General features: G+C 72.2%; 41 protein-coding genes (1 of these 41 running past the window's edge). 19 read left to right on the top strand and 22 right to left on the bottom strand.

Translation table 11 applies throughout. The features are described 5' to 3' along the window. Positions 1–140: 140 nt before the first annotated feature. The 3 genes from M8542_RS37340 to M8542_RS37330 form a co-directional block, all read right to left on the bottom strand. Entirely contained in the window at positions 141–620 is a 480-nt protein-coding gene (locus M8542_RS37340; RefSeq protein ID WP_257925064.1) for a cysteine dioxygenase, read from the bottom strand. A 186-nt stretch (positions 621–806) separates the two neighbouring features. Further along, complete coding sequence (locus M8542_RS37335; protein ID WP_257925061.1) at positions 807–1823, bottom strand: NAD(P)H-dependent glycerol-3-phosphate dehydrogenase; 1017 nt, start codon at positions 1821–1823, stop codon at positions 807–809. Next, the gene (locus M8542_RS37330) at positions 1823–2542 is read right to left on the bottom strand and encodes a lysophospholipid acyltransferase family protein (protein ID WP_257925060.1); all 720 of its coding nucleotides are present in this window, start codon (positions 2540–2542) and stop codon (positions 1823–1825) included. The genes M8542_RS37335 and M8542_RS37330 overlap by 1 nt, the downstream gene beginning before the upstream one ends. 430 nt (positions 2543–2972) lie before the next feature. Between M8542_RS37330 and cofC the strand changes: the two genes are divergently transcribed. The 3 genes from cofC to M8542_RS37315 all read left to right on the top strand — a co-directional run bounded on the left by cofC (position 2973) and on the right by M8542_RS37315 (position 7073). Continuing rightward, entirely contained in the window at positions 2973–3629 is a 657-nt protein-coding gene (gene cofC / locus M8542_RS37325) for a 2-phospho-L-lactate guanylyltransferase (protein WP_257925059.1), read from the top strand. A 64-nt stretch (positions 3630–3693) separates the two neighbouring features. After that, a complete protein-coding gene (locus M8542_RS37320) occupies positions 3694–6123 on the top strand; it encodes an RNA degradosome polyphosphate kinase (protein WP_372508702.1) in 2430 nt (809 codons plus the stop codon). Continuing rightward, positions 6120–7073 (top strand): NUDIX hydrolase, encoded by a 954-nt coding sequence (locus M8542_RS37315; RefSeq protein WP_257925057.1) that lies wholly within the window; start codon positions 6120–6122, stop codon positions 7071–7073. Before M8542_RS37320 ends, M8542_RS37315 begins: the two co-directional genes overlap by 4 nt. 81 nt (positions 7074–7154) lie before the next feature. Here the strand turns inward: M8542_RS37315 and M8542_RS37310 are convergent, their stop codons facing one another. The 4 genes from M8542_RS37310 to leuC form a co-directional block, all read right to left on the bottom strand. Then, a complete protein-coding gene (locus M8542_RS37310; protein ID WP_257925056.1) occupies positions 7155–9893 on the bottom strand; it encodes an AfsR/SARP family transcriptional regulator in 2739 nt (912 codons plus the stop codon). A 704-nt stretch (positions 9894–10597) separates the two neighbouring features. After that, positions 10598–11275 (bottom strand): HU family DNA-binding protein, encoded by a 678-nt coding sequence (locus M8542_RS37305; RefSeq protein ID WP_257925055.1) that lies wholly within the window; start codon positions 11273–11275, stop codon positions 10598–10600. 191 nt (positions 11276–11466) lie between these two features. Next, positions 11467–12069 carry a 3-isopropylmalate dehydratase small subunit gene (gene leuD, locus M8542_RS37300; RefSeq protein ID WP_257925054.1) on the bottom strand — a complete coding sequence of 201 codons (603 nt, stop codon included), beginning with the start codon at positions 12067–12069 and terminating at the stop codon, positions 11467–11469. 19 nt (positions 12070–12088) lie between these two features. Next, positions 12089–13522 carry a 3-isopropylmalate dehydratase large subunit gene (gene leuC, locus M8542_RS37295; protein ID WP_257925053.1) on the bottom strand — a complete coding sequence of 478 codons (1434 nt, stop codon included), beginning with the start codon at positions 13520–13522 and terminating at the stop codon, positions 12089–12091. 146 nt (positions 13523–13668) lie between these two features. On the opposite strand from leuC, the gene M8542_RS37290 reads away from it, so the two are divergent. Beyond that, positions 13669–14370: an IclR family transcriptional regulator gene (locus tag M8542_RS37290; protein WP_051183801.1), complete on the top strand. Its 702-nt coding sequence runs from the start codon at positions 13669–13671 to the stop codon at positions 14368–14370. 26 nt (positions 14371–14396) lie between these two features. Here M8542_RS37290 and M8542_RS37285 read toward each other — a convergent pair whose 3' ends face one another. Beyond that, positions 14397–14711 carry a nuclear transport factor 2-like protein gene (locus M8542_RS37285; RefSeq protein ID WP_257925052.1) on the bottom strand — a complete coding sequence of 105 codons (315 nt, stop codon included), beginning with the start codon at positions 14709–14711 and terminating at the stop codon, positions 14397–14399. Positions 14712–14810: 99 nt separating this feature from the next. Between M8542_RS37285 and M8542_RS37280 the strand changes: the two genes are divergently transcribed. Both M8542_RS37280 and M8542_RS37275 read left to right on the top strand, forming a co-directional pair. Beyond that, positions 14811–15062 carry a hypothetical protein gene (locus tag M8542_RS37280; RefSeq protein ID WP_257925051.1) on the top strand — a complete coding sequence of 84 codons (252 nt, stop codon included), beginning with the start codon at positions 14811–14813 and terminating at the stop codon, positions 15060–15062. Positions 15063–15122: 60 nt separating this feature from the next. After that, on the top strand, positions 15123–15707 hold the full coding sequence (locus M8542_RS37275) for a hypothetical protein (protein WP_257925050.1): 585 nt from the start codon (positions 15123–15125) through the stop codon (positions 15705–15707). Here M8542_RS37275 and M8542_RS37270 read toward each other — a convergent pair. Both M8542_RS37270 and M8542_RS37265 read right to left on the bottom strand, forming a co-directional pair. Continuing rightward, positions 15704–15862, bottom strand: a complete 159-nt coding sequence (locus M8542_RS37270) for a hypothetical protein (RefSeq protein WP_257925049.1) — start codon at positions 15860–15862, stop codon at positions 15704–15706. The two genes, M8542_RS37275 and M8542_RS37270, sit on opposite strands and share 4 nt — an antisense overlap. 257 nt (positions 15863–16119) lie before the next feature. After that, the gene (locus tag M8542_RS37265) at positions 16120–18171 is read right to left on the bottom strand and encodes a glycoside hydrolase family 3 C-terminal domain-containing protein (RefSeq protein WP_257925048.1); all 2052 of its coding nucleotides are present in this window, start codon (positions 18169–18171) and stop codon (positions 16120–16122) included. A 161-nt stretch (positions 18172–18332) separates the two neighbouring features. On the opposite strand from M8542_RS37265, the gene M8542_RS37260 reads away from it, so the two are divergent. Continuing rightward, on the top strand, positions 18333–18695 hold the full coding sequence (locus tag M8542_RS37260) for a hypothetical protein (RefSeq protein WP_257925047.1): 363 nt from the start codon (positions 18333–18335) through the stop codon (positions 18693–18695). Further along, the gene (locus M8542_RS37255) at positions 18692–19186 is read left to right on the top strand and encodes a hypothetical protein (protein WP_257925046.1); all 495 of its coding nucleotides are present in this window, start codon (positions 18692–18694) and stop codon (positions 19184–19186) included. The genes M8542_RS37260 and M8542_RS37255 overlap by 4 nt, the downstream gene beginning before the upstream one ends. Positions 19187–19304: 118 nt before the next feature. Here M8542_RS37255 and M8542_RS37250 read toward each other — a convergent pair whose 3' ends face one another. From M8542_RS37250 to M8542_RS37235, 4 genes are read right to left on the bottom strand one after another with little or no spacing between them, the layout of a single operon-like run. Next, positions 19305–20282, bottom strand: coding sequence for a hypothetical protein (locus tag M8542_RS37250; RefSeq protein WP_257925045.1), 978 nt, complete (start codon positions 20280–20282; stop codon positions 19305–19307). After that, the gene (locus M8542_RS37245; protein ID WP_257925044.1) at positions 20279–23680 is read right to left on the bottom strand and encodes an AAA family ATPase; all 3402 of its coding nucleotides are present in this window, start codon (positions 23678–23680) and stop codon (positions 20279–20281) included. The genes M8542_RS37250 and M8542_RS37245 overlap by 4 nt, the downstream gene beginning before the upstream one ends. Before the next feature lies 1 nt (position 23681). Further along, positions 23682–24842: an exonuclease SbcCD subunit D gene (locus M8542_RS37240; protein ID WP_257925043.1), complete on the bottom strand. Its 1161-nt coding sequence runs from the start codon at positions 24840–24842 to the stop codon at positions 23682–23684. Between the two features lie 43 nt (positions 24843–24885). Next, positions 24886–26628: an ATP-binding protein gene (locus M8542_RS37235; protein WP_257925042.1), complete on the bottom strand. Its 1743-nt coding sequence runs from the start codon at positions 26626–26628 to the stop codon at positions 24886–24888. A gap of 688 nt (positions 26629–27316) precedes the next feature. Here M8542_RS37235 and M8542_RS37230 point away from each other — a divergent pair. The 3 genes from M8542_RS37230 (at position 27317) to M8542_RS37220 (ending at position 29010) form a co-directional block, all read left to right on the top strand. Continuing rightward, positions 27317–27994: an HU family DNA-binding protein gene (locus M8542_RS37230; RefSeq protein WP_257925041.1), complete on the top strand. Its 678-nt coding sequence runs from the start codon at positions 27317–27319 to the stop codon at positions 27992–27994. Between the two features lie 193 nt (positions 27995–28187). Continuing rightward, on the top strand, positions 28188–28355 hold the full coding sequence (locus tag M8542_RS37225; protein ID WP_257925040.1) for a hypothetical protein: 168 nt from the start codon (positions 28188–28190) through the stop codon (positions 28353–28355). Between the two features lie 241 nt (positions 28356–28596). Continuing rightward, positions 28597–29010, top strand: coding sequence for a histone-like nucleoid-structuring protein Lsr2 (locus M8542_RS37220; RefSeq protein WP_257925039.1), 414 nt, complete (start codon positions 28597–28599; stop codon positions 29008–29010). A gap of 140 nt (positions 29011–29150) precedes the next feature. Here M8542_RS37220 and M8542_RS37215 read toward each other — a convergent pair whose 3' ends face one another. Next, complete coding sequence (locus M8542_RS37215; protein WP_257925038.1) at positions 29151–30467, bottom strand: alpha/beta hydrolase family protein; 1317 nt, start codon at positions 30465–30467, stop codon at positions 29151–29153. Positions 30468–30554: 87 nt separating this feature from the next. Then, positions 30555–31001 (bottom strand): MarR family winged helix-turn-helix transcriptional regulator, encoded by a 447-nt coding sequence (locus M8542_RS37210; protein ID WP_257925037.1) that lies wholly within the window; start codon positions 30999–31001, stop codon positions 30555–30557. 217 nt (positions 31002–31218) lie between these two features. Between M8542_RS37210 and M8542_RS37205 the strand changes: the two genes are divergently transcribed. Then, positions 31219–32571, top strand: a complete 1353-nt coding sequence (locus M8542_RS37205; RefSeq protein WP_257925036.1) for a DEAD/DEAH box helicase family protein — start codon at positions 31219–31221, stop codon at positions 32569–32571. A 12-nt stretch (positions 32572–32583) separates the two neighbouring features. Here M8542_RS37205 and M8542_RS37200 read toward each other — a convergent pair whose 3' ends face one another. The 4 genes from M8542_RS37200 to M8542_RS37185 all read right to left on the bottom strand — a co-directional run bounded on the left by M8542_RS37200 (position 32584) and on the right by M8542_RS37185 (position 35410). After that, complete coding sequence (locus M8542_RS37200) at positions 32584–33420, bottom strand: hypothetical protein (RefSeq protein WP_257925035.1); 837 nt, start codon at positions 33418–33420, stop codon at positions 32584–32586. Between the two features lie 61 nt (positions 33421–33481). Then, positions 33482–33679, bottom strand: a complete 198-nt coding sequence (locus M8542_RS37195; protein WP_257925034.1) for a hypothetical protein — start codon at positions 33677–33679, stop codon at positions 33482–33484. 256 nt (positions 33680–33935) lie between these two features. Then, a complete protein-coding gene (locus tag M8542_RS37190) occupies positions 33936–34061 on the bottom strand; it encodes a hypothetical protein (RefSeq protein ID WP_257925033.1) in 126 nt (41 codons plus the stop codon). Between the two features lie 389 nt (positions 34062–34450). Beyond that, positions 34451–35410, bottom strand: a complete 960-nt coding sequence (locus M8542_RS37185) for a hypothetical protein (RefSeq protein WP_257925032.1) — start codon at positions 35408–35410, stop codon at positions 34451–34453. A gap of 753 nt (positions 35411–36163) precedes the next feature. Here M8542_RS37185 and M8542_RS37180 point away from each other — a divergent pair. From M8542_RS37180 to M8542_RS37170, 3 genes are all read left to right on the top strand, one after another. Next, on the top strand, positions 36164–36391 hold the full coding sequence (locus tag M8542_RS37180; protein WP_257925031.1) for a DUF397 domain-containing protein: 228 nt from the start codon (positions 36164–36166) through the stop codon (positions 36389–36391). 122 nt (positions 36392–36513) lie between these two features. After that, a complete protein-coding gene (locus M8542_RS37175; protein ID WP_257925030.1) occupies positions 36514–37416 on the top strand; it encodes a Scr1 family TA system antitoxin-like transcriptional regulator in 903 nt (300 codons plus the stop codon). A 67-nt stretch (positions 37417–37483) separates the two neighbouring features. Beyond that, positions 37484–38362, top strand: coding sequence for an SAM-dependent methyltransferase (locus tag M8542_RS37170; protein ID WP_257925029.1), 879 nt, complete (start codon positions 37484–37486; stop codon positions 38360–38362). A gap of 5 nt (positions 38363–38367) precedes the next feature. On the opposite strand, the gene M8542_RS37165 is transcribed toward M8542_RS37170, so the two are convergent. Further along, positions 38368–41301 carry an NACHT domain-containing protein gene (locus M8542_RS37165; RefSeq protein WP_257925028.1) on the bottom strand — a complete coding sequence of 978 codons (2934 nt, stop codon included), beginning with the start codon at positions 41299–41301 and terminating at the stop codon, positions 38368–38370. Between the two features lie 158 nt (positions 41302–41459). On the opposite strand from M8542_RS37165, the gene M8542_RS37160 reads away from it, so the two are divergent. Further along, on the top strand, positions 41460–41618 hold the full coding sequence (locus M8542_RS37160; RefSeq protein WP_257925027.1) for a hypothetical protein: 159 nt from the start codon (positions 41460–41462) through the stop codon (positions 41616–41618). Between the two features lie 31 nt (positions 41619–41649). Here the strand turns inward: M8542_RS37160 and M8542_RS37155 are convergent, their stop codons facing one another. Beyond that, entirely contained in the window at positions 41650–42249 is a 600-nt protein-coding gene (locus M8542_RS37155) for a TetR/AcrR family transcriptional regulator (RefSeq protein WP_257925026.1), read from the bottom strand. A 92-nt stretch (positions 42250–42341) separates the two neighbouring features. On the opposite strand from M8542_RS37155, the gene M8542_RS37150 reads away from it, so the two are divergent. The 3 genes from M8542_RS37150 to M8542_RS37140 all read left to right on the top strand — a co-directional run. Further along, positions 42342–44780: a beta-glucosidase family protein gene (locus M8542_RS37150; protein WP_257925025.1), complete on the top strand. Its 2439-nt coding sequence runs from the start codon at positions 42342–42344 to the stop codon at positions 44778–44780. A 135-nt stretch (positions 44781–44915) separates the two neighbouring features. Then, entirely contained in the window at positions 44916–46181 is a 1266-nt protein-coding gene (locus tag M8542_RS37145) for an MFS transporter (protein ID WP_257925024.1), read from the top strand. Positions 46182–46189: 8 nt separating this feature from the next. Continuing rightward, a protein-coding gene (locus M8542_RS37140; protein WP_257925023.1) for a carboxylesterase/lipase family protein crosses the window boundary here: on the top strand, positions 46190–47598 show its 5' portion. It continues 46 nt past the right edge of the window; only the first 1409 of its 1455 coding nucleotides appear in the window; it begins with the start codon at positions 46190–46192; its stop codon lies beyond the right edge, outside the window.

Below are 47598 nucleotides of genomic sequence, written 5' to 3'. Positions count from 1 at the left end.
CCCGCTGGCGAGCCCTCCGCCACGTCAGCCTCTGCCCCCACCGCATCGGCGCGATCGTGCAAGCGGCCCTGGTCCTCACCCAGTTTGAGCACCAGGGCCGCTACTGAGAAAACCTCATTGGGGCGCTTGGGCCGGGTGGTTCAGTCCAGGACCGGGCCGCCCAGCGGGTCGAGGTGGTACGGCCGCATCGCGCGTTCCGCGCCGCGGTAGACGTGGACCGAGATCGCCGGGTCCGGGCCGTCGTTGCGGACCTCGTGGACGTAGCCCGGGCCGAAGACGCGGGACTGCCCGGCGGAGAGGGCGTGCAGCTCGGTGACCGCGCGGCCGTCCGGCGCGCGGCGGGCCACCGCCTCCGACAGGTGGCCGCTGACCACGGTGAACGCGCCGCTGGCGAACGCGTGGTCGTGCAGGTCGGTGCGCTGGCCGGGCAGCCAGCCCATCAGCCAGACCTCCTGGTGCTCGTCCTTCTCGACGAGCGTCGCGAACCGCTCGTCGGGGTCGTAGCGCAGGAGGTGCTTCCAGCGGTCGCGGTCGGCGGCGACCTCCAGCGCGACGCGCACGGGGTGGCGCAGCGCGGGGTTCTCGGGACGCAGCAGGGTGTTGTCCGGAACGGCGAACATGGGGGTCCTCACGGAAGAAAGGGTGTCGAGCTGGGCCGGGGCGGGGTTCACCGACAACAGCGACACGCGCACATGACGGCGCGAAGGCCGTGGCGGCCCCGCAGCTCAGTCATCTCGCACGCGAACATGGCGCTCAGCGTTCCCCACCGCCACGACCCGGTCAAGACGTCCCACCTGCCGGGAGGATCAGGACCACTCGTGTTTCTGCGAGCGGCCGAGCAGCTCGGCGCCGGCCTGCCGCGGGTCGACGCCCTCGTGGCAGACGCGGTGCATCGCGTCGGTGATCGGCATGTCGACACCGAGGCTCAGGGCGAGCGCGCGGATCGACGAGCACGACATGACGCCCTCGGCGACCTGCCCGCCGGTCGCGGCCTGCGCTTGTTCGAGCGTCTCGCCGCGGCCGAGGCGCTCGCCGAAGGTCCGGTTGCGCGAAAGCGGCGACGAGCAGGTGGCGACCAGGTCGCCGATGCCGGCCAGCCCGGCGAACGTGAGCGGGTCCGCGCCCAGCTTCGCGCCGAGGCGGGCCATCTCGGCCAGGCCGCGGGTGATGAGCATCGCCATCGTGTTGGTGCCGAAACCGAGTCCCGCGGCCATCCCGGTGCTGAGCGCGATCACGTTCTTGCACACGCCGCCAAGCTCGCAGCCGACGACGTCGGTGTTGGTGTAGGGGCGGAAGTAGGAGTTGGCGCAGGCGCGCTGGATCGCGACGGCGCGTTCGTGGTCGGCGCAGGCGAGCACCGAAGCGGACGGCTGCCCGGCGGCGATCTCCTTGGCCAGGTTGGGCCCGGTGACCACGACGACCTGGTCGGCGGCGATCCCGACGATCTCGCCGATGACCTCGCTCATCCGCTTGAGCGTGCCGAGCTCGACGCCCTTGGCGAGGCTGACGAGGATGGCGTCTTCGGGCAGGAGTCCACGCCACGCGGTCAGGTTGGCCCGCAGGCTCTGGCTGGGCACGGCGAGGACGACGGCCTGGGCCCCGTCGAGGGCCTTCGCCGGGTCGGTGGTGGCGGTGATGTTCTCCGGCAGGCCGACACCGGGCAGGTAGGAGCTGTTGACGTGCCGCTCGCGGACGTCTTCGGCGACCTGCTCGCGGCGCGCCCAGAGGGTGACTTCGCGGCCCGCGTCGCCGAGCACCTTCGCGAAGGCGGTGCCCCAGGAGCCGGCGCCGAGGACGGTGACGCGCTGGACGTCGGCGCGCATCAGGTGGGTTCCCCCGGCTTCGCCGTCGGGGGTTCTTCGTGCCGGATCTCGCCGAGCAGGCGGGTCACCTCGTCCATCATGACCTTGGTGACCTCGCGCAGCTTGGACGCGCTGCGGGTGTTGCCGCCGCGGAAGGCGGACAGGTCGAGCGGGTCGCCGACGCTGTGGGTGATGGTCTTGCGCGGGAACGGCGTGAACTTCTTGGTGTAGCCGTTGAAGAGCTGGCTGGTGCCCCAGCGGGCGATGGGGATGACGGGGACGTCGTTCTGGATCGCCAGGCGCGCGGCGCCGGTGAAGGACTCCTTCGGCCAGCCGGCGGGGTCCTTGGTGATGGTGCCCTCGGGGTAGATCACGACGATCTTGCCCTCTTGCAGCGCTTGGTGAGCGGCCTTGAGACTGTCGCCGGCGGCGGCCGAGCCCCGCGAGACGGGAATCTGCCCGGAGCCGACGAAGACCTTCCCGAAGACGGGCACGCGGGTCAGGCTCTCCTTGCCGAGAAAGCGGGGAACCCGCTTCGCCCGGTGCACGAACACGGCGTCGACGACGGGGTCGAGGTGCGAGATGTGGTTGAGCACGAGCAGCGCGGGCCCTTGCCGCGGCACTTTCTCGTCGCCGACGTAGACCCGCCGGGCGATACCGGTGAGCGGGTAGAACACAGCGGCGGCCAACCCCACCCAGAAGCCGCCCTTCTCACGCCGGGCCACGATCTCCTCCTCCACGTCTCACGTCCGCCCCAGATCCTGCCGCGCCGGGGTCGGAGCAGTCCAGGGAGGGTGGGTTCGGGTGGTCGTTCGGGGTTCGGGGAGGAGGGCCGGCCGGGTCCGGGGGCGGGTTTTCGGCCGGCCACCAGCGGCTGTTACCCCTGCCGGGCCGGCTCGACCGACGGCTGCCGCCCGCCGGCCAACCCCAGCCCGCCCATCTCGCACACCTCGCCGACCAGCCAAAACCCCATCGCGGCCGGCCACCACCCCCCACCACACAGCGCCCACCCTCCCTGGGGGCCACCCCGAGTCAAACCTACCGCCGCCCACCGACCGAACCACCCAAAGAAGGCCCACCCACCCCCACGTTGTCCACAACCCCCGTCGCCTGTGGACAACTCACGCGACCCCACCACACCCCGCCGCCTTTTGCGGTAAAGATGGATACGTGGACGTGGACCTGGTCGTGCCGATGAAACACCCCCGCGACGGCAAATCGCGGCTGCGGGGGGCCGTCGACGGCGCGCGCCATCCGGCGCTCGTCCTCGCGCTCGCCGCCGACACGCTCGCCGCCGTCACCTCGGCCGGGCACGTCCGGCGGGTGCTGCTCGTCGCCGCCGATCCCGACAGCGTCCGCGAGCTGGCCGAGCTCGGGGTGGAGATCGTCGCCGAGCCCGTGAACCGAAAGAACGCGAAACCCGGCGAGCAGAGCCTCAACGCCGCGTTCCGCCACGGCGAGGCCCTCCTCCGCGCCGACGATCCCCACGCGGTCATCGGCGCCCTCCAGGCCGACCTCCCCGCTCTGCGCGCCGGCGACCTGGCGGCCGCGCTCGCCGAAGCGGCCGGGCGCCGGGCCTTCGTCGCCGATCGGCAGGGCACCGGCACCACCCTGCTGCTCGCCGCGCCCGGGCAGCCCCTCGACCCGCGCTTCGGCCTGGGCTCGGCGCGCGCCCACGCGGCTTCCGGCGCCGTGGCGCTCGGGCAGGAGCTGCCGAGCCTGCGCAGTGACGTCGACACCCCCGAAGACCTCGAGCACGTCCGCGCGCTGGGTGTCGGGAAACACACCGCCGCCCAGCTGGGCGAAACCCCCGCCGCGCCAGGCTGAGCTGTTCATCTGACCTTCACCGTGGCCTGCGCAATTCCGCCCTGCGTGGTGAACAATGGGCTCCGTGAGCACAGCAGACGGCGGCACGCCCGCACCGCGGAGGCGCAGGAACCCGGCGAACGGATCCCCGGAGACGGCGAAGAAGACGATCACCCCCGCGAGCGCGGCCAAGCCCAAGCCGGCCGCGAACCCGGCCAAGCGGGCCGAGCCCAAACCGGCCGCCACGGTCAAGAAGACGCCGTCGAAGTCCACCGCGCGTGACACCGCCGCCCGTGCCACCGCCGGCAAGGCCCGGCCCCGCAAGACCACCGCCGCCGCGGCCACGCCGGCCGCGACGAGGCGCCGCAGCGCCGCGCAGGGCAATCCGCGTGGCGCCGAGGAGTTCCGCGCCGTCCCGTCGGCGCCGCCCGCGGTCACCACCGCGCCGACCGCCGCCGAGACCCTGCCGGACGACCGCTACTTCAACCGCGAGCTCTCCTGGCAGGACTTCAACGCCCGCGTGCTCGCGCTGGCCGAGGACGAGTCGCAGCCGCTGCTCGAGCGCACGAAGTTCCTCGCCATCTTCGCGTCCAACCTGGACGAGTTCTACATGGTCCGCGTCGCCGGCCTGAAGCGCCGCGACGAGACCGGCCTGCTGGTGCGCAGTGCGGACGGGCTCACTCCGCGCGAGCAGCTGGACTACATCTCCAAGCGCAACCAGGATCTCGTCGAGCGCCAGACCGGCGCGTTCGAGAAGCACCTGCGCCCGCAGCTGGCCGAGCACGACATCCGGATCGTCGGCTGGGCCGACCTCACCGGTGCCGACCAGCTCCGCCTCTCCAGCTACTTCTCCGAGCAGATCTTCCCGGTGCTGACGCCGCTCGCGGTCGACCCGGCGCACCCGTTCCCCTACATTTCGGGCCTTTCGCTCAACCTCGCGGTCACGGTGCGCGACCCGGAGGGCGGCACCGAGCGCTTCGCCCGGGTCAAGGTGCCGAGCAACGTGCCGCGCATGATGCGCGTCGAAACCGAGCGCACCAGCCGCACGGCGACCTTCCTGCCCCTCGAAGAGCTCATCGCCGCCCACCTGGGTGAACTGTTCACCGGCATGGACGTCACCGAGCACCACGTCTTCCGCGTCACCCGCAACGCCGACTTCGAGGTCGACGAAGACCGCGACGAAGACCTCCTGCAGGCCCTCGAGCGCGAGCTGGCGCAGCGCCGGTTCGGCCCGCCGGTGCGCCTCGAGGTCGCGCAGGACATGAGCGAGCACATGCTCGAGCTGCTGCTGCGCGAGCTGGACGTCGATCCGGCCGACGTCGTCGAGGTGCCCGGGCTGCTCGACCTGACCTGCCTGCACCAGCTGTCCGCTGTGGACCGCAAGGAGCTCAAGGACCGGCCGTTCGTCCCGGCGACGCACCCCGCGTTCGGCGAGCGCGAGACGCCGAAGAGCGTCTTCGCGACGCTGCGCGAGGGCGACGTCCTGGTGCACCACCCGTACGACTCGTTCTCCACGAGCGTGCAGCGGTTCATCGAGCAGGCGGCGGCCGACTCGAAGGTCCTCGCGATCAAGCAGACGCTGTACCGGACCTCGGGCGACTCCCCGATCGTCGACGCGCTGATCGACGCCGCCGAGGCGGGCAAGCAGGTCGTCGCGCTGGTCGAGATCAAGGCGCGGTTCGACGAGCAGGCGAACATCACCTGGGCGCGGACGCTGGAGCGCGCGGGCGTGCACGTCGTGTACGGGCTGGTCGGGCTGAAGACGCACTGCAAGGTGTCGATGGTGGTGCGCCAGGAGGGCTCGACGATCCGCCGCTACTGCCACATCGGCACCGGCAACTACAACCCGAAGACGGCGCGGCTCTACGAAGACCTCGGCCTGCTCACGGCCGACCCGAGCATCGGCGCCGACGTCACCGACCTGTTCAACGTGCTGACCGGCTACTCGCGCCAGGACACCTACCGGACGATCCTGACGTCGCCGCACGGCATCCGCCGCGGCATCGTGCGGGCGATCGGCGAGGAGATCGAGCTGGCGCGCGCCGGGCAGCAGGCCGGGATCCGGATCAAGTGCAACTCGCTGGTCGACGAGCAGGTGATCGACGCGCTCTACCACGCGTCGCAGGCCGGCGTGCCGGTCGAGGTCGTCGTCCGCGGGATCTGCGGGCTGAAGCCGGGTGTCGAAGGGCTGTCGGAGAACATCCACGTGCGGTCGATCCTGGGCCGGTTCCTGGAGCACTCGCGGGTCTTCCACTTCCGCGCGGGCGGGACGCACTGGATCGGCAGCGCGGACATGATGCACCGCAACCTGGACCGGCGGATCGAGGCGCTGGTGCGGGTCAAGGACCCGAAGCTGACCCGGCAGCTCGACGACATCTTCGACTCGGCGCTGGACCCGGCGACGCGGTGCTGGGTGCTGACCGCGAGCGGCGAGTGGTCGCCGTTCCCGGCGGACGGTTCGCGGGTGCGCGACCACCAGCTGGAGCTGGCGAAGCTGCACGGGGCCGCCGGATGACCCAAGAGGTACGGGCGGCCGGCGCGGTGCTCTGGCGCGTCGCCGCGGGGGTGACGGAAGTCGCCCTGGTGCACCGCCCGCGGTACGACGACTGGTCCCTGCCGAAGGGCAAGCTCGACCCGGGCGAGACGATCGCCGAGGCCGCGGTGCGCGAAGTCCGGGAGGAAACGGGGTTCGAAGCGGTACTGGGCCGATACTTGACCCGGACGTCGTACCCGGTCTCGGCGCGCAACGGGTCCGGGACGGTCCCGAAGACGGTCGACTACTTCAGCGCGGAAGCCGTGTCCGGCGAGTTCGCGGCGAATGACGAGGTCGACGAGCTGCGCTGGCTCGACCCGTCGGCGGCGGAGAAGCTGCTGACGCGGCCGGCGGACGTCCACGTGCTGCGGGCGTTCTGCCAGCTGCCGGTCGGCTTGAGCACGCTGGTGCTGGTGCGCCACGCGAAGGCGGGCAAGCGCGACGAGTGGACCGGCGACGACGACCTGCGGCCGTTGTCGGAAGCGGGCCTCCGCCAGGCGAATGCGCTGCGGCGGGTGCTGGCGTTGTTCCGGCCGGACCGGGTGCTGTCGGCGCCGCGGCTGCGGTGCGTGCAGACGGTCCACGGCGTCGCCGAGGACCTGGGCGCCGAAGTACGGCACGAGCCGCTGCTGTCGGAAGAGGGCTACTGGCCCGACCCGGTGCTGGGTGTGGCCCGTCTGCTGGCGGTGGCCGGCGACTGCGGGACCCCGGTGGTCTGCAGCCAGGGCGGCGTGATCCCGGACCTGGTCAGCGCCCTGGCCGACCGCGACGGCGTCGAGCTTCCGGCGGCGCGCGGCGGGGTCGTGCCGAGCAAGAAGGGGTCGTTCTGGGTGCTGTCGTTCCGCGCCCGGACCGCCGACGACGGCCCGGTGCTGCTGGCGGCGGACTACTACCCGAGCGCGCTGCCGACGCCGTCGCCCAGCCACCCCTGAGCCGCGCTCACCGGCACGAGACAGCGCCGTGACAGTCGATCTTGGTGTACTGGTTCCGGGTTCCCGCTGGGCTGCGCCGGGCTAGGGGTACGGCGCATCCCGGGCCGGGGGCCGGTCTGTCGGCACCGTCGCCAGCAGGGCCCGGATCTCCGGAACGCGGGGATCGCCGAGGCGCTGGCTGACCGTCAGCGCCTCGGCCCAATGGCCGCCCGCTTCGCGCGTCCGGCCGGTGCGGTGCCTCAACCGGCCCAGGGTGATCAGGACGTCGATCGTCCCGTAGTCCGCGTTCAGCTCCCTCAGCTCGGCGAGTGCTTCCAGGCCGGCCTTCTCCGCGTCGTCGTGGCGGCCGGCGCCTTCCAGCGCTTCGGCGACGTTCCCCAGCGCCAGTGCCGCGTGGTAGCGGTCGCCGAGCTCGGCGAACGCCTCGTGCGCCGACTTCGCGGCTTCCGCCGCGTGGTCGTAGTCGTGGAGGCCGATGCGGCTGGCGCTGACGTTCAGCAGCGCGTGCGGCACGAACGTGCGCTGGCCGTGGTCGCGGGCGAGGCGGACGGCCTGCAGTGCGTGGCGTTCGGCTTCGGCGTATTCGGCGCGGACGTAGTAGGCGCCGGAGAGGTTGGACAGGATCGCCACGGTCAGGGCGCCGCTTTCGCCGGTCTCGGCCGCCGCGCGGGCTTCCTCCAGCGCTTCCAGCGCCTTGTCCGGCTGGAGGGTGCGCAGGTAGGCCGAGCCGAGGTTGTTGGCGCTGTACTGCAGGCCCGTGTTGTCGCCCGCGGCGCGCGTCGCCGCGACGGCCGTGCGGGCCGTGGTGATCCAGTCGTCGCGGTCGTGGCGTTCGGCGAAGAAGCCGCGCAGGAGCCAGGCGAGTTTCCAGGCGTGGGTGGTGAAGCCGTTCTCGGCCGCGACGCCGACGAGCGCGGTGAGCGCCGCGCGTTCGGTGGTGTACCAGGCGATCGTCTGCTCGTGCTGGGTGAAGCGGACGGCGGGCAGCGGCGCGGGGTCGAGCGTGATGTCCTCGGTGACCAGGTCGGGGCGGACCAGTTTGGTCGCTTCGGCGACGCTCGCGAGGTACCAGTCCAGCAGCCGGCGCAGCGCCGCCGACCGCTCGGGCGCCGTCGTCTCCGTTTCGACGAGCTCGCCCGCGTAGACGCGCAGCAGGTCGTGGAACTGGTAGCGGTCGGTGCTCGGCTGGTTGAGCAGGTGCGCGGCGGCGAGCTGGTCGGCGAGCTCGCGGGCCTCGCGCAGGTGCGCGCCGGCGAGCGCGGCGGCCGAGGACAGGCTGAAGCCGTGGCCGGGGTGCAGGCCGAGCAGCCGGAAGAACCGGGCGGCGGCCGGGCTCACCGCCTTGTAGGACCAGGAGAACGCGGCACGCAGGTCGGTGCCCGCGTCCTGCGGGTCGCGGAGGGTGTCGAGCCGCAGCCGCTGGTCGCGCAGCTCTTCGACGATCCCGGCCAGGGAGACGCCGGGAAAGCGCGACGCGCGTTCGCCCGCGAGCGCCAGCGCCAGCGGGAGCCGGCCGCAGAGCTGGACGAGCTCGGCGACGGCGTCCGGTTCGGCGGCCAGCCGCCCCGGTCCGACGCTGCCGGCGAGCAAGGCGGCGGCGTCGCGGTCGTCGAAGGAGCGCAGGGCGATCCGGCGGGCGCCGTCGCGCGCGACGAGGCCGCGCAGCTGGTTGCGGCTGGTCACGACGACGAGGTTGCCCGGCCCGGGCAGCAGCGGGCGGACCTGGTCGGCGTCGCCGGCGTTGTCGAGCAGCATGAGCGTGCGGCTGCCGGCCAGCCGGCTGCGCAGCAGCGCCGAGCGTTCCTCCACTGTGGAAGGCAGCGTCTCGGGCGGGACGCCGAGCGCGCGCAGGAACCCGGCCAGGGCGGCTTCGGGCGTGACGGGTGTGGCCGCCGAGTGGCCGCGCAGGTCGAGGAACAGCTGGCCGCCGGGGAACCGGTCGCGGACGCGGTGGGACCAGTGCACGGCCAGCGACGTCTTCCCGACCCCGGCGGTGCCTTCGATGACGACGACGCCGGACGCACCGCCGGGCGGCAGTCGGTCCAGCTCCGCGAGTTCCGGGCCGCGGCCGGTGAAGCCGGCGACGTCGAAGGGCAGCTGCCGCGGCACGGTCGCGGTGACGTCCGGTCCGGTGTCGGCGGCGAGCAGGTCGGCGTGCAGGCGGCGGAGGTCCTCGCCCGGTTCGACGCCGAGCTCGTCGGCCAGCAGCGCGCGAAGCCCGGCATAACGGGCGAGCGCTTCGGCCCTGCGCCCGGACCGGGCGAGGACGCGCACCAGCCGTTCCCACAACGATTCCCGCAGCGGGTGCTGGGCGACGAGGTCGGTCAGTTCGGCGATGAGCCGGGCGTCGGGGACGAGCCCGGCGTCGAGGTCGATGCGTTGTTCGACGGCGAAGAGGTACCGCTCGGTCAGCAACGGCCCCCATTCGGCGGCGAGCACGGGCGCACCGACGCCCTCGAGCGGCGTGCCACCCCAGGCGGCGAGCGCGGCGGTGAGCAGACCACGGCGACGAGCGGGTTCGGTCGCGGCGGCGGCCTGGTCGAGGGTGCGGAGGAAACGCAGCGCGTCCACCCGGGACGGGTCGGTGACCAGCCGGTACCCGTCCGGTTCGGTGACGACGGTTTCTTCGCCGCACAGCCGGCGCAGGCGCATGACGTAGGTCTGGAGGCTGCCGCGGATGTGCGCGGGCGGCGCTTCGCCCCAGACACCACGGGCGAGGGCGTCGATCGACACGAGGCGGCCCGCGGACAGCGCGAGTGTCGCGAGCAGGGCACGTTGACGGGAGCTGGTCAGCACGACCGGCGAACCGTCGACGAGCACCTGGAACGAGCCGAGCAGCCGGATGTCGATGGTGGTCGCCCCCAGGTTCGCCGCGCCGCGGGGCCCGCCGGACGCGGCCCCGAGAAACGCAGCGTGGCATCACTCGGCCGGGCGCTCAAGCCACTTTGCGAAATTGGGCGGAACCGGTCCCGGCGCGGCAGAGTGCTCCGAGCGGGTGGTGCCGAGTCCCGTTCGGACGGCAGATCTCGTCACTCACTGACGGCACCCGACTTCGGTCCGATCGGCCCGTGTATTCGAAGCGCCGGCTCGCCGGTTTGGCGGGTCGGTCGGCGTACTTGGAAGGTCGGCTCGCGTGCCTGGAGAGTCGACTCGCGTGCCTGGGCAGTCGACTCGCGTGCCTGGGCAGTCGACTCGCGTGCCTGGGCAGTCGACTCGCGTGCCTGGGCAGTCGACTCGCGTGCCTGGGCAGTCGACTCGCGTGCCTGGAGAGTCGGTTGGCGTGCCTGGAAGGTCGGTTCGTGAGCCGACCCTCCCGGTACGCGAGCCGACTCTCTGCGTGCGCGAGCCGACCCTCCGGGTACGCCACCCGGCGGACCGCTTCCCCCTTGGCGTCCGGAAACGCGGCAGGGCCCCGCGCAGCTGCTGCGCGGGGCCCTGCCGGAAAGCCAAACGCCCAGCGGAGGTAACCCCCTGGGGGATCCCCGGATTTCACGTTACCGCAGGGGTACGACAGTTTCGGGTGGTCAGCTCTTCTTCGCCGTCGAGGTGCGCCGGGCCGGGGCCTTCGCTGCCGTCGTCTTGCGAGCCGTCGTGCTCTTCGCCGCTGTGGTCCTCGACGCCGTGCTCTTGGCTGCCGTGGTCTTCGCTGCTGTGGTCTTCGCTGCCGTGGTCCTCGACGCCGTGGTCTTGGCGGCCGCGGGCTTGCGGGCCGTCGTCGGCTTCGCCGCGGTAGCCGACTTCGCCGCCGTCGGCTTCGCCGCTGCCGTCTTGGGGGCCGCCGCCCTCGTGCGCGTTGTCGCCTTCGGAGCCGCGGCCGCGCGCGTTGCCGTTGCCCGGGCCGTGGCCGGCTTTGCCGCCGCCGCCCGGGTACTCGTCGCCCGCGTTGTCCCCGCCCGCTTCGCCGGGGCCGCCTTGGCCAGCTTCTTGGCACCCGAAACGACGTCCTTGAAGGTGGTTCCGGCGCGGAACGCCGGCACGTTCGTCTTCTTGACCCGCACCGTCTCGCCGGTGCGCGGGTTCCGAGCCGTCCGCGCCGCGCGGGCGCGCTTCTCGAACACCCCGAAGCCGGTGATGGTGACCTTTTCGCCCTTGTTGACCGTCCGGATGATGATGTCGACCAGACCGTCGACCGCCTCGGAAGCGGCCTTCTTGTCGCCCAAGCGCTCCGTGAGCGCCTCGATCAGCTGGGCCTTGTTGGCCATACCAGTCCTCCAAGAAGGAAGTACTCGTCCACGGCCGCGTCGGCCGACCAGCACCACGGTATTACCAACGCAGCGCAAATTCCATCGGCACGCGCGATCCCGGCGCGGGTTCCACCGGGCGGACGACGGCCACCCACCGCACGAAAAGGGCGGGACTCCTTGACACGCAAGGAATCCCGCCCCGAATGACCTCAGCCCGCGGCGACCGGTGTGGTCGTCGGCTTCCACGACGGACGGGCGGCCTCGAACGTGTCGATCCCACCGGCGTGGCGCAACGTCAGCGCGATGTCGTCGAGACCTTCGAGCAGCCGCCAGCGGACGTAGTCGTCGATCTGGAAGGGCGCGGTGAAGTCCTTGGCCCGCACGGTCTTGGTCTCGAGGTCGACCGTGACCTCGGTGCCGGGCTCGTTCTCCAGCAGCTTCCAGAGCAGCTCGACGTCGTGCTGCTCGCACTGGGCGGCGACCAGGCCGCCCTTGCCGGAGTTGCCGCGGAAGATGTCGGCGAACCGGGCGGAGATGACGACCTTGAAGCCGTAGTCCATCAGCGCCCAGACGGCGTGCTCGCGCGACGACCCGGTGCCGAAGTCCGGCCCCGCGACCAGCACGCTGCCCCGGGAGAACGGCTCCTGGTTGAGGATGAACTCCTCGTCGCCGCGCCAGGCGGCGAACAGGCCGTCCTCGAAGCCCGTCCGGGTCACCCGCTTGAGGTAGACCGCCGGGATGATCTGGTCAGTGTCCACGTTGGACCGGCGGAGCGGGACGCCGATGCCGGTGTGCTGGGTGAACGGTTCCATGGTGGGAGCTCCTCTCGGGTCAGCGGGTCGCGGTGAGCAGGTCTTCCGGGGACGACAGCGTGCCCCGGACGGCCGTGGCGGCGGCCACGAGCGGCGAGACCAGGTGCGTCCGGCCCCCCTTGCCCTGCCGGCCCTCGAAGTTGCGGTTCGACGTCGACGCGCTGCGCTCGCCCGGCTTCAGCTGGTCCGGGTTCATGCCCAGGCACATCGAGCAACCGGCCTGCCGCCATTCGGCGCCCGCCGCGGTGAAGACCGCGTCGAGCCCCTCCTCCTCGGCGGCCTTGCGGACGCGCATGGAGCCGGGAACCACCAGCATCCGGACCGAGTCCGCCACTTTCCGACCGCGCAGCACCTCGGCCGCGGCCCGCAGGTCCTCGATCCGGCCGTTGGTGCAGGAGCCGAGGAAGACGGTGTCGACGGCGATCTCGCGCAGCGGCGTGCCGGGCTTCAAGTCCATGTAGGACAGGGCTTTTTCAGCGGCGATGCGGTCGTTCTCGTCCGGGATGCGCTCCGGGTCGGGCACCTCGGCGCCCAGCGGGAGGCCCTGGCCGGGGTTGGTGCCCCAGGTGACGAACGGCGTCAGCTCGGCCGCGTCCAGGTGCACCTCGGCGTCGAACTCAGCGCCCTCGTCGGTGCGCAGTTCCTTCCACGCGGCGACCGCGGCGTCCCAGTCCGCGCCCTGCGGCGCGTGCGGACGGCCCTTCAGGTACTCGAACGTCGTCTCGTCCGGCGCGATCATCCCGGCGCGGGCGCCGGCCTCGATCGACATGTTGCAGACCGTCATCCGGGCTTCCATCGACAGCGCTTCGATCGCCGTGCCGCGGTACTCCAGGATGTAGCCCTGCCCACCGCCGGTGCCGATCTTGGCGATCACCGCGAGGATGATGTCCTTCGCCGTGACGCCGGGACGCAGCTCCCCGTCGACCGTGATCGCCATCGTCTTGAACGCGCGCAGCGGCAGCGTCTGGGTGGCCATGACGTGCTCGACCTCGGACGTGCCGATGCCGAAGGCGATGGCGCCGAACGCGCCGTGTGTGGAGGTGTGGCTGTCGCCGCAGACCACGGTCATGCCGGGCTGGGTCAGACCGAGCTGCGGGCCGATGACGTGCACGATGCCCTGCTCGGCGTCACCCATCGGGTGCAGCCGGACACCGAACTCCTTGCAGTTGCGGCGAAGGGTGTCGACCTGGGTGCGCGAGACCGGATCGGCGATCGGGAGCTCGATGTCGACGGTCGGGACGTTGTGGTCCTCGGTCGCGATGGTCAGGTCGGGGCGGCGCAGCGGCCGCCCGGCCAGGCGGAGACCGTCGAAGGCCTGCGGGCTGGTCACTTCGTGCAGCAGGTGGAGGTCGATGTAGAGCAGGTCCGGTTCGGCGCCTTCGCCTCGGCGCACGAGGTGGTCGTCCCACACCTTCTCCGCCAGTGTGCGGGCCTTGCCGGTCGGGCTGGTCATCTCCGGCTCCTTCCACGGTTCGTTGTGGTGGTGGAACTCGGGCGCACACCTGCGGAACTGGTGCGAGCCAAGAGGGAGGGGCGCAGCTCGAGTCCGTGTTTCCCAGATACTGGACTTCCCAAAGTGCGGGACGCTAGTATCGGGTCGTGGGACAGCATAGCGGTATCGGAGTACTGGACAAAGCAGTGGCCGTCCTGCAGGCGGTCGCGGACGACCCCTGCGGCCTCGCGGAACTGTGCACGCGAACGGGTCTCCCGCGGGCGACGGCGCACCGGCTCGCGGTGGGCCTCGAAGTGCACCGGCTGCTGCGCCGCGGTCCCGACGGGCGCTGGCGTCCCGGCACCGCGCTGGCCGAGCTGGCGGGCGGCTCGACGGACCCGCTGCTCGACGCGGCCGGCGTCGTGCTGCCGAAACTGCGCGACGTCACCGGCGAAAGCGTCCAGCTCTACCGGCGCGACGGCGTGCAGCGCGTGTGCGTGGCGACGGCGGAGCCGCCGTCGGGCCTGCGCGACACGGTGCCGGTGGGCTCACGGCTGCCGATGACCGCCGGTTCGGGTGCGAAGGTGCTCGCGGCCTGGGCGGATCCCCACACGCAGCGCACGATCCTGGCCGACGCGGTCTTCGGCGAACGCACGCTGCTCGAGGTGCGCCGGCGCGGGTGGGCCCAGAGCGTGGCGGAGCGCGAACCGGGCGTCGCGAGCATTTCGGCGCCGGTCCGCGACTCGGCGGGCACGGTCGTGGCAGCGGTGTCGGTGTCCGGCCCGATCGAGCGGATCGGCCGGAAGCCGGGTGCCCGCTGGGCGGCGGACCTGCTCGCCGCGGCGGACGCGCTGCAGGAACGCCTGTAACTCAAGCCTCAGGAGTCACACGAGACTCAGGCCTGCCCGGTCTCGAAGCGCGCCACCTTGCCGTCGCGAACGGTGAACGCCCAGCGCGTGCGCATGGCGCCCCACGTCGAGTTGGCGTAGTTCGCGACGAACTTCCGCCCCTCGTCCTCCGCGGACTCGACGTCGAGGTGGCCCTGGCTCGAGAAGATCTCCTTCTCGGTCCACTCCGCGAGGTCGCGGTCGCGGCCGTCGTCGGACATCGTCGCGTCCGGGGTGAGCGCGGCCTGGAACGCTGTGCGGTCGCCCGCGTTCAGTGCGTCGATGAACGCGCGCACCGCCGGGTCGCCGATCGAATCCGTCATGGGGTCATCGTGCACCGTTCGGGGGAACCTCGCGAAACCCGCGTATTCGGTGACGGCGGTCACGTCTCTTTCAGGTCAGCTCCACAGAGGGGGACGACCATGCTGAACCAGAGGGCGTTGGCGATGTTGCGGGCGGTCGGCGCGGGCCGGGCCGAGCTCACCTGCAGCTGCGAACCCGACCTGCGGGTCGACGGGCTGCCGTGCTGTGATCAGGCGACCGCGCACGAGCTCGCGCGGGCCGGGCTGATCCGGCCGGCGCGGGGGCCGGTGGTGGCGCTCGGGCAGTGGACGCGGGCGGAGCTGACGGCCGACGGCCGGGAGGCCTTGGCCGGACGGCTCGCCGCCGCCTGACTCAACCCTTCGGCCACCTCGCGCGTACTACCTGACGAGGAGCACCGCGAGGGGGATCTCATGAAACTCGTTCCAGGACTGCTCGGCGCCTGCCTGGTGCTGACAGCGTGCACGGGGACGGACACCACCGCGCCGACGGTGACGGTGACCGCGCCCCCGACATCGGCGACCCAGCCGGCCCCGCCGTCCCCCGACCCGGCGACGCTGACCTGGATGGACGGCTTCTGCGCGGCGATCAACGGCTACCGCGAGCGCACCAACCGGGAAGCCAAGCCGGCCCAGCCCGACCCGACGACGGTCGCGGAGGCGCAGCGGCGGCTGAGCGCGCTGCTGGGCGGGATGGCGGCCCGCACGGGCGAGGTGGTCGACCGGCTGAGCGCCCTGCCCCCGGCCCCGGTCCCGCTGGCCGAGACGGTCCGGCAGGCGTTCGTCACGAAGTTCACGACGTCCCGCGACCGGGCCGGCGACGCGAAGACCGCCCTCGACCACGCCAAGCCGGGCGACCAGGCGTCCCAGGACCCGGCGGGCCAGGCGCTGGAGCAGGCCCAGCAGGACGTCGACGGGATGTACGACCCGGTCGCGCCCATGGCGGCTTCGCCCGAGCTGATGCTCGCCGCGGGGAGCGCGCCGGGCTGCAAGATCTAGAGCGGGTGCGCCCGATAACCATCCATCGGCTCGCCGAACTCGAGACCGTTCTCGTCCAGGGCATTGGCGACCGCCATCGCCACGCCCTCGAAGACGAACCGCGGCGTCACCGACCGGCTCGCCAGGCCGGCGTCCGCCCATTCGAGGAACTCCACCGAGTGCAGCTCGAGCCCGTGCAGCCCGGCGAGATCGGCGGCGGAACGGTGGTTCGCCGTCTTCGCACCACTCCGGGCGGGCCCGCGGGTCGATCGTGTTCCACGTGATCGACAGGTCGGCGAACTTGGTGTGGCACAGCTCGACCTGCTCGCCGTCGAAGTCCAGCAGCACCGGCGCGTCCGCGAACCAGCTGTCGTCGTCGCGGTCCCACACCAGCCACGCCCGGCTCAGCCGGCGGCCGAACGTCACCGCGCCATCATCGCTTGAGCGGCGCCTGCAGCGGCAACGACCTCGACGAGTCGCCCACCTGCACGGTGAACCCGCCCTTCACCGGCGTCCACGCGTGCCGGCCGGTGTCCCACACCGAGAAGTCGCGTGCGGCCAGCCGGATCGTCACCCGCTGGGACTGCCCCGGCGCCAGGGAAACCCGCGAGAAGCCCTTCAGCTGCCGCGGCGGTTCGCCCGCGGCCGACGGGAAGCCCAGGTACAGCTGCGCCACCTCGGCGCCCGCCCGGTGGCCCGTGTTCCGGACCGTGAACGTCGCCGTCGCGCCGTCGCCCGTGGTGCGGACCGACAGGCCCGAGAAGGCGAACGTCGTGTACGACAGGCCGTGGCCGAACGGGAACAGCGGCGCCCGGCCCTGCGCGTCGAACCAGCGGTAGCCGACCTGCAGGCCCTCCGAGTACTCCGCGACCCCGTTCACGCCCGGGAACTGCGCCGCCGTGTTCGCCGGGGTGTCGGCGTCCGCCGCCGGGAACGTGATCGGCAGCTTCGCCGACGGGTTGACGTCGCCGAACAGCACGCCCGCCACCGCCGCGCCGTCCTGCTGGCCCGGGTACCACGCCTGCAGGATCGACGGCACCGAAGCCGCCCACGGCATCAGCACCGGCCCGCCGCTCTTCACCACGACCACCGTGTGCGGGTTGGCCGCCGCGACCGCCGCCACGAGCGCGTCCTGGTTGCCCTCCAGGGCGAGGCTCGGCCGGTCCTTGCCCTCGGTTTCGTTGTCGCCGACCATCACCACCGCGACCTCGGCGCCGGCGGCCAGCGCGGCCGCCCGGGCGGGGTCACTGCCGTCGTCCAACGTCACCGCGGCGCCCGGGACCCGCGCCCGCAGCCCCGGCAACGGGTCCACAGTGGACGTCGGGATGACGGCCGAGCTGCCGCCGCCGCCCGTCTTGGCCTTGGTGGCGAACGGCCCGATCAGCGCGATCGACCGCACCGCGGAGCTGAGCGGGAGCTGCGCGTGTTCGTTGCGCAGCAGCACCATGCCGCGTTCGGCGAAGTCCTTCGCCGCGGCGTCGTGGCGCGCGGTCGGCAACGGCGTGAGGACCGGCGGGTGGTCGAACTGCCCGAAGGCGAACATCGTCCGGAAGCGCGGCAGCAACAGCTCGTCGACGCGCTGTTCGCTCACCTGCCCGGCGAGCACGGCCTGCTTCATCTTCTCGCCGTACCAGGTGCCGTCGATCATCTCGAGGTTCATGCCCGCGTTCGCCGATCCGACGGTGCTGTGCGCGGCGCCCCAGTCGGACTGGACGAACCCCTCGAACCCCCAGTCGTCGCGGAGCTTGTCCTGCAGCAGCGCCGGGTTCTCGCACGTGAAGACGCCGTTGATCTTCGGGTAGGCGCACATCACCGAGCCCGCGTGGCCTTCGGTCACCGCCTGCTCGAAGTGCGGCAGGTACAGCTCGTTCAGGGTGCGCTCGTCGATGTGCTCGTCGATGCTCTGGCGCTGGGTCTCCTGGTTGTTCGCCGCGTAGTGCTTGACCTCGGCGATGGTCCCGTTCTCCTGGATGCCGCGGATGTCCGCCGCGCCCAGGGCACCGACGAGGAACGGGTCCTCCCCCATCCCCTCGAACGTCCGGCCGTTGCGCGGGACGCGGGCGATGTTGATGTCCGGCCCCTCGGACACGTTGTGCGCCAGCGCGCGGGTTTCGGCGCCGACCAGCCGGCCGTACTTCCGGGCGACGTCGGTGTCGAACGTCGACGCCAGCGCCATCGTGGCGGGCAACGCGGTCGCCGGCTTCTGCGGTTTGTCGTCGGCCGGGCCCATGCCGGCCGGGCCGTTGGCGATGCGGAAGCCGGGCACGCCGAGCCGCGGGATCGGCGGCACGAACCGCTGGTGCTCGGCGTCGGGCTGCAGGTGCAGCTGGGAGATCTTCTCGTCGAGCGTCATCGCGGCGACGAGCTCGGCGGCCCGCCGGTCGGGTGACTGCCGGGCGTCGAGCCAGGGTGCGGCGCCGGCCACCGCGGGCGCCGCCAGCGACAACCCCAGTACCGCGACGAGAACCAGTGGGCCGTTGCGCATGGAAGCTCCCTCGCCACCGAACGGATCGACGGCGGACAAGCTAACCCATACGTGATGGCGAAACATAGACTCGATAGTTGTTCATGTACTTGAACAACGAGTGGACTCAACCATTTTCCCGGCTCAGGCGTGGAGCGAGCACGAACGAGAGGGGACGAGTCATGGTCAAGAAAACACTGATCGGCCTAATCGGGGCCGGGGCGGCGACGCTGGCGCTGAGCACCCCGGCCCACGCGGAGCAGCCCGTCGTGTGGTCGCTGACGCAGTTCGTCGAGCCCGGCGGGCAGGTCCAAGCGGTCGTGTTCTCCGAGTGGGAAGTCGGCTGCGTGCCGAGCGGGCCGGTCACCTCGGCGGGCTTCACCGAGCCGCTGCAGTGGACCGAGGACGGCCCCTGGGGCCGGTACGCCGGCTACGCGACGGCGGTCGAGCAGCCCGGCGAGTACCCGGCGTCGTTCCCGTGCGCCGACGGCCGGACGGCCGCCTACTCCTTCACCGTCACGGACGACACGGGAGGCCAGGCATGATCAGGAAGGCACTGGCCGGCCTGCTGGCCGCGGGCGCGGCGACGCTGACGCTCGGCGCCCCGGCCTTCGCGGACGAGGTGACCTGGGGCATGTCGACCGAAGTGGCGCCCGGCGGGCAGATCTACGCCCAGGTGCTCTCCGGGGTCGGCAACGGCTGCACCCCGGCGGGACCGGTCACGTCGAAGGGGTTCGCCGCTCCGCTGAACTGGACCGAGGGCGGCAACTGGGGCAAGCACGCCGGATACACGACGGCGATCGGGACACCGGGCAAGTACACGGCGTCGTTCCCCTGCACCGACGGGCGGGAGGCGACCCAAGCCTTCACGATCCTGGGCACCCCGCCACCCAAGACGTCGACGAAGCCGCCGACCACCACGGCGAAGCCGAAGCCGAAGCCGACCGCGACCTCGAAGCCCGCCAAGGCGGCGAAACCGCAGGTCGCGGTCAAGCCGGCCGGGGCGCCGCAGACCGGGGACGGCTCGCTGAGCTGACCATCCACAAAGGACGCCGGAACGTGCGCGCTCCCCAGGCCCGCCGTTCCGGGGCCCGCCCACCCCCCAGGGGGCGGGTCGCCGGCCCGGCGTGCGGTGCCCCGCCGCCGGGCCGGTCTCAGCGGGCCGCGGCCACCCGCAGCGCCCGGTGGACGAACTGCTGGTCCCCCAGCCGGTGCCGCAGGTCGCGCTCCAGCCCGGCGATCGGGTAGAGGTTCTGCGGCGCCCGCGAGTCCTTGTACTCCACCGACGCGAACCGGCCCAGCACCGACTGCGTGAGGTTCGCCAGCTCGGCCACCTCCGCGCGGCCGAGGTGCGGCGCCGCCTCCACCCGCACCACGCCCGCCCACGGCGGGCCACCCACCGACGGCAGCCGCAGGTACCAGGAGTGCCGGACCCACGTCGTACCCATCAGGAACACCGGCGTGCGCTGGTGCGCGTCGAGCCGGCCGACCATCGCGTTGAGCTCGCCCGGCAGGTACGTCGTCTGGTGGCTCTTGATGAACCCGACCGCCCGGGGCAGGTGCGTGCGGCCGCTCAGCGGGCCGTCCACCACGAGCAGGTCGCGCCCGACGTGGCCGGCGATCGCCTCGCGGGCGTCGTGCGCCGTCTTCAGCTCGGTTTCGGCCAGCTGCTCCTGCACCGCCGAGGACAGCACGACCGCGAGCGGCTTGTCGTCCTTGGCCGTCGCGCGGAAGGCCTGGAACTCCCCCGCCGACGTCCGGATGCCCTCGGCTTCGGCCGCGACGGTGAACAACCCGCGCCGGACGTCGTTCGCGACGACGTGCGCCCGTCCGTCGCAGCAGCACACCACCCCGGCCGCGTACGACGCGCAGAGCCCGATGGACGCCGAGTTCGTCCCCGCCGGGTCGTCGATCCAGACGCGGGCGTCGATCCGGCGGACACCGTCGACGAACAACACCGCGTCGGGCGGCGAAACCGGCGAAGGGTCGATGGGCGCCCACTCCGCCGCCGGCACCTCGACCTCGAGCTCGACCTCGGCGCCCGAGCGCGCCAGCTCCTCGGCCTCCATCGAGCTGCCGTAGCCCGGGTCCCACGCGTCGACGCTGAAGTTCATCCCGGCGACCGCCGTCATGCGCCCTCCTTGGTGATGTGCGAGCCGGCGCCGTCGCGGGTGACCAGGAAGCGCACCGGCACGCGCTCGGCCAGCGCCGGCACGTGCGTGATCACCCCGACCATCCGGGAGCCGGTGGCGGCCAGGTTCTCCAAAGTGGACGCCACGACGTCGAGGGTGGCCTCGTCGAGGGTGCCGAAGCCCTCGTCGAGGAAGATCGACTCGAGCTTGGTCGCACCGTCCGCGGCCATGGCCCCGAGCTGCGACGACAGCGCGAGCGCCAGCGAAAGCGACGCCTGGAACGTCTCCCCGCCCGAAAGCGTCTTCACCGGACGCCGGGCGTCGGCCTCGTTGTGGTCCACCACCAGGAAGTCACCCTTGTCGTGGGTCAGCTCGAACTGGCCGCCGGAAAGCTCCAGCAGCGACGCCGACGCTTCGGCGACCAGCGTGTCGAGCGCCCCGGCGATCAGCCAGCGCGGGAACTTGTCCGAGCGCAGGAGATCCGCGAGCAGCCGCGCGACCTGGGCCTCGGACTCGGCGGCGGTGATGTCGCCCTGCAGGCCCGCGACCCGCGCCACGCGACGTTTCATCTCCGTGTGATCGGCTTCGGCGCGAGCCCGGGCCGCCGCGACGGCGACCGGGACGCGGTCGCGCACCGGCCCGTCCGGCAGGGCGACCTCGAGGGCGGTGACGTCTTCGGCGACCGCGCGTTCCGCCACCCGCAAGGCTTCGGCGGCTTCGGCCTCGGCGATCGTGGCGGCGGCCAGGCGTTCGCGGTGCCGGGCCGCCTGCCCGGCCGCCCAATCCGTGAGCGCGGCCCAGGCGCCGAGGAGGCTCTCGCCATCGATCGGCGGGGCGCCAAGACTCACCAGCGGATCGCGCGCGCGGGACAGCCGCTGCCGTTCGGCGTCGACCTGCTCGGCGACGCGTGCCTGGGCTTCCGAGGCTTGTTTCGCTGCCGCGCGGGCGCTTCGCAGGGCCGCGTCGGCCGCCTTCGCCGCGCCTTCGAGTTCGGCGACCTTCGCGAGCTGCTCGGTGACGACCTCGGCCGCGGGCGCGGCGGCCAGCGTCTCGACCAGTTCGTCGTGACGGCGCCGGGTGTTCGCCTGCTCGGTGCGCGCCGACTGTTCGGCCAGCGCGGCCTCCGAGGCCCGCTTCCGCCGCTGTTCCGCGTCCCGCTCAGCGGTCTTGAAGCCTTCGGCCGCGACGACGGCTTCCTTGCCCGCGGCTTCGGCGGCCGCTTCGAGCGAGGCCAGGACGGTGCGCCGGTTCTCGCCTTCGGCCGCCGCCCACGCGGTGAGCCGTTGCCAGCCCGCCGGGACGTCTTCGCCGTCGATCGCCGGCGCGCCCAGCTCCACCAGGGGATCCCGCGCCGCCCGCAGGGCTTCTCGCGCGGCCGCGAAGGACTTCTCGACGACGTCGGCATCGTGTTGCGCCGCCGTGCGTTCGGCGCGGGCCGCCGCGAGCTCCGCGTCCGCGGCACGCGCCGCTTCGGCGACACGGGTGCGGCCGTCGATCGTCGCCGACAGCCACTCCCCCCGTTCCCGCACGGCGGTGACGAGGTCCGCGAAGTCCTGCTCGGTGAACGAGGCCTCGACCGGGCGTCGCAGCACCGCCGACTCCGGCGGGCCCTCGACCTCCGCGAGCACCACACGCAGTTCTTCCGCCTGCGTGGCCGCGGTCGCCGCCGCATCGGCGTCCCGGTCCACCGCGCGTTCGAGCTTGCGCAGCGCGGCCTCGGCCGCCGCACGCTCGCGCTCGGCACGTTCGACGCGTTCGCGGGCCTCGGCGAGGTGGGCGTGCCCGCCCGCGTCCGGCAGCGTGTGCACTTCCTGCTCGCACACCGGGCACGCGTGGCCGACGGCGAGCCCGGCCCGCAGCACCAGGGCCTGCCCGGTGCGTTCGGCGTCGGCCAGCGCGGTCTTCGCCGCGGTGAGTTCGGTGTCGGCGCCCGCGAAGGACGTCCGCGCGGCTTCCAGCTCGGTTCGCCGGGCGGCCTGCTCGGGCGCGGCCTTCCGGTGCGCGTCGCACACCGTGTAGAGGGTGCGGGCGTCGGAGCGGGCGGCCGCGAGCGGCGCGACGTCGGGCTGCGCGGCGAGCGCGGCGCGGGCTTCGGCGTCGGCGGTCTCGGCCGCGGTCAGCCGGGCGCCGGCGGCCGCCAGACGGTTCGCGACGCGCGCCGAATCCGCGGTCAGGTCCCCGAGGTCCGCCGGCGGCCGCAGCCCGGCCAGCCGATCGCGGTCCTGGCGAGCGCGCGCGGCTTCGGCGGCCGCGTCCTCCGCGGCCCGCGACGTCTTGTCACGCGTTTCGCGGGCCGCATCGAGGCCGGACACCGCCTCGGTCACCGCGGCCGCGGCGGCTTCCTGCGCCTGGGACGCCGTTTTCGCGGCCGCTTCCAGGCCGGGAAGGGCCTGTTCGGCCGCGACGAGCTCGGTGCGGGCCGCGCGGATCCGTTCCAGCTCGCCACGATCGGGAGCGGCGGCGAGCGCGGCACGGGCCGTTTCGTCCGCGGCTTCGGCCGTTTCCAGCCCGGCGCGCGCGGTCGTGGCCGCCTCCGCCGCCGCCGACCGGCGGGTTTCGAGGTCTTCGACACCGTCCGGGCGTTCCACCGCGTCGAGGACACCCAGCTCCGCCGTCACCTTCGCGACGAGCTGCCGGGCTTCGTCGTGCGCGCGGGTGGCGTCGGACAACCCGGGCAGGGCCGCGCTCACCCGCGCGTCGAGGTCCGCGAGTGCCGTCATCCGCGCGGAAAGCCCTTCGACGGCTTCCTCGGTGGCGTCGGCGTAGCTGCCGAGCTGTTCGGTGAGGACGGCGGCACGCTGCTTCTGCTGCTCCGCGGTCACCCCCGCTCGGCGGCCGATCCGCTCGTAGACCTCCAGGCCCAGCAGCTTGATGAGGATCTTCTGCCGGTCGGCGGCCTTCGCGTGCAGGAACTCGGCGAAGTCGCCCTGGGGCAGGGCCACGCAGGTGCAGAAGTGCTTGAAGGTCAACCCGAGCAGGCGTTCCACGGCCGGGGTGACCTCGGAGTCCGCGGCGACCGGGTCGGCGTCGTCCTCCGGGCCGCCGAGCGCGGTGGGGTCGGCAAGCCGTTCCAGGCGGACGTTCTTGACGCTGACCGTGGGTTTCTTCCCGCCACCGCGCCGGACTTCGCGCACGACGTGGTAGCGCGCGCCGCCGGCGTCGAAGACCAGCCGCACGGTGGCGCGGTTCACCGTCGGCGCGAGCGCGGGCGCGACCAGGCCTTCGTGGTCCCAGCGGGCGACCGAGCCGTAGAGGGCGAAGGTGAGCGCGTCGATCACCGTGCTCTTGCCCGCGCCGGTCGGGCCGACGAGCGCGAAGTAGTCCGTGTCCTCGAAGCTGACCTCGGTCTTGTCGCGGAACGACGCGAAGCCGGTCATCTCCAGCAGCACAGGCCGCATGTCACACCCCGCTCGTCTCGTCGTCGTGCAGCCGCGCGAACAGCGACTGGACGCGCTTGTCCTCGATCGTCCGCTCCTCGCAGAAGCTCGCGAACAGCTCCCCCGGCGAACGGTCCGCGATCGCCCGGTCGCCGCCCGACGTCGTCACGGTGGCGGCGAACTCCGGGTCGATCCGGATCTCCAGTGCGTTCGGCAGGGCTTCCTGGATCTCCTCGCGCAGCCCGGCGCGGGTCGCCTCGCGGACGTACACGCGGAGGTAGTCCGCACCGAACTCTTCGGCGCGGCCGACGAGTTCGGCCACCGTGCCGTGGACGGTCCGCAGCTTCCGCCCGGCGGTGAGCGGGATGTCGGTGATCTTCGCCGGCGTCGTCGGCGTGACCTCGACCGACAGGACGACGCTCGTGTTGTCCTGCTCGCCGAAGTCCACCGCGAACGGCGAACCGCTGTAGTGCACCGGGCACGCGGCGGGCAGCGACTGGCGGCGGTGCAGGTGGCCGAGGGCGACGTAGTGCGGTTCGGCGCCGAACGCCGTCGCCGGCACGTGGTACTCGAAGATGGACTGCGCCGCGCGTTCGCCGCCGCCCATCGCGCCGCCGGTCACCGTCAGGTGCGCCATGACGAGGTTCACCGCGCCGTCGGAAAAACCGGACTTGAGGTGGTCCAGGATGTCGCGCACCCGCTGGTCGTACTCGCCGACGTTCTCCGCCGGGGTGCCGGTGAGCAGCTCCGCGGCGCGGATCGCGTAGCGCTGCGAAAGGAAGGGCAGCACCGCGACGTTGACGCGCTCGCCGGTCGAGCGCGCGTCGAACGACACGACGCCGCCGTCGGTGGCCGGGCGCGGGTTCCCGGTCAGGTGGATGCCCGCTTTGCGCAGCAACGGCCGGTACGCCTCGAACGTCGCCGCGTGGTCGTGGTTCCCCGCGATGGCGACGACCTCGGCGCCGGTGTCGCGCAACGCCATCAGCGCCTGGACCACGAGCTCCTGCGCCGACGCCGAGGGCGCGGACGTCTCGTAGAGGTCACCCGCGACGAGGATCGCGTCGAAGGTCTCCTGCCGCGCGATCCGGACGATCTCGCCGAGCACCGCGCGTTGCTCGTCCAGGCGGTTGCGGCCCTTGAGGGTCTTGCCGACGTGCCAGTCGGAGGTGTGCAGGAACTTCACGCTTCGTCCTTTCCTTCCGTTCGGGTGACGGCGACGGCACCGCTCAGAACGGCGGCGGGTCGTCGCCGAACGGGTCGGCGCTTCCCGTGGGCAGACCGGCGAAGGGATCGGCGCGCTTCGAGGACTCCGTGGTCGAAGGCACCTTCCCCGCCTCGGAAAGCCGCGTGGCCCAGGCCGGGAACGGGAAGCCGACGGCGATCGGCACCGGGATCTCGGGCTGGCTCACGAACATCGTGCCGGGTGTGGCGAGCGTGGCCCGGACCCGCTGGCTGGCCGGGAGGAAGCCGTATTCCGGCCGTGAGGCTTCGGCGGCGTCGAGGCGCCCGACGATGCGGACCGAGCTGTTGCTGACGATCCGGCGCTCCACCTCGGAAGCGGTCTGCTGCGCGCCGACGAGGATGACCCCGAGGGACCGGCCGCGCTCGGCGATGTCCAGCAGCACCTCCTTGATGGGGCTGCTGCCTTCGCGCGGCGCGTACTTGTTGAGCTCGTCCAGCATGGTGAACAGCAGCCCGCCCGGGCCGGCGGCTTCCTTGCGCGCGGTCTCCGCGGCGAGCGTGACACCGACGACGAACCGCTGCGCCCGCTCGACGAGATTGTGGATGTCCACGACGGTCACCTGCTGGTTTTCCGTCGACAGTTTGCGGGCGGGGTGGTCGGCGAGATCGCCGCGGATCAGCCCGTTCAGCGCGCGCTGGCTCGAGCGCAGGCGGCGGATGAACGCGTTGACCGTGCCCGCGCCGGTGACCGCACCCGCCCAGCTCGCGCGGGTTTCCTCGTCGGTGACGCGCTCGCAGACGACGTCGATGAGCTCGGCGTAGGTGCGGCACAGGACACCGTCGACGTTCGCCGCGCCGTCCTTGCCCGCCGGGGTGCTGTCGAGCCGCAACCGGTTCGCGACCTGGTGGATGACCATCGTGTACTGGTTGCGCTCGTCTTCGGCGTCGGCGAAGACGTAGGGCAGCAGGTCACCGGCGCAGAACTCCGCGATGGTCCACCAGAACGCGCCGACGCCGGAGGTGCGCCCGGTGACGTAAGGCTTCCCCGTGGTGTCCGAAGGCGTCGGCGGCGCGTAGAACCCGACGGAGGCGAAGGGCTCCGCGGGCAGGCCCAGCTTGGCGTACTCGGCCTTGAGCTTCTCGTCGAGGTGGACGTTCGGGGTGTCGAGGAACAGCAGGTCCTCGCCCTTCACGGAGAACACCAGGGCCTTGGCGTTGTGGGCGTTGGGCAGGGCGCCGCCGCGGAAGATCGAGTGCAGCAGGAACAACGCGAACGACGTCTTGGTGGCCACGCCGGAGACGCCGCTGATGCTGACGTGCGCGCCGCGGGTGCCGTCGAGGAAGTCCATGTTGAGGAAGACCGGTTCGCCGTCCCGGCCCAGGCCGACCGCCACCTGGCGGGTCATGTTGTCGAAGTACAGTGCCTGCGCGCGATCCTCCCCCACGGCCCGCGAGACGACGGCGCCCGGCTTGGGCGGCACGTAGCACTCGGGCTCGACGCGGGTGGTGGCGATCTCGGCGATCTCCTGCACCTGCGCGGGCAGGACGCCGTCGGAGATCAGGAAGACGTCGCTGCCGAAGCTGGCGCCCTCGTGCCGCGCGCTCACCTGCGTGACGACGCCGAAGGACGTGACTTCGCCCAGGCCAGGGAGTTCCCGCCGGGTGACGACCACGTCGTCGAGCTGCAGATAGGCCTCCGGGTCGATGGCCACGTGGAACTGCAGCGGCGTCGAATCCTCGGTGCCCGCCACCCGTCCGACCACGGTGGTGCGCGTGTCCTGGTCCACGGTTCTCCCTGTCTCACCCGGTGCTTCCTCCGGCCGCAGACTAGCCCGCTCCCACGACAGTCCCGCGCTCAACACGGGGTTGCGCGGAGTGCGTCACCACCGGTTCTTGCTGCGCCGAACGAGTGAGTTCACCCGCCAGGGAAGATCCTTTTGCCGCCACGGGCATCCCGGCGCGGCCGCCTCCGGTTGCGGCGCAACGACGTCGCCGCGCCTCCGGGAGGTCGCCCCGGGCGGGTGCGGCGGCACCGCGGCCCGGTTCCGCGTTGGCCCCACGGCGAAGCGGCGTCCGGACCCCCGCCGGCGGGTCGCGGCGGGCCCTCCGGCGGGGGCGCCGGCGGGGCCGCGATCCCCGATCGCAGCGCGGGATCGGGGCCGGGGTGGCCCCCGCCACACGCCGGGGGACCCGCCACCGGCGTGTCGCGAAAAAAGTCCTCCGAGGGGCCTCGGGTCCTATATGGACGACCACTGTGGACGGCCTGGCTACCAGGTTTTGGCTGCTCAGAGCCATGGTCGACGTCTCGGCTCGGTTCCGGGCCCGGTCCGGCGGAGGCCCCTCGGGAGGCGGAACCAGCGCCCGTACAAGGAAATATTTCGACCCCCGGTTGGATTTTGTGCGGTATTGGTAATACCGTGTGCAGTGTCGGCCGAGATGGGCCGTGTACGAGTAGTTCCACTATGGAGGACTGGAATGACGAACAAGGCCCAGCTGATCGAGGCGCTGTCGGAGCGTCTGGGCGACAAGAAGGTGGCTTCGCAGGCCGTTGACGGTCTGGTCGACATCATCATCCGGACGGTCAACAAGGGCGAAAAGGTCAACATCACCGGCTTCGGTGTGTTCGAGAAGCGCGCCCGCGCCGCTCGCACCGCGCGCAACCCGCGCACCGGTGAGGCTGTCCGCGTCAAGAAGACCAACGTGCCCGCCTTCCGCGCCGGCACCACCTTCAAGGACGTCATCTCCGGCACCAAGAAGCTGCCCAAGGCCACCCCGGTCAAGCGCGCCACCGCGGCGTCGACGACCACCCGCGCGGCCACCGCGAAGGCGTCGGCCCCGGCCAAGACCACGAGCACGCGGGCCACCTCGACCCGTGCGGCCGCGGCCAAGCCGGCCACCGCCCGCGCGACGGCCACCCGGACCCGCGCCACCGCGGCGAAGCCGGCCGCCAAGGCGACCGCGGCCAAGGCCACCGCCACCAAGGCGGCCCCGAAGACCGCGGCCAAGGCTCCCGCCAAGGCCACCGCGGCCAAGGCCACTACCACGCGGGCGAAGGCCGCCGCCAAGCCGGCCGCCACCAAGACCGCCGCGGCCAAGAAGACGACCGCTGCCAAGGCCCCGGCCAAGCGCACGTCGGCTGCCAAGAAGAAGTAACACGCTCCACCTCGGAAGGGCCCCGCACCGGTTCGGTGCGGGGCCCTTCCGTGTTCCCGGGGTGCGGAACTCCTCCCGCGCACGCGGATTCCCCGACCGGCTTGAACGGCGTACACGACGGTTGCGCCGGGGCCGGGCGGGGTAGCCGGGAAAAGTGAGGGGCGTTCCGACACGCCCCGCCCGAGGAGTGGTGATGACAGCGAACGAGAACCGGCCCGAGGATCTCGCGCAAAGCCGGCAGCACATCAAGGAAGCGAAGGAAGCGGCCCGCGAAGCCGACCTCGCGGACCCCATCGAGGCGGACGAGACGCCCCAGGCCGACGCGCCCCACCAGGAAGGCGAGCAGGGCACCGCACCGTAGGAGCCGCTGTTCCGTCCTATCCGGACTCCCGTGCGATCGATCAGGTGTTCGCACGCTTCTCCGGCGCCGCGCCGCCACGCGAGAAATCCCGGGCAGCCCGATTGCCCCGAAACGCGCGTAGGCGACGGTAAATTGCCGTGCGGATCGCCGGGTGGATACACTCCACCGAAGAACGTCGGCCATTGTGCAACTTGTCACACGTCGTGTTCTCGGACGCACATCCACCTTGAGGAGCAATAACGTGGCCCAGAAAGTCCTCGTCGAGATCCTGGACGACATCGACGGCAGCACCGCCGCCCAGACGGTTCAGTTCGGTCTCGACGGCGTCACCTACGAAATCGACCTGTCGGACGAGAACGCCACGGCCCTGCGCGACGAACTCGCCCGCTTCATAGGCGCGGGCCGGCGGATCGGCGGGCGCAAGGTGCGTGTCGCGACCGGCCAGTCGACCACGACCAGCAGCACCGACCGCGAGCGCAACCAGCAGATCCGCGCCTGGGCCAACGCGAACGGCTACGAGGTCTCCGAGCGCGGCCGCCTCTCTTCCGAGGTGATCTCGGCCTACGAGGAGGCCCAGGTCGCGGAGGCCGAAGCCCCCGCGCCGGCGGCGCGCAAGCGGGCCCCGCGCAAGAAGGTCGCCGCCGCCAAGAAGTGACGGCGGTGGTCGCCGGAACACTGGGGAAAAGACCAGGCCGCCGGCGGTGAGGACGTATCCCGCGTCCGCACCGCCGGCGGTTCTCGTTCAGCCGGGTTTTGTGACTCCCGGAACGAACAAATCCGCACCGCGATAACTGCTCATCGCCCCGGTTCGCCGAGCCCACCGGTCAACCGCGCCGGCTCGAACCGCACGTAACGTCCGTCGCCGGCCGCTTCGTTGAGCCGCCGCGGTTCCGTGCCGTCGCTCCAGCGGCCGGTCTCGATCCGCGACTCCAGCGCGTGCAGTGCCGCGATCGTCTCCGACGTCCGGAACGCGCAGTGCCCGGTCGCGCCGACGTAGGCCTGGCGCAGCAGGGATCCCCGGCCGGCGCGCCGCACCTGCCCGGCGTACCAGTCCTCCTGCTCCACCGGCACGAGCTGGTCGGCGGTGGTGTGGATGTTCAGCGTCGGGACGCGCAGCCGGCCGGTGACCATCGACGTGCGCGCGAGAGTCCGGACCGCCCGCGGGTCCGGCCGGATGTCGGCGTCGCGCGTCAACTTCGCCAGATCGGCGTCGAGGTCCAGGCCGGCCGCGCGGTAGAGCGCCCGCACCTGGCGGGCGTGGCCGCTGCCGCCGAGCAGCGTGCGGTAGTCGACGCCCGCGGTGAACGCGCTGTTCCCGCCGGCGGCCAGCTCGACCTGGTACCGCCCGGCGACGACGAAACCGAGCACGAGCTGCGTGAGTTCCTGCTGCTGCTGGACTTCCTGGCCCGCGTAGTCCGGCGGCGGCGTCGGGCCGGTGAACCAGCCGGGCTCGTTCAGCAACGCCGCGGCGAGCGCGATCCGCGCCCGGCCGGCGGGCGAACCCTGCGCGTCGGTGGCGATCTTCGTCAGCGCCGCGGCCGACGCGGCTCCCTCGGCGGGACTGGCGAACCGGACGAGCTTGACCGGCTGCCCGGGGGCGAGCAGGTGGGCGAGGGCGTACTCGCCGTCCAGCTGGTAGTTGTTCAGGTTGAGCGCGCCGGCGACGAGCCCGCAGGTGGAGAGCACGCCGTCGAGCCGGCCGTCTTCGGCTTCGAGGGCGCTGACCAGCCCGCCCATCGAGGTGCCCCAAGCGATCGTCCGGCGTGGGTGGCCGGTGAGGCGCTCGAGGGCGGCCAAGGCGTCGAACTGGTCGCGCACGGCGGAATCGAGTGCCCACCACGACGGGCCGCTGTAGGAGGAGCCGACGAGGGCGTAGCCCTGGCCGAGCAACGCCGTGCGGGTCTCGTCGTCCGGTGCGTTCTGGGCGGTGAGCGGGCCGAAGCCGTGGCTGTAGAGGATGGTCGTGCCGTTCCAGGCGGCGGGCACGTCGGCCACCCAGGAGGCGCCGTCCGGCAGCTGCCCGGTGTGGTGCCCGCTCGTGGTTCCGGCCGCGACGCCGGTGCTCAGGCCGACGGTGGTCAAGATGGTGGCGATCAGTGCCAGGACGCGCATGGTGGTGCCCCTCACCCCGGGCCACTCCGCCCGGCTCGCCGAGCAGCGTGCCACGCACTCCCGCAGATGTACAGGTTTCCTGTCTTTTCAGTGCGAGGGCCGATCCGCCAAGGCGGCATGACAGGCGACGACGTACTCCCGGAACCGCCCGGCATCCCCGCGGCCGAGCCCGGCGACCATCCGCCGTTCGACCGCGGCGACGTCGTCGCGCACCCGGTCGAGAACGTCCTGCCCGGCCCCGGTCAGCCCGATCACCCGCCGCCGCCGATCCCGCGGATCCCCGGCCCGCACGATGAACCCGAGCCGCTCGAGCGCGACGACCATGTCGGCCATGGCCTGATCGGTGACGAAGGAGTTCCGCGCGAGTTCGGCGGTACTGAGCCCGGACCGCCGCTCGAGCACGGTGAGGGCGGTGTACTGCAAGGGCGTGAGCCCGACGGGCCGCAGCACGTCGTCGAGCCGAGCCCGCACGGCGAGCTCGAGCTGCTTGACGAGGTAGAGCAACCCAGGCCCGGCGGCGGCAGAAGAAGACACACCCCCATGGTGACCGACGATCGCGGAGGTGTCCCGTCAGCCTCCCCGTTCCGAGATCATCCGCCCAGCTCATGGGCTTTTTCGTGACCCCGCCACCTTGACGAGGTCGTGACCTCGTGGCGTTTCGCGCCCACGAACGGCGGGTAGTGAATGCGCTGCGAACATCCTGTGGTGCGGACGGAAACCTCCCACCGGGAATGGCGGAGAGGGGACCCCGATGAACTGGAACCAGTTCCTCGCGCCCGTGGCGAGCGGGGTGACCGTCGCGCTCATCTTGGCCGGGCTTCGGTCGCTGTGGCGCCGTACCCGGTTGCCCACTGGGCTTTCGCAGCGGATGACGCGCCGGAACTACCTCGCCGAAATGCTGGTCATCGCCAAGAACGACCAGGTCGACCGGCTCGACGCGCTGGTGCCGAACCTGCTGCCCGCCGACGGGTCGAAGGTGCTCGCGAAGATCCAGGAGTCGTGGGCGCGGATCAACGAACGCCGCGGGGTCCGGGTCATCACGCGGACCGAGCCGGTGTCCCTCACCGCCGGCGCCGAGCTGCTCGGCGCCGGCATCGAGGTCCGCGTGTCGCGGGCGCTGACGTCGGACCACTTGTCGTACCACGTGTTCTCCGGCGCCGACCAGCACACGGTGCTCAACCGCCGCACCGGCGGGAAGGACCGGCCCGAGCGGCTGGACGAGATCTCGGCCGCCAAGGTGTTCCGCAGCCACTTCGACGAGGTCTGGACCAAGGCGGAGCCCCTCGAATCAGTCCTGGCGGCGGAAGTCCTGGCCGGCAGCGACGACACGTGGCCGCACCTCGCGGACCGGATCCGCGAGCTGCGGACGGCGTACCACCTGTCCCCCAAGGCCGAGGACGCCGTCCTGCGGCACCTGGCCTTCCGCCACCGGGCACCGGTCATCTTCGTCACGGGCCTGCCGGGCGCGGGCAAGTCCCTGGTCCGGCGGGCGCTCGCGGCGGAGCTGCGCCGGTGGCGGCTGCAGGTGGACGAGCTGAGCGACTACGTCTACGCGTTCGAAGACTTCCTGCATTCGCTGATGCTCCTCGACGACGGCCGCGGCACCGGCTACAGCGCCCAGTTCGGCGGCGCGTTCCAGGTGGAGCGCGAGGAAAACCTCCGCCCGGCACTGCACGCGCTGGGCCACCGGGTGTGGCAGAACCGCCGCAGCAGCCCGATCACCCTGGTGGAGTTCGCCCGGGCGGACACGATCGGAGCCCTCCAGGTCTTCGGCGACGAGGTGCTGGCCGCGTCCCAGATCATCCACGTCCGCGCAACGGACGGCATCCGCGCCGACCGCCTGGCCAGGAGGGGCGAGCCACCACGGCTTTCGGTGGCGGGCCAGTCGATCAACCTGCTGGTCTCGGACGAGCACCGCCTCCCGAGCAACGCGGCGCACAAGCTGTACAGCAAGGACGACTTCGCGCTGCTGAAGGCCCAGAAGAACCTCGCGGGCCGAGTCCACCTGGTGGACAACGACACCGACGGGACGTCCCATGTGGACGAACAGCTGACGTCGTTCATCGAGACGGTCGTGCGCCCGTACCGGAACCTGGCGGCGTAGCGGAAGACCCCGCTACTGCCCGGTTCCACTCCGGCAGACCTCCGACAGACAGCAGCGCGGCGGGAGCCACCGGATCCGGGCGGAGCCGCGGCCGTCCAGCTCCAGGACGATGCGACCCTCCGGGAAGCGGCCGGCCAGCTGGTCCGCGACGTGGATCGCCAGCCCCAGCGGTCCCCCGTCCGCGGCCGCGACCAGTGCGGCCAGGTCCTCGCCGCAAGCCGGCGAGGCCGGGAGCTCCAGCGGTCCTTCGCCCGGACGCGGTGGGTAGGGGTGATCCGGCAAGCTGAGCCAGCCGACCGTCTCCGTTTCCTTCACCGCCACCCGCACCGGGCGGAACGTCGTCGCGTCCACGACCGTGCTGCTGCGGACCACCTCGTCGAAGAACCATGCGGAAGCGATCAGCGCCAGCACGCCGGGTGACTCGCCCAGTGCCGCTTTGAGCCGTGGCGCTTCGAGCAGGCGGAACGCCTGGTTGATCGCCGGCCCGGTCGCGCCTTGGTCGTCGTAGGCGACCTCGCCCGCGTGCAACGCCATCCGCAGCCGGAACCGTTCGCCGGGCTCGTGGGTCTCGTTGTGCCGCCGGACTTCCCGGGCGAGCACCGCGGGCAGGACCTCCACGAAGGGGCCCTTCAGGATCTGCGCGGGCACCAGCACGAACGTGCCGTCCCCCGTGCTTTCGTGGCGGCAGTCGAACCACGGCACGCCCGCCTCGTGGAAAGCGCGGCGCAGTGCCTGGTCCAGCCCGTGGCGGACGGCCAGCCGGTGCGGGGTGGTCCGGCGCGGATCCCCGTACCCTTCGACGTCCACCGCCAGGATCGTCCGATGGACGACCAGACGTGAGTGTTCCATTTCCCACCACCAAGTCCGATGAAGCCAGGGAGACGCGCATCCGGCGCGCCGGGAGCGGGTCCTACGCGGACCGGCGGCGGTCGCGAGCCGCACCCGCGGGACCGGCCGCGGCGTGCGGGACGCAGGCGAAGCACCGCACGCAGGGCATTCCCGTGATGCCGTCGAGCACTTCCGTCACGGCCGGGTCCAGCAGGTCCCCGCACAGGGTTTCCAGCACCGGCGGCGTCGGCCCGTGCGCGGCCGGCGCGACGAAATGCACCTGCCGCTCCCGTTCTCCGGCACGGCGCCCGTCCGCACGGGGCACCCCGCGCCGGATCCGGACGGCGACGACTCGGCGGTTTCGAAAACGGCGTTCGGCAGACATGACGTGTCCGTTCCTCGGTGCGGGCCACCCCGTGGGGCCGGGGTGGTTCCCAGTTCAGGCGCGAAGATGCGATACTCGGCGGCGCGGGACCGGCCGGCTGACGACCGGAGTTCCGGCCCCGCGCCGCGGTTCTTCCAGGAGAGGGACCGGATCAGCCGATCAGGGTGCGGCCCTGGTCGGCGAGGGCGGTCAGCAGGATCACCAGGTGCGCGGCGACGATCGTGATCACCACGCAGCCGATCCTGCCGGCCGCCCTTTTCCGGTGCTTTCCGGCCATTTGACCTCCTGCTTCGACGGGCTGCCGAAGCAACCCTGCGGCTCCTGCTCGTGCGGCGGGAGCCTCGGCGCTCCGGGGAGCGCCGAGGTTTTCGGGACGCGCATGCAGCACCTCCGGATCCGGGTGGGGACGACTGAGCCGATCTGGCTTCGTTTTCGACGTTATCGGGTGATCAATTCACTGGGAAAGCATTGCACGGTCAACGGGTTGAATCGTGCGACGACCGGTTCTCCGGTCGACCAGTTGAACGTAACTACCCGATCAGTCGCCACCGGGGCGAGTATTCCGATACTGATCGGATAATGAACGGATACTGATTTCTTCTCGGGTCGGCCGGCACTATCCTTTTACTCCCCCGCAGGTGGCCGGCGGCTCGGCACGCGATCGCGTCATCCGTGCAGGGGCCGCGGACTCGGGGGTTCCGCGGTGTAGGCCGCGCGCAGCTGCTCGGTGATCAGTTGCCGGATCGTATCGAGCGAGACGCCGCGATACTTTTCGCGGAACCCCTGCTCGAGCAGGTTCCGCTGCCGCTGGTTCTCGGCGCGCAACTGCCAGTTCGTGGTCTGCTCCAGCTTGAGCGCCGCCCCGAGCACTTCGACCCGCTCGAGAAGTTCGCAAGCCGTCTTCGACATCGACATCAGCACCGCGCGCAACGCGACCGGATCCTCGATCGGGTGCCGCGACCGTTCCACCGGAACGCTCGCGTCCGCCGGGACCCGCGCGGCCGGGATCGGCAACACGGGCTCCGCGTCCCACACCGGCGACAGCACATCGGCTGCACGCTCCGGCCGGCCGCCGGACCGGATCATCTCGACGGTGACCACCGGCTCGTCGATCCACTCCGGGGCGATCACCGGCCCGGCGTAAGCCCGCGTGGGACGGTCCCGCCCGACGCACCGGGCGAACAGGGCCGCCGCCTGGGCCAGCACTGCCTCCCGGCGCACCGGGGGCACCGCGACCTCCACGATCTCGACGATCCGTTCCCACGGCGGCGGGCTCGTCGCGCCCTGCCCGAGGGACTTGGCCAGCAGGCGCGTCAGCGAGTCCTTGGTCTGGCCGGCGCACCAATGTCCTTCGCGGTCCCCGTAGGCATCGAGGAGGCACTGCCGCGCCTCCGCGAGGCTTTCGGCGTCGTCGGCCAGGTTGACCAGGAGGAACAGGATCAGCTTGCGTTCCTCGGGCGCGAGCGGGGACTTCTTCGTCCCGGCGTCGAAGGCCGCGGTCGACGGAAGCCGCCCCAGCGCGGTCCGGCCTCTGGTGCGCGGGCCGCGCCGCTCGTCACGGGCACTCACGATCTGCCCCTTCATCGGGTGGTCGGGCGCGCCGGCGCCCGAGGGCGTCCAGCGCACGGTGGTTCACCTTCGGTTCGATGACGGGTCCGCACTTCGCGAACCCGGCGGCGTCCCTCGCCCCGACAACGAGGTGCGCGCCTTCAGCGCCGGTGTCTTCCGGCGTCGGCGTTGTCCGGTGCCGTGGTCGGTGGCGGAACGACGAATCCCATGGTGCGTACTCCGTGAAAGGGCGGGGGAAGGACGGGAAACCTCCCGTGGGAATCCCAACCTAGCCGTTCCCGCACGACCCGGTACGCGCTCACCACGGGCCGTTTCGACACCGGCGCGCACCGGGCAAGCTCCCCCGAATGGCGCAACGTGTCACACTTCAGCGACACCTGGCCGCCTTTTCGGTCGGCGGGACCGCCACCCACGGTGCAATTCGGCTCACCTCAATGGAGCAGTCGCACCGGGACCCCCGCCGCCGGCGCGGGCCTGGCTGGAATATTCCGGAATCCGATCAGAATATGCAGGCCCAGGGCACCGGAGCGGCTCCGATTCCGCCCGGCCGCCGAGCGATTCCGACATATCAGGCAGACGTCCGCTCGAACACCCGCACAAGATACATACGTGTCTGCATGACACGGCCGTCCGGCACGCGCACGCGCGCCCGCACGTGCCGATACGCAGGCATTCAACGCCAATCGGGTGAAGATTTCACACCTCTCGGCACCATGCCCCCGCAGCCACTTGCAACAGGAATATTCACGATCTATGCCTGAATAAGTCGGATATTCCAAACTGCACTCAACGCTTGACAAAGGGGGAGACATGGATATCGGAAACTACGACCCGATGGTCGCCGGGGACGCGTTCGACGCGGACCGCTGGGAGCGGAGCCCGTTGTGCGGGCCTGACCAGGGCGACTGCGTCGAGATCAACTTCGGGCGGCCCGGCCTGGTGGCGATCCGGGATTCGAAGCTGGCGAACAGCCCGGTGCTCGTGTTCAGCACCGCGGAATGGGAGACCTGCACCCGGGGCCTGCGCGAGCCGAGGTGACCCGGTCGCCCGCCACCGGTGGCGCCGGGTGAACCGGCGCCACCGGGACCAGGCCGCCGGCCCACTCAGCGTGGTTGTCCGGCGGTCGCGCCTACTATCATCGGTGGCAGCACGCCTCCCGATTGGACGACCTCACCGTGGCGCGGCCGCCCTCCCTCTCACCCCAGGACGACAACGAGCAGCGACGACTGCTCGGTCTCGCCGTCCGCGAGCTGCGCAAGCAGGCCGACCTGACCCAGGAGGCGCTCGCGAAAGCGGCGCACTCCTCCCAGGGCGCGATCAGCCGGCTGGAGCGGGGGTACGTGGGCAGTTCGGCGATCCTCGAAGGCGTCTTGGCGGCCCTCGCCCCGGCGCCCGAGGTGGTGGCCGAGCTCCGGCGGCTGAACCTGGCCAACGAGCGGGGCCAGGAGAAGCACCAGAAGGACCTGATCGAGGCGACCACACCGTGGTTCGGCAAGGTCCTGGAGCTCGAGCCGCGGGCGACCGCGATCCTGAGCTGGACCGGCGAGCGCGTCAAGGGTCTGCTGCAGGCCGAGAGCTACATGGTCGAGCTGTTCCGCGGAAGCGACGTCGACAGCATCGCCGACGCCGTGACCGGGCGCGCCGCCCGCGCGACGCGGGCGTTCATCGAAAACGCCGAGTGCCGGTACGAGTTCCTGATCAGCGAAAGCGCGGTCGACCGGCTCGTGCGCTGCGAGACTTCGACGAAGTACGTCGCGGTCGACCAGCTCAAGCACCTCGTCACCCTGGTGGACCGGAACCCGAACATCGGCGTCCGCCTGGTGCCCTACGCGAAGCTCCTGTACGTCGAACCCGATTTCACGATCATGGAGTTCGCGCCGCCGGAGGCCGCCTTCGGCTACAGCGACCTGCTGAAGAGCCTGGTCACGACCGAGCCGAGCAGTGGGCTCGACCTCGACCACCTTCGCGAGTGCTGGGCCAAGCTGAGCCACTCCGCCCTCGGCGCCGGGGAAACCCGCGACGCGCTCGAAAAAGCACTCCGGCGGTGCCAGGAGTCACCCTGATGCCGCCTGTGACCGGCAGTACCACCGAATAGGATAATTCGATCGACAACGCTACGGGGAGCGAACCATGACGGCGTCGGGAAGCGAGCCCTACCCTCCGGCCGGGGTCGACCTCAGCCATCCCAGTATCGCGCGGATCTACGATTACTACCTCGGCGGCGACACCAACTGGGAAATAGACCGGCAGTTCGCGGAAAAACTGCTGACCGAGTTCCCGATCCTGCGGCCGGTCGCGCGCTCGAACCGGTTGTTCCTGCACCGGCTCGTCCGGCACCTCACGAAAGCAGGCGTCCGGCAGTTCATCGACCTCGGCTCGGGCGTGCCGACCATGGGGCACGCGCACGAGGTCGCCGACCAGGTGGCGCCGGGCGAGGTGCGGGTGGCCTACGTCGACCACGAGCCGGTGGCGGTCGCGCATTCCCGGAGCCTGCTGCGGCAGTACGGCGACGAAGACCGGCACATCGCCATCCACGCCGACATCCGCGATCCCGAAGGACTGTGGGAAAAGATCGGGGCGAGCGGGGTCATCGACCTGGACGAGCCGGTGGCGCTGCTGATGATCGCGGTCCTGCACATCCAGCAGCTGCCGACGCCGGACAGCCCGGTGTCGGAGGACCTCGGCCCCCAGCTCGTCGCGACCTACCGCGACCTGCTGCCGAGCGGTTCCCACCTCGCCATTTCCCACGTCACCGACGAAGGAATCCCGGCCGGTTCCGCCGAGATGCTCGACCGCATCAAGACGATGTACGACAGTTCGGGCAGCCCGGTGATCTGGCGAACGAAAACCCAGATCGAGGCGTTGTTCGGCGACTTCCGCATCATCGACCCGGGACTGACGTGGACGCCGTTGTGGCACCCGGAAGAAGCGTCGGTCACCGACGAGACACCGAACCTCGACGAACCGAGCAAGTCCATCGTCCTCGCCGGAGTGGCGAAGAAGGAATAACCGGTTCACCGGTCTCCGGCCGGCTTTTCCCGGAGTTCGGCCAGCTTGCGGGTCGCCCATTCGCGCCCGAAAGCGTCGAGCGTCGGATCGGTGGTCAGCGCTTCGAGCAGCGCCGCGCCGCGGTGCCCGTCGGCGCGGCCCAGTGTCGCCGCCGCCCACACGCGGTCCGACGCGTCGAGTCCGGGACCGAGCGCCATGGCTTCGAGCAGTTCGGCCCCGCGGAGCCGGTGCCCGTCCAGTTCGGCCAGCGTGCCGGCGGCCTGCAGGCGGCCAGGCACGGGAAGAGTGGGCTCTTCGGCCAGGGATTCATACAGCCGCGCCCCGCATTCGACGTCCACGTCGAGCAGGAGACGGGCGGCCTGCAGGCGTTTGATCGTGGTGCGGGCCGGGTCCAGTGCCCGGCCGCGCAGAACCCGGACCGCCCGCACCGGGTCGACTTCGGCCAGCGACCGGGCCGGCTGCAGCCGGTCGTAGGCGTCGCTTTCGGTCAGCGTTTCGAGCAGCCGCGCGCCGGTGTCCCGATACCCGTCGAGCCGGGCCAGCACCCGGGCCGCTCGCAAGCTCCGGGCGGCACTGTTGCCGGTGACGACGCTTTCCAGCAACCGCGCGGTCCGCGCCGCCCCCACCTCGGCCAGCAGCCCTTGCGTCCACGCCACGTCCGCGTCGAGCAGGGTTCTCGCCACCTCCAGTTGTTCGGCGATGCTGAGGGCGGGCTTCACGGTCCGGGCTTCACGCCACAACGTGCCCCCCTCCCGCCAGGAAGAAGCGCGGTCGAGAGCGGTGGCGAGGCCTTCGCGGATGCGCGGGCCGGTTTCGCGATGCCCGTCCACCCGAGCCAGCGCCTCGCCCACCTCCATGGACTGGTAGACGTTGTCGAACGGGCCGTTGGCGAGGCTCGCGAGCAGCCGCGAGCCCCGCACCACGTCGACTTCGAGCAGCACCTTGACCGCCTGCAGGCGCTCGAACGGCGCGAGCGCGGGGTCGGTGGCGAAGTGCCCGAGCTGCACGGCGGTGGATTCGGCGGGAAGCCGGGTGCGGAGCCGGACCTGGGTCAGCACGAACCGGCACGCGGCCGCGCCGCCGGAGTCGGTGAGCTCGGTCAACCGCTCCTCGGTCTGCCGTCCGATCCCCGCTTCGTCGGTGGCCAGCAACTGGTCGAGGAGAAACCCGATATAGGACGGCTCCTGGTCACGCCACTCGCCGCCGGGCCCGAACAGTCGATACAGCGTTTCCCGGCGTGCGCGGTGGTCACGGGTGGCGTGGCGGGCGGCGTGGTATTCGAGGAACGTCTGGTGGGGGAAGCCGAGGCCGTCCGCTTGGTGGACCAGCAAGCCGGTGTGCCGCAACAGGTCCTCCACGAACGCACCCCACAGCTCCGGGTGCACCTTGCCCGGGCGACGCACTTCGCCGTGCGTGGCCAGCACCGTCGCGGCCGGCGCCTGGTGGCCGGTGATCCACTGGTGGGCCAGGTATCCGACCAGGTCCGGCAGGAGCTCGTGGACCCGCTGCGTCGCTTCACCGGCGTCCTTGCGGGCCTGCGGGCTCTGGAGGCCGGCCACCAGGTGCCGGATCGCGTCCTCATGGCTTTCGGCGATCCGCTTGCCGCGGTTGTTCTCGTAGATCAGGTCCGTGAACAGGTCGTAGAACCGGGTGCGGTCGTGGGGCAGCGGGTGATCGGGGCGGGCGAGGTAGAGCTGGCACAGCATGAAGGCCATCAACGGCGTCTGCGCCAGCTCGGTCAGCGACGCGTCCCGGAGCGCGCCGGTGAACCGGCGGGCGCGCCGGGCGGCTTCCGCCGCCGGCCAGCGGGTGCCGAAGTACCGCTCGGTGTAGGCACGCACGTCCTCGGCGGTGAACGGCTGCAGGTCGTACCGCGGCACCTCGGCACCGAGGGCGTCGTCGAGGACGGCCAGTTCGGGCTCGGCCGCGGGGCGGGTGGCCACCACGCACCGGTAGAGCGCCGGGTCGCTCGCGACGGCGTTGGCCAGTTTCTCCAGCACAGAGCGGCGTTCGTCGGCGTTGGGGAGCTCGTCGAGGCCGTCGACGAGCAGCTGCCAGCGCGCGCCGTCGCACGGCCGCCGCAGGAAGCGCTCTTCGTCCAGACCGGGACGGAGCCCGTAGCGGCTGAGGCTCCTGGTGGCGGCCGCGAGCGCCTCCGGGACCGGCGTCGCCTCGCCGGCGAGGGCGCGGGCGCTCACCCAGACCGGCACCGCCGCCGAGACCTTTCCCGTGCCGTTGAGCCATTCCTCGGCGGCGTCACGCAACCGGGTGCGCAGCAGCGTGGACTTGCCGCCGCCGGGACCGGCGACGAGCACGCACACCGGGTCGGCCTTCCGGAAGATCGCCTCGGCGGGCTCCGGCGGCGCGTCCGTGGCGACGTGCTCGCCGGGACCGTAAGCGCCCGATCCGTCGCGGGCGGTGCGGCTGTTGAGCTGGCGCACGTAGATCTCACTCAAGGACGGCGGCGCGGCCCGGCCGGGGATGCCCTGGTGCGGGTGCTGCCGGGCGGCCTTGCGCGCGGCTTCGAGGTAGGCACGCACCGGGTCGTCCAGGCCGGTCGGCTGCCGGGCCCGCTCGTGGAGGTCCTTCCAGCGACGGGCCTCGGCCGCGGCCGGCCGGCAGCCGGGCGGCCTGGTCCAGTCCAGCAGGACCGCGACCACGGACCACAGGTCCGCGAAGTCCCGCGGCACGCTGGGCTCCTTCGAGCCGTCCCGCTTGGGGAACCAGTCGTTGACCGCCTGCACCGACAGGTCTTCGCCACCGTCCTTGCGCGGCCAGGGCAGGCTCTCCCGGCGGCCCGCGGCCCCGCGCCGGCAACGGTTGGCCTCTTCGACCGCGGCTTTCTGCGTCTTCCCCCGCTCGCGCAGCTTCTCCTGGAGCGCCCCCAGCTCCGCGGTCAGCGCGGCCTTTCCCGAGGCGGGCTCCGCCGTCCCGGTCACGTCCCGGCCGCCCGATCCGGCGTGATCCGGTGTCCCACCGCCGAACCGTGCCGTGACCTGGTCGTTCGCCGCCGGGAATCCGGCGATCCGGCAACCGTGGCCGACCGCCCGGAGTGCTCGTGAAGCTGACGCCAGCCGCTTCGCGAAAGGACGAACCCATGGACTTCTGGCCGGCCGCAATGCTCCTGGCGGGGCTCGTGATCCTCGCGATCACCACGGTGATCGTCACCCACACGGCGTTGAAGGACACCGCGCCGCAGGACCGGGCCGCCATCCTGGCCGCGATCGCGCAGCTCGTGCGGCAGCTTCGCCCGTGACTGCTCGCGCCTGGCCACTCCTCCGGTCACCTCAAGCCGGACCGGGCGCCCCCGGCCCTTCCGGTGTCCGGTCGACGACCAGCAGGGCCGCCAGGCGTTCGAGGTCCTTGCCCATGTCGACCCGGTCGTCGAGCAGCCACTGGACCTGCAGACCGTCCATGACCGCGACCAGGATGCGGGCCACCCAGGCGGGGTCCGCGCCCGGCGGGACGCGGTCGGCCAGCCGGCCGGCGAGGTCGTCGCGAACCTGGCCGTAGCGGTCGCGGACCCACTCGTGTGCCGCGTGGCCCGGTTCGGTCGCCTCCGCCGACGTCGTCGCGTACAGGCGGACCAGATCGGGCGTCTGCGCGTTCCGGCGCGTCGCCTCCAGCAGCCCGGGCAGCGGGTCTCCCCCACCGAGCAGGGCGGCGGTTCGTTCGTCGCGGGCGGCGAGCACCGCCGCGAGCATGGCCTGTTTCGAGCCGAAGTAGTGGAAGAGCGTCGATTCGGTGACCCCGACGCGCCGCGCGATCTCCTTCACCGACGAGCCGTGGTAACCGCCCTCGGTGAACACCTCCAAGGCGGTGCGGAGGATCTGTTCCCGACGCTCGGTGCCCTTCGCGTAGGGACCTCGGGGACCCGATGCGGCCATGTCGTGACACTACCCCACCACGAAAATCGAGCGCCACTCGGTTTTCGGGGTACAGTCCTGGCCGACAGCCCTTCGACCGTTCGGGAGACGCCGTGGACACCTCGCCGGCCCGGGAGCGCGACATCCGCGCCCTGCTGGGCAAACTCGACCTGCGCCAGAAGGTGCGGCTGCTCACCGGGGCCGACTTCTGGCGCACGCACGCCGAGCCCGCGATCGGGCTGCGCGCGATGGTGCTGTCCGACGGCCCGGCGGGCGTGCGTGGCCGCAGCTTCGACGAACGCGACCCCTCGCTGTCGCTGCCGTCGGGCACCGCGCTGGGCGCCACCTGGGACACCGCCCTCGCCCGGCGCTACGGCGCCGCACTCGGCGCCGAGGCGCGCCGCCAAGGCGTCGACGTGGTGCTCGGTCCGACGATCAACCTGCAGCGCACTCCCCTGGGCGGCCGGCACTTCGAAGCGTTCGCCGAGGACCCGCTGCTCACCGCCGAACTGGCCACCGCCTACGTCGAAGGCGTCCAGGCGGCCGGCGCGGCCGCGACCCCCAAGCACTTCGTCGCCAACGACGCCGAAACCGACCGCTTCACCGTCGACAACCGGATCGACGAGCGCGCACTGCGCGAGGTGCACCTCGCCGCGTTCGAAGCGGTGGTCGTGCGCGCGCGGGCCTGGCTGGTGATGTCGGCCTACAACTCCGTCAACGGCACCACGATGAGCGAGCACGAACTGCTGCGCGATCCGCTGTCGCGGGACTGGGGTTTCGACGGTGTCGTGGTGTCGGACTGGACGGCCGTCCGCAGCACGGTGGCCGCCGCGAACGCCGCCCAGGACCTGGTCATGCCCGGCCCCGAGGGACCGTGGGGACAGCGGCTGGTCGACGCGGTGCGCGCCGGCGAAGTCCCGGAAGCGGCCGTGGACGAGAAGGTGCTGCGGCTCCTGCGCCTGGCCGCCCGAGTGGGCGCGCTGGACACATTGCCGCCCGCCGTCCCAGTCCCGCCGCCCGCCGAGGACGGCGCCGCACTCGCGCGTGAGGTGGCGGCCGGCGGAATGGTGCTGGCGCGCAACGACGGCAGCCTGCCGTGGAGTCCGGAGCGGCTCGGTTCGGTCGCGGTGCTCGGGCAGAACGCGGTGCGTGCCCGCACCCAGGGCGGCGGCAGCGCCACCGTGCGACCACGCGAAGTGATCTCCCCGCTCGCCGGGCTCCGCGCGGCGCTGGGCGCGGAGGTGGTGCGCTACCGGCTGGGGGCCACGGTCACCGAGGGGGTGCTCGCCTTCGACCCGGCCGAGCTGACCAACCCGGTGACCGGCCGGGCCGGGGTGCGGGTGCGCTTCCTCGCCGAGGACGGCGCCGAGCTGGGGAGCGAAGACCGGCTCGCCGCGGCACTGGTCTGGCTCGACGACCTGCCCGCCGGAACCCACACGATCGAGCTGCGCACGGTGTGGGACGCCCCGGCGGGCACGCACCACGTCGGCGCGTCCGCGCTCGGCGGGCTGGTGCTCACGGTGGACGGCGCCGAGGTGCTCGACGCGGTCACCGACGCCGACGGCGACCTGCTCGGCGCGGCTTTCCTCGCCCCGCCCGCGGTGACCGCGGCAGTCGGCTTCGCCGGCGGCGCGGCGGAAATCGTGGTGCGCTACACGAGCGGTGCCGGCCCGGACCTGCCGCTGCGGGCGGTGACCTTCGGCACCGCCACCGTGCCGGCCGACGCGGACGCGGAGATCGCCGCCGCCGCGGCGCTGGCCGCCGGCTCCGACGTCGCGCTCGTGGTGGTCGGGACCGGGGAGACCATCGAGAGCGAGGGGTTCGACCGGACGTCACTCGCCCTGCCCGGCCGGCAGGACGACCTGGTGCGCGCGGTCGCCGCGGCCAACCCGCGCACGGTGGTGCTCGTCAACTCCGGGGCACCGGTCCTGCTGCCCTGGCGCGACGAGGTGGCGGCGGTCCTGTTCGGCTGGTTCGGCGGCGAGCGGTTCGGCGAGGCCGTCGCCGACGTGCTGCTCGGGGTGCGCGAGCCGGGCGGCAGGCTGCCGGCGAGCTGGCCGGCGACCGGCGACGAACGGTCCGTGCTGTCCGGCGTTCCGGCGGACGGCGTCGTGCCCTACGCCGAGGGTGTCCACATCGGACACCGAGGCTGGTTGCGCAACGGCGACCGGCCCGCGTACCCGTTCGGGCACGGCCTCGGCTACACGAGCTGGGAGCTGCGCGGGGCGCGGGCGCCCGGGCAGGTGACCGAGGGCGAGCCGGTGCCGATCGCGGTCGAGCTGGCCAACACCGGCGCCCGGCCGGGCCGGCAGGTGGTCCAGGTGTACCTGTCCCGGCCGCACAGCGCGCTCGACCGGCCGGCGCGGTGGCTGGCCGGCTGGGCGCTCGTCGACGCGCCGCCCGGCCCGGCGACCGCCACCGTGACGCTGCCGCCACGGGCGTTCCAGCACTGGGAGGACGGCGCCTGGCGGACCGAGCCGGGTCCCTTCACCGTCCACATCGGAACGTCGGCAACCGACACCCCGCTGGCGACCCGCGTGACGGTGCGCTGAACCGAGCACGAAAACCCTGGCACTACCGGGTCTTGCCGTCGGGGGCGGCCGCGCGCATACTGCATCCACCACAAATTTCGAGTGTCACTCGATTTTCATGTCGGGTGTCACCGGCCTCCGGACGCGAGGAGCGCCATGCCCGAATCACCCGCCCCCGGCGGCAGAACCGCCGCCCCGTCGACCCGCGGCACCGCGACCGCCCGGCTGCTGCCGTCGCTCGCGGTCAACACTCTCGTCCTGTTCGCCACCTACTCCGGGCTGATCGGCGTGCTGCTGCCGAACCAGGTCGCAGCTTTGGACCCGGTGCACAAGGTCGCCAACCTCTCGCTGGTCACCACCGTGTCATTCGTCTTCACCCTGTTCGCGCAGCCGATCGCGGGCGCGCTGAGCGACCGCACGCGCAGCGGGCTCGGCCGCCGCGCCCCGTGGCTGCTCGGCGGCGCCGCGGCCGGCGCCGGGTTCCTGCTCGGTCTCGGCGGTCTGCGCGAGCTCTGGTGGATCGCCGTGTTCTGGGTGCTCGTCCAGGTGGCGCTGAACGTGCTGCAGGGCCCGCTTTCGGCCGTGGTCGCCGACCGGTTCCCCCGGCAGCGGCGCGGGATGGCGAGCGCCATGGTCGGCATCGGCACGATGGCCGGGGTCAGCGGCGGGGTCCTGCTGGCCGGGCAGGTCGCCGGCCGGGTCGGCACCGGGTACACCGTCTTCGCGGTCGCGGTGCTGGCGGTGACCGGTGTCTTCGTGCTGCTCAACCCCGACGCGCCGACGCGGGACGCGGCCCGGGAACCGTTCTCCTGGCGGGAGTTCCTCGCCGGCTTCTGGGTGGATCCCCGCCGGCACCCGGACTTCGCCTGGGCCTTCGCCGGCCGGTTCCTGTTCATCCTCGGCTACTTCGTGGTCTACGGCTTCCAGCTCTACATCCTCACCGACTACGTCCACCTGCCGCTGGCCACCGCGAACCGGACGATCGGGTTGCTCAGCCTCGCGAGCCTGGCCACCACCCTCGTGTCGATCCCGCTGAGCGGCTGGCTGTCCGACCGGCTGGGGCGGCGCAAGATCTTCGTCTACTTCGCCTCGGTGACGCTCGCGGCCGGGCTGCTGGTGCCGCTGGTCGCTCCCACCGTCACCGGCATGGTCGTCTCCGGTGTGATCCAAGGGCTCGGGTACGGCGCGTACCTGGCCTGCGACACCGCACTGATGACCGAGGTGCTGCCGGGCGGCGGCGCCGCGGCGGGCAAGGACCTCGGGATCCTCAACATCGCCACGAACATCCCGCAGGCGGCCAGCCCCGCCGTGGCCGGGCTGCTGATCACCACGCTGGGCGGGTATCCCGCGCTGTTCCTGTTCGCCGCCGTGGTCGTGCTCCTGGCCAGTCTCGCCATCGTCCCGATCCGCACCGTCCGATGAGGAGCGCCATGTCCGGCACCACCGTCGAAATCGTCACCCCGCACGGCCGGTTGCGGGGCGTGCGCCGCGCGAACGGGTCCTGCGCGTTCCTGGGCGTCCCCTACGCCGAGCCGCCGGTGGGCGAACGCCGGTTCGCCGCCCCGGTGCCGCACCGCGGCTGGGCCGGTGTCCGCGACGCCACCACGCCCGGCGCGACACCTCAGCGCCGGCAACTGGCCGAGGTCACGCTCATCCCGGAACCGTCGATCCCCGGTGAGTCCACGCTCAACGTCGACGTGTTCACCCCCGACCCCGGGCCGGCGCGCGACGGCGGGCTGCCCGTGCTGGTCTGGATCCACGGTGGCGGCTTCGTCGCCGGGTCGCCCGCGAGCCCGTGGTACGACGGGGCCGCGTTCAACCGCGATGGCGTGGTCACGGTGTCGGTGTCCTACCGGCTGGGGTTCGACGGCTTCGGCCGGCTCGACGACGCCCCGGGCAACCGCGGCGTCCTGGACTGGCTGTGCGCACTGGAGTGGGTGCGCGACACGATCAGCGCGTTCGGCGGCGATCCGCGCCGGGTGACGATCGCGGGCCAGTCCGCGGGGGGCGCGGCGGTGCTCACGCTGCTCGGGATGCCCTCGGCGCAACAGCTGTTCACGGCGGCGCACTGCCTGTCCGGGCCAGCCGTGCACATCACCACCGGGCAGGCGGAGTCGTTCGGCCGCGCGCTGGCCGGCCGGCTCGGCGTGCCACCCAGCCGTGCCGGCTTGTCCACAGTGGACGAGACGCGGATCCTCGCCGCGCAGCGCGAGCTGGCGCCGCTCGGCGAAGCACCGGCCGACCCGGTGGCGGCGATCACGGGACTGACGAACGGCCTGGTCCTCGGCCCTGTGGTCGACGGCGACCTGCTCCCTGAATCCACTGTGGACTCCCTCCGCGCCGGCCGTGGCGCGGACAAGCCGTTGGTGCTCGGCGCGACGGAGCACGAGTTCGCCTTCGGGTTCGCCCGCGCCCGCGAGCGCCTGGCGGACATCCCGGCGACGGCACTGCTGTCCGCGGCGGGCGTCCCGGAGTCAACAGCGTCGGGCTTCGTGGCCGCGCACCCCGGCCTCGACACCGCGGACCTGATCGGCAGGTACGTCACGGACCGGCTGTTCGGCGTGGCGGCGGCCGAGACAGCCGACGCCCGCGGCACCGCTCCGACGTGGCTGTACCGCTTCGCGTGGCCGTCTCCGGTGTTCGGCCAAGCGGTGCACTGCCTGGACGTCCCGTTCTACTTCGACTGCTTGGGTGCCGACGGTGTGAGCGCCGTCGCCGGGCCGCGGCCTCCTCAGGAGCTAGCCAGCGAGGTGCACGCCGCAGCGGTCGGGCTGATCACGGCGGGGGATCCGGGCTGGCCCGCCGGGGAGGTCCGGGTGTTCGGTGGGCCGTCGGCCTT

Origin of the sequence: Amycolatopsis iheyensis (assembly GCF_024703995.1) — a bacterium.
Classification (GTDB): domain Bacteria; phylum Actinomycetota; class Actinomycetes; order Mycobacteriales; family Pseudonocardiaceae; genus Amycolatopsis; species Amycolatopsis iheyensis.
Note: the sequence above shows the minus strand (reverse complement) of the source record. Positions and strands in the feature narration are given on the sequence as shown.

What these genes read in the sequence shown, in the direction of transcription:
- M8542_RS37205 (WP_257925036.1), top strand. Translation starts at nt 31,219, where the DNA reads ATGAACTGGAACCAGTTCCTCGCGCCCGTGGCGAGCGGGGTGACCGTC.
- M8542_RS37230 (WP_257925041.1), top strand. Translation starts at nt 27,317, where the DNA reads ATGACGAACAAGGCCCAGCTGATCGAGGCGCTGTCGGAGCGTCTGGGC.
- M8542_RS37340 (WP_257925064.1), bottom strand. Translation starts at nt 620, where the DNA reads ATGTTCGCCGTTCCGGACAACACCCTGCTGCGTCCCGAGAACCCCGCG.
- M8542_RS37215 (WP_257925038.1), bottom strand. Translation starts at nt 30,467, where the DNA reads ATGCGCGTCCTGGCACTGATCGCCACCATCTTGACCACCGTCGGCCTG.
- M8542_RS37160 (WP_257925027.1), top strand. Translation starts at nt 41,460, where the DNA reads ATGGACTTCTGGCCGGCCGCAATGCTCCTGGCGGGGCTCGTGATCCTC.
- M8542_RS37250 (WP_257925045.1), bottom strand. Translation starts at nt 20,282, where the DNA reads ATGACGGCGGTCGCCGGGATGAACTTCAGCGTCGACGCGTGGGACCCG.
- M8542_RS37335 (WP_257925061.1), bottom strand. Translation starts at nt 1,823, where the DNA reads ATGCGCGCCGACGTCCAGCGCGTCACCGTCCTCGGCGCCGGCTCCTGG.
- M8542_RS37315 (WP_257925057.1), top strand. Translation starts at nt 6,120, where the DNA reads ATGACCCAAGAGGTACGGGCGGCCGGCGCGGTGCTCTGGCGCGTCGCC.
- M8542_RS37285 (WP_257925052.1), bottom strand. Translation starts at nt 14,711, where the DNA reads ATGACGGATTCGATCGGCGACCCGGCGGTGCGCGCGTTCATCGACGCA.
- M8542_RS37305 (WP_257925055.1), bottom strand. Translation starts at nt 11,275, where the DNA reads ATGGCCAACAAGGCCCAGCTGATCGAGGCGCTCACGGAGCGCTTGGGC.
- leuC (WP_257925053.1), bottom strand. Translation starts at nt 13,522, where the DNA reads ATGACCAGCCCGACCGGCAAGGCCCGCACACTGGCGGAGAAGGTGTGG.
- M8542_RS37275 (WP_257925050.1), top strand. Translation starts at nt 15,123, where the DNA reads ATGAAACTCGTTCCAGGACTGCTCGGCGCCTGCCTGGTGCTGACAGCG.
- M8542_RS37200 (WP_257925035.1), bottom strand. Translation starts at nt 33,420, where the DNA reads ATGGAACACTCACGTCTGGTCGTCCATCGGACGATCCTGGCGGTGGAC.
- M8542_RS37145 (WP_257925024.1), top strand. Translation starts at nt 44,916, where the DNA reads ATGCCCGAATCACCCGCCCCCGGCGGCAGAACCGCCGCCCCGTCGACC.
- M8542_RS37265 (WP_257925048.1), bottom strand. Translation starts at nt 18,171, where the DNA reads ATGCGCAACGGCCCACTGGTTCTCGTCGCGGTACTGGGGTTGTCGCTG.
- M8542_RS37180 (WP_257925031.1), top strand. Translation starts at nt 36,164, where the DNA reads ATGGATATCGGAAACTACGACCCGATGGTCGCCGGGGACGCGTTCGAC.
- M8542_RS37260 (WP_257925047.1), top strand. Translation starts at nt 18,333, where the DNA reads ATGGTCAAGAAAACACTGATCGGCCTAATCGGGGCCGGGGCGGCGACG.
- M8542_RS37190 (WP_257925033.1), bottom strand. Translation starts at nt 34,061, where the DNA reads ATGGCCGGAAAGCACCGGAAAAGGGCGGCCGGCAGGATCGGCTGCGTG.
- leuD (WP_257925054.1), bottom strand. Translation starts at nt 12,069, where the DNA reads ATGGAACCGTTCACCCAGCACACCGGCATCGGCGTCCCGCTCCGCCGG.
- M8542_RS37255 (WP_257925046.1), top strand. Translation starts at nt 18,692, where the DNA reads ATGATCAGGAAGGCACTGGCCGGCCTGCTGGCCGCGGGCGCGGCGACG.
- M8542_RS37245 (WP_257925044.1), bottom strand. Translation starts at nt 23,680, where the DNA reads ATGCGGCCTGTGCTGCTGGAGATGACCGGCTTCGCGTCGTTCCGCGAC.
- M8542_RS37155 (WP_257925026.1), bottom strand. Translation starts at nt 42,249, where the DNA reads ATGGCCGCATCGGGTCCCCGAGGTCCCTACGCGAAGGGCACCGAGCGT.
- M8542_RS37225 (WP_257925040.1), top strand. Translation starts at nt 28,188, where the DNA reads ATGACAGCGAACGAGAACCGGCCCGAGGATCTCGCGCAAAGCCGGCAG.
- M8542_RS37170 (WP_257925029.1), top strand. Translation starts at nt 37,484, where the DNA reads ATGACGGCGTCGGGAAGCGAGCCCTACCCTCCGGCCGGGGTCGACCTC.
- M8542_RS37280 (WP_257925051.1), top strand. Translation starts at nt 14,811, where the DNA reads ATGCTGAACCAGAGGGCGTTGGCGATGTTGCGGGCGGTCGGCGCGGGC.